The 57,671-nt window shown below is 61.9% G+C and carries 43 protein-coding genes and 3 pseudogenes; 19 read left to right on the top strand and 27 right to left on the bottom strand.

Features of this window, described 5'->3' with window-relative positions; all coding sequences use genetic code 11:
* Positions 1-73: 73 nt before the first annotated feature.
* The 5 genes from ACIP9X_RS19670 to ACIP9X_RS19650 all read right to left on the bottom strand — a co-directional run bounded on the left by ACIP9X_RS19670 (position 74) and on the right by ACIP9X_RS19650 (position 7,900).
* Positions 74-1,819: a glycoside hydrolase family 13 protein gene (locus ACIP9X_RS19670; protein ID WP_400481443.1), complete on the bottom strand. Its 1,746-nt coding sequence runs from the start codon at positions 1,817-1,819 to the stop codon at positions 74-76.
* A 56-nt stretch (positions 1,820-1,875) separates the two neighbouring features.
* Positions 1,876-3,882: a glycoside hydrolase family 13 protein gene (locus ACIP9X_RS19665; RefSeq protein WP_400481442.1), complete on the bottom strand. Its 2,007-nt coding sequence runs from the start codon at positions 3,880-3,882 to the stop codon at positions 1,876-1,878.
* Between the two features lie 98 nt (positions 3,883-3,980).
* Entirely contained in the window at positions 3,981-4,904 is a 924-nt protein-coding gene (locus tag ACIP9X_RS19660) for a sugar ABC transporter permease (protein WP_400481441.1), read from the bottom strand.
* Complete coding sequence (locus tag ACIP9X_RS19655; protein ID WP_400481440.1) at positions 4,901-6,508, bottom strand: ABC transporter permease subunit; 1,608 nt, start codon at positions 6,506-6,508, stop codon at positions 4,901-4,903. Before ACIP9X_RS19655 ends, ACIP9X_RS19660 begins: the two co-directional genes overlap by 4 nt.
* 93 nt (positions 6,509-6,601) lie before the next feature.
* Positions 6,602-7,900: an extracellular solute-binding protein gene (locus ACIP9X_RS19650; protein WP_400481439.1), complete on the bottom strand. Its 1,299-nt coding sequence runs from the start codon at positions 7,898-7,900 to the stop codon at positions 6,602-6,604.
* Between the two features lie 256 nt (positions 7,901-8,156).
* Between ACIP9X_RS19650 and ACIP9X_RS19645 the strand changes: the two genes are divergently transcribed.
* The 3 genes from ACIP9X_RS19645 (at position 8,157) to ACIP9X_RS19635 (ending at position 11,729) form a co-directional block, all read left to right on the top strand.
* Positions 8,157-10,025 carry a glycoside hydrolase family 13 protein gene (locus ACIP9X_RS19645; protein ID WP_400481438.1) on the top strand — a complete coding sequence of 623 codons (1,869 nt, stop codon included), beginning with the start codon at positions 8,157-8,159 and terminating at the stop codon, positions 10,023-10,025.
* Positions 10,026-10,292: 267 nt separating this feature from the next.
* Positions 10,293-11,345: a LacI family DNA-binding transcriptional regulator gene (locus ACIP9X_RS19640; RefSeq protein ID WP_400481437.1), complete on the top strand. Its 1,053-nt coding sequence runs from the start codon at positions 10,293-10,295 to the stop codon at positions 11,343-11,345.
* A gap of 144 nt (positions 11,346-11,489) precedes the next feature.
* A complete protein-coding gene (locus ACIP9X_RS19635) occupies positions 11,490-11,729 on the top strand; it encodes a hypothetical protein (protein ID WP_400481436.1) in 240 nt (79 codons plus the stop codon).
* On the opposite strand, the gene ACIP9X_RS19630 is transcribed toward ACIP9X_RS19635, so the two are convergent.
* Complete coding sequence (locus tag ACIP9X_RS19630; RefSeq protein ID WP_400481435.1) at positions 11,694-12,218, bottom strand: LGFP repeat-containing protein; 525 nt, start codon at positions 12,216-12,218, stop codon at positions 11,694-11,696. The genes ACIP9X_RS19635 and ACIP9X_RS19630 overlap by 36 nt on opposite strands.
* A 38-nt stretch (positions 12,219-12,256) precedes the next feature.
* Here ACIP9X_RS19630 and ACIP9X_RS19625 point away from each other — a divergent pair, with 38 nt between their 5' ends.
* Complete coding sequence (locus ACIP9X_RS19625) at positions 12,257-13,168, top strand: DMT family transporter (protein ID WP_400481434.1); 912 nt, start codon at positions 12,257-12,259, stop codon at positions 13,166-13,168.
* A gap of 200 nt (positions 13,169-13,368) precedes the next feature.
* On the opposite strand, the gene ACIP9X_RS19620 is transcribed toward ACIP9X_RS19625, so the two are convergent.
* The 3 genes from ACIP9X_RS19620 to ACIP9X_RS19610 form a co-directional block, all read right to left on the bottom strand.
* Positions 13,369-14,613 (bottom strand): ABC transporter permease, encoded by a 1,245-nt coding sequence (locus ACIP9X_RS19620; protein WP_400481433.1) that lies wholly within the window; start codon positions 14,611-14,613, stop codon positions 13,369-13,371.
* Between the two features lie 6 nt (positions 14,614-14,619).
* On the bottom strand, positions 14,620-15,555 hold the full coding sequence (locus tag ACIP9X_RS19615; RefSeq protein WP_400481432.1) for an ABC transporter ATP-binding protein: 936 nt from the start codon (positions 15,553-15,555) through the stop codon (positions 14,620-14,622).
* A gap of 223 nt (positions 15,556-15,778) precedes the next feature.
* Positions 15,779-16,288 (bottom strand): hypothetical protein, encoded by a 510-nt coding sequence (locus ACIP9X_RS19610; RefSeq protein WP_400481431.1) that lies wholly within the window; start codon positions 16,286-16,288, stop codon positions 15,779-15,781.
* A 461-nt stretch (positions 16,289-16,749) separates the two neighbouring features.
* On the opposite strand from ACIP9X_RS19610, the gene ACIP9X_RS19605 reads away from it, so the two are divergent.
* Positions 16,750-18,588, top strand: a complete 1,839-nt coding sequence (locus tag ACIP9X_RS19605; protein ID WP_400481430.1) for a sensor histidine kinase — start codon at positions 16,750-16,752, stop codon at positions 18,586-18,588.
* Positions 18,585-19,259, top strand: a complete 675-nt coding sequence (locus ACIP9X_RS19600) for a response regulator (RefSeq protein WP_400481429.1) — start codon at positions 18,585-18,587, stop codon at positions 19,257-19,259. Before ACIP9X_RS19605 ends, ACIP9X_RS19600 begins: the two co-directional genes overlap by 4 nt.
* Before the next feature lie 267 nt (positions 19,260-19,526).
* Here ACIP9X_RS19600 and ACIP9X_RS19595 read toward each other — a convergent pair whose 3' ends face one another.
* A complete protein-coding gene (locus tag ACIP9X_RS19595; RefSeq protein WP_400481428.1) occupies positions 19,527-20,249 on the bottom strand; it encodes a BTAD domain-containing putative transcriptional regulator in 723 nt (240 codons plus the stop codon).
* Between the two features lie 551 nt (positions 20,250-20,800).
* Here ACIP9X_RS19595 and ACIP9X_RS19590 point away from each other — a divergent pair.
* The gene (locus ACIP9X_RS19590; protein ID WP_400481427.1) at positions 20,801-21,049 is read left to right on the top strand and encodes a hypothetical protein; all 249 of its coding nucleotides are present in this window, start codon (positions 20,801-20,803) and stop codon (positions 21,047-21,049) included.
* A gap of 576 nt (positions 21,050-21,625) precedes the next feature.
* On the top strand, positions 21,626-23,236 hold the full coding sequence (locus ACIP9X_RS19585) for an esterase/lipase family protein (protein ID WP_400481426.1): 1,611 nt from the start codon (positions 21,626-21,628) through the stop codon (positions 23,234-23,236).
* A gap of 489 nt (positions 23,237-23,725) precedes the next feature.
* Here the strand turns inward: ACIP9X_RS19585 and ACIP9X_RS19580 are convergent, their stop codons facing one another.
* Together ACIP9X_RS19580 and ACIP9X_RS19575 are read right to left on the bottom strand one after the other, a co-directional pair.
* Complete coding sequence (locus ACIP9X_RS19580) at positions 23,726-24,259, bottom strand: hypothetical protein (RefSeq protein WP_400481425.1); 534 nt, start codon at positions 24,257-24,259, stop codon at positions 23,726-23,728.
* A 1,371-nt stretch (positions 24,260-25,630) separates the two neighbouring features.
* Positions 25,631-26,266 carry a polysaccharide deacetylase family protein gene (locus ACIP9X_RS19575; protein ID WP_400481424.1) on the bottom strand — a complete coding sequence of 212 codons (636 nt, stop codon included), beginning with the start codon at positions 26,264-26,266 and terminating at the stop codon, positions 25,631-25,633.
* A 714-nt stretch (positions 26,267-26,980) separates the two neighbouring features.
* On the opposite strand from ACIP9X_RS19575, the gene ACIP9X_RS19570 reads away from it, so the two are divergent.
* A complete protein-coding gene (locus ACIP9X_RS19570) occupies positions 26,981-27,229 on the top strand; it encodes a Wadjet anti-phage system protein JetD domain-containing protein (RefSeq protein ID WP_400481423.1) in 249 nt (82 codons plus the stop codon).
* Positions 27,230-27,653: 424 nt separating this feature from the next.
* Here ACIP9X_RS19570 and ACIP9X_RS19565 read toward each other — a convergent pair.
* From ACIP9X_RS19565 to ACIP9X_RS19555, 3 genes and pseudogenes are all read right to left on the bottom strand, one after another.
* Positions 27,654-28,903: pseudogene (locus ACIP9X_RS19565) on the bottom strand (IS256 family transposase).
* 504 nt (positions 28,904-29,407) lie between these two features.
* On the bottom strand, positions 29,408-30,295 hold the full coding sequence (locus tag ACIP9X_RS19560) for an NAD-dependent epimerase/dehydratase family protein (protein ID WP_400481422.1): 888 nt from the start codon (positions 30,293-30,295) through the stop codon (positions 29,408-29,410).
* 467 nt (positions 30,296-30,762) lie between these two features.
* Positions 30,763-31,668: a helix-turn-helix transcriptional regulator gene (locus ACIP9X_RS19555; protein ID WP_400481421.1), complete on the bottom strand. Its 906-nt coding sequence runs from the start codon at positions 31,666-31,668 to the stop codon at positions 30,763-30,765.
* Between the two features lie 677 nt (positions 31,669-32,345).
* On the opposite strand from ACIP9X_RS19555, the gene ACIP9X_RS19550 reads away from it, so the two are divergent.
* Together ACIP9X_RS19550 and ACIP9X_RS19545 are read left to right on the top strand one after the other, a co-directional pair.
* Positions 32,346-33,191, top strand: coding sequence for an aldo/keto reductase (locus ACIP9X_RS19550; RefSeq protein WP_400481420.1), 846 nt, complete (start codon positions 32,346-32,348; stop codon positions 33,189-33,191).
* A 306-nt stretch (positions 33,192-33,497) separates the two neighbouring features.
* Positions 33,498-33,773: a hypothetical protein gene (locus tag ACIP9X_RS19545; protein ID WP_400481419.1), complete on the top strand. Its 276-nt coding sequence runs from the start codon at positions 33,498-33,500 to the stop codon at positions 33,771-33,773.
* Between the two features lie 69 nt (positions 33,774-33,842).
* On the opposite strand, the gene ACIP9X_RS19540 is transcribed toward ACIP9X_RS19545, so the two are convergent.
* The gene (locus ACIP9X_RS19540) at positions 33,843-34,667 is read right to left on the bottom strand and encodes an alpha/beta fold hydrolase (protein WP_400481418.1); all 825 of its coding nucleotides are present in this window, start codon (positions 34,665-34,667) and stop codon (positions 33,843-33,845) included.
* Positions 34,668-35,442: 775 nt separating this feature from the next.
* Between ACIP9X_RS19540 and istA the strand changes: the two are divergent.
* Positions 35,443-36,962: pseudogene (gene istA, locus ACIP9X_RS19535) on the top strand (IS21 family transposase).
* Positions 36,959-37,744 carry an IS21-like element helper ATPase IstB gene (gene istB / locus ACIP9X_RS19530; RefSeq protein WP_400481417.1) on the top strand — a complete coding sequence of 262 codons (786 nt, stop codon included), beginning with the start codon at positions 36,959-36,961 and terminating at the stop codon, positions 37,742-37,744. Before istA ends, istB begins: the two are co-directional and overlap by 4 nt.
* A 1,217-nt stretch (positions 37,745-38,961) precedes the next feature.
* On the opposite strand, the gene ACIP9X_RS19525 is transcribed toward istB, so the two are convergent.
* The 3 genes from ACIP9X_RS19525 to ACIP9X_RS19515 all read right to left on the bottom strand — a co-directional run bounded on the left by ACIP9X_RS19525 (position 38,962) and on the right by ACIP9X_RS19515 (position 43,123).
* Positions 38,962-39,927 (bottom strand): sugar phosphate isomerase/epimerase family protein, encoded by a 966-nt coding sequence (locus tag ACIP9X_RS19525; protein WP_400481416.1) that lies wholly within the window; start codon positions 39,925-39,927, stop codon positions 38,962-38,964.
* A 479-nt stretch (positions 39,928-40,406) separates the two neighbouring features.
* The gene (locus ACIP9X_RS19520; protein ID WP_400481415.1) at positions 40,407-41,822 is read right to left on the bottom strand and encodes a ferredoxin reductase; all 1,416 of its coding nucleotides are present in this window, start codon (positions 41,820-41,822) and stop codon (positions 40,407-40,409) included.
* Positions 41,819-43,123, bottom strand: coding sequence for an SRPBCC family protein (locus ACIP9X_RS19515; RefSeq protein ID WP_400481414.1), 1,305 nt, complete (start codon positions 43,121-43,123; stop codon positions 41,819-41,821). Before ACIP9X_RS19515 ends, ACIP9X_RS19520 begins: the two co-directional genes overlap by 4 nt.
* A gap of 157 nt (positions 43,124-43,280) precedes the next feature.
* Between ACIP9X_RS19515 and ACIP9X_RS19510 the strand changes: the two genes are divergently transcribed.
* From ACIP9X_RS19510 to ACIP9X_RS19500, 3 genes are all read left to right on the top strand, one after another.
* Positions 43,281-44,213, top strand: a complete 933-nt coding sequence (locus ACIP9X_RS19510; protein WP_400481413.1) for a LysR family transcriptional regulator — start codon at positions 43,281-43,283, stop codon at positions 44,211-44,213.
* A gap of 891 nt (positions 44,214-45,104) precedes the next feature.
* Positions 45,105-45,740 (top strand): TetR/AcrR family transcriptional regulator, encoded by a 636-nt coding sequence (locus ACIP9X_RS19505; protein ID WP_400481412.1) that lies wholly within the window; start codon positions 45,105-45,107, stop codon positions 45,738-45,740.
* A 131-nt stretch (positions 45,741-45,871) separates the two neighbouring features.
* On the top strand, positions 45,872-47,080 hold the full coding sequence (locus ACIP9X_RS19500) for a fatty acid desaturase family protein (RefSeq protein WP_400481411.1): 1,209 nt from the start codon (positions 45,872-45,874) through the stop codon (positions 47,078-47,080).
* 627 nt (positions 47,081-47,707) lie between these two features.
* Here the strand turns inward: ACIP9X_RS19500 and ACIP9X_RS19495 are convergent.
* The 4 genes from ACIP9X_RS19495 to ACIP9X_RS19480 all read right to left on the bottom strand — a co-directional run bounded on the left by ACIP9X_RS19495 (position 47,708) and on the right by ACIP9X_RS19480 (position 50,786).
* On the bottom strand, positions 47,708-48,475 hold the full coding sequence (locus tag ACIP9X_RS19495; protein WP_400481410.1) for an SCO1664 family protein: 768 nt from the start codon (positions 48,473-48,475) through the stop codon (positions 47,708-47,710).
* A complete protein-coding gene (locus ACIP9X_RS19490) occupies positions 48,475-49,029 on the bottom strand; it encodes a DUF3090 domain-containing protein (RefSeq protein ID WP_400481409.1) in 555 nt (184 codons plus the stop codon). Before ACIP9X_RS19490 ends, ACIP9X_RS19495 begins: the two co-directional genes overlap by 1 nt.
* 24 nt (positions 49,030-49,053) lie before the next feature.
* The gene (locus ACIP9X_RS19485; protein WP_400481408.1) at positions 49,054-49,746 is read right to left on the bottom strand and encodes an MSMEG_4193 family putative phosphomutase; all 693 of its coding nucleotides are present in this window, start codon (positions 49,744-49,746) and stop codon (positions 49,054-49,056) included.
* Between the two features lie 227 nt (positions 49,747-49,973).
* The gene (locus ACIP9X_RS19480; protein WP_400481407.1) at positions 49,974-50,786 is read right to left on the bottom strand and encodes a hydrolase; all 813 of its coding nucleotides are present in this window, start codon (positions 50,784-50,786) and stop codon (positions 49,974-49,976) included.
* Positions 50,787-51,271: 485 nt separating this feature from the next.
* Here ACIP9X_RS19480 and ACIP9X_RS19475 point away from each other — a divergent pair, with 485 nt between their 5' ends.
* Positions 51,272-51,442, top strand: coding sequence for a hypothetical protein (locus ACIP9X_RS19475; protein ID WP_400481406.1), 171 nt, complete (start codon positions 51,272-51,274; stop codon positions 51,440-51,442).
* A gap of 63 nt (positions 51,443-51,505) precedes the next feature.
* Positions 51,506-51,847 carry a tyrosine-type recombinase/integrase gene (locus ACIP9X_RS19470; RefSeq protein ID WP_400481405.1) on the top strand — a complete coding sequence of 114 codons (342 nt, stop codon included), beginning with the start codon at positions 51,506-51,508 and terminating at the stop codon, positions 51,845-51,847.
* A 646-nt stretch (positions 51,848-52,493) separates the two neighbouring features.
* On the opposite strand, the gene ACIP9X_RS19465 is transcribed toward ACIP9X_RS19470, so the two are convergent.
* Positions 52,494-53,360 (bottom strand): DUF429 domain-containing protein, encoded by an 867-nt coding sequence (locus ACIP9X_RS19465; RefSeq protein WP_400481404.1) that lies wholly within the window; start codon positions 53,358-53,360, stop codon positions 52,494-52,496.
* A 250-nt stretch (positions 53,361-53,610) separates the two neighbouring features.
* Positions 53,611-53,765, bottom strand: a pseudogene (locus ACIP9X_RS19460) (IS1634 family transposase); the annotation flags it as partial.
* Positions 53,766-53,956: 191 nt separating this feature from the next.
* Between ACIP9X_RS19460 and ACIP9X_RS19455 the strand changes: the two are divergent.
* A complete protein-coding gene (locus tag ACIP9X_RS19455) occupies positions 53,957-54,781 on the top strand; it encodes an alpha/beta hydrolase (protein ID WP_400481403.1) in 825 nt (274 codons plus the stop codon).
* A gap of 523 nt (positions 54,782-55,304) precedes the next feature.
* On the opposite strand, the gene ACIP9X_RS19450 is transcribed toward ACIP9X_RS19455, so the two are convergent.
* Together ACIP9X_RS19450 and ACIP9X_RS19445 are read right to left on the bottom strand one after the other, a co-directional pair.
* A complete protein-coding gene (locus ACIP9X_RS19450; RefSeq protein WP_400481402.1) occupies positions 55,305-55,856 on the bottom strand; it encodes a hypothetical protein in 552 nt (183 codons plus the stop codon).
* A gap of 713 nt (positions 55,857-56,569) precedes the next feature.
* A complete protein-coding gene (locus ACIP9X_RS19445; protein WP_400481401.1) occupies positions 56,570-57,169 on the bottom strand; it encodes a helicase associated domain-containing protein in 600 nt (199 codons plus the stop codon).
* Between the last annotated feature and the right edge of the window lie 502 nt (positions 57,170-57,671).

The raw sequence follows: 57,671 nt of genomic DNA, 5'->3' as shown, positions 1-57,671 counted from the left end.
CGGGCGGTCGCCCTGACCCGCAAGACTGGCAGCAGCACCTGCAGATTCCGACCCGTATGGGCTGGTTTAGGGCTCAGCGCAGCCAGGCCGTGGTGTTCGCCGGCAACTTGCCTTCCTCGAGTATTGCGCTGCTGACCAAGACGGTGCCTGCCGGCAGATCAACGGCGGTGTCCCCGAAGTTGGTCACGGACTGCCAGCCGCCGGGTCGGCGGAAGTGCAGGATCTCCGGGTTGCCCGTCTCAACCCATTCGAGCTCTTCGTCGGCCTGGAGCTCTCGGCGCAGGCGAAGTGCGGTGCGGTAGAGCTCCAGGGTGGAGCCTTCGATCCCGTCCTGGGCCTCCACGGCGTACTTGCTGAACCAGTGCGGCTGGGGCAGGTGGGCTGGGCCGTCGCCGAATCCGAGGGAGGTGCCTTCAACACTCCAGGGCAGGGGCACGCGGCAGCCGTCGCGGCCGATCTCGACGCCCTTGTTGCGGAAGAAGGCGGGGTCCTGGCGCTCGAATTCACGGATTTCGGCGACTTCCTGGAGGCCGAGTTCTTCGCCCTGGTACAGGTAGGCAGAGCCGGGCAGGGCGAACATCAGCAGGGATGCGGCGCGGGCGCGGCGCAGGCCCAGCTCGACGTCCAGTTCCTCGGCTGGCCCGCCTGCCAGCAGCCAGGCTTTGCCGTCCTGGCCCTTGGGCTCGGTCGCCGTGACGTCCTGGGCGGCGTTGGTTCCCTGGGCTGCCGTGGCGTTGCCCTTGGGCAGTCCGTAGCGGGTGGCGTGGCGGACAACGTCGTGGTTGGAGAACACCCAGGTGGAGGATGCCCCCGTTTCTTTGGCCGCGAGGAGGTTATCCATGATGATCTTTTTGAACTTCGGGGCCTCAAAGTCGGCCTGCAGGAGGTCGAAGTTGAAGGCCTGGCCGAGGCCTTCCGGGCTGGCGTAGCGGGCGCGGCGCGTCTCGTGGACCCAGGCCTCTGCGACGGCGGTACGCGGCGGGTTGTACTCGTTGAAAAGCTTGCGCCATTCGGCGTAGACCTCGTGGACTTCGTCGCGGTCCCAGAACGGGTGTGACCCGTCAATGAACCCGTCTGCGCCGGCTTTGGCTTCCAGGTCCGCCTTCAACGGCAGCGGCTCGGAGAGGTCCTTTGCCATGCCGTGGGCGACGTCAATGCGGAAGCCGTCCACGCCGCGGTCGGACCAGAAACGCAGGGTCTTCAGGAAGTCCTGGCGGACCTCGGGGTTATCCCAGTTAAAGTCCGGCTGCTCCTTGGCAAAGATGTGCATGTACCACTGGCCGGGGGCGCCGTCCGGTTCGGTGATGCGTTCCCAGACCGGTCCACCGAACACTGAGTCCCAGTCTGAGGGCGGCAGCTCGCCGTTTTCGCCCTTGCCGTCACGGAAGATGTAGCGGTCGCGGGCTGCTGATCCCTTCGGGGAGGCGAGGGCTTCCCGGAACCATTCGTGCCGGTCTGAGGAGTGGTTTGGGACGATGTCGGCGATCAGCTTGATGCCCGCAGCGTGCAGGGCAGCCACCATCTCGTCGAAGTCCTCCAGGGTGCCCAATTTCGGGTCCACGTTGCGGTAGTCGTCCACGTCGTAGCCGCCGTCGGCGAGAGCCGACGGGTAGAACGGGCTCAGCCAGACGGCATCGATTCCGAGTGACTTCAGGTATGGGACCTTGGCGGTGATGCCTTTGATATCGCCGATGCCGTCGCCGTTGGAGTCGGAGAAACTGCGCGGGTAGATCTGGTAAACAGCTGCCTGACGCCACCAGTTCGGATCGGCCATGCGTTCGGATTCAGAGGAGTTTGCCATAGTGGCGGTCGTGGACAAGGGTGCTTCCTTCTTTTCTGTTGATCTGGGATTTTGCTGTTGGTGAGTTGGTGCGTTCAGTGATGCTGTGTTGTTTGCAGGCGAGGCGCCTGGTCCGTCCAAGGCAGGTCGCTGGTGGTGGCGTCGGTGGGGTCATCTTTCGGGGTGGCACTGGAAATGTGTGATCCGGTTTGGCCAGCAGGAACGTTGATCCCCGGGAGTCTCCAGAGCTGCAGTGATGGCCCGGAACCTGAGAAGGTGGTGGATCGCTGTGTGCTCCTTGCGGTAAGAGTGCCACAACCCCATAACGGGGATGATGTGGCATCCCCAGCACGGGGGTGGATGAGCGATGCAGGTAGTTCCACGGCTTCGAATGCAGCCCGGGATGCTGCTACCAGGACACAAACCTCGTTGTGCTCTCGCACGTAGATCAGCACGTCGTGGCCCGCGTACAGCCATCGCAGGCTTCCTTCGTGCAGTGCCGGTAGCTCCTGGCGTAGTCGGCTGAGCTCGCCGATGCCCGGGACCAGGTTCGCGCGTATCTTTTCGGGTTCCGCCAAGGGCATGGGTGTTCTGGCCTCTTCACCGTTGCTCCCTTCGAGGCCGAATTCGTCGCCGGCGAACAGCGTCGGGATTCCGGGCAGCGTGAAGATCATGGCCAGTCCCACCAGTTGGCCGCCCGGGATCATGACGGTGGCTGCCCGGGCAGTGTCATGGGAATTTAGGGCGTTCATGTTCTGCGTGCGGATGCGCCAGGGAAAGGCCGCGGCCAGGGCTTGGTGGGTCTGGACGAAGTGTTTCGCGCTGACGCGGTTGGGACCTGGAATGGGCGTCCCGAAGAAGTTGACCGGAGCTTCCTCTTTCGTCAGCCATTGCCAGAGTGGGCGGGTGAAGTTGGAGTACGTCATCGCCCCGTGCCAGGTTGTTCCGTCGAAATCGGCTGCTGCGTCATTTGTTGACTCTGCGAGCAGCAGTGAATCCGGCTTGATGGACTGCATGGTGTGCCGGATCATCGTGGCGATTTCGCGGTTCATGTCGTCGGTTCCGTGGCGGCCGGTCATGTTTGCCACATCAATGCGCCACCCATCCAGGTTGAACGGCGGGGCGAGCCATCGGCCTATGACCGACGATGTCCCGGTGATGAAGCGCCGGCGCAACTCGGGTGAGTTCCAGTTGAATTTCGGCAAGCTGGGCACACCGAACCACGTGGCGTATGTGGTGTGGTCTTCGTTGAAATAGTAGAAGCCGGCCTCTGGGGAGCGCGGATCCTCAAGCGCGGCTGTGAACCACTCGTGGGCGTCGCCTGAATGGTTTGCCGTGAGGTCGCCGATCACTCGTAGCCCGCGGTGGTGTGCGGCATCCACCAGACGGATGAGCGCCTCGTCTCCGCCCAGCAGGGGGTCCACTTTCGTGAAGGTCGTCGCGTCGTATCGGTGGTTGGACCGGGCGGGGAAAAAGGGAGTCAAGTAGAGCACTGTGGCTCCAAGGGCCTGAATATGGTCGAGATGCTCGGCGATGCCGTCGAGATCTCCACCGTAGAGCTGGCGCGGTGTGGCTTCTCCTGCAGGATGAACGGGTTCATCCCAGCCGCAGCGGACCGCCCACTCGGGCGTGGGCCGGGTGGCAGCGGCTGAGGAACGGGCAAAGCGGTCGGGGAAGACCTGGTAAATCACTGCGCGGTGAACCCAGTCCGGGGCCGGGGCATGGGCGATTAACCGGAAGTCCTGAAAATCGGGGGTCTCCCGGTCAAAGAGTCCCTCCGCGTTCAACCATTCCCACCCAGGCCGGCCCTGATGATTGGTTTCGATCAGGAAGCGGTACCGGAGCACAGGATTGACTGCGAGGACCACACATTCCCACCATTGCCAGGAGTGGTCGGACCCGGTCGGGCAGTCCGGACCATCGACCCGGTGGGCTTCGTCAAAGTGTGGTTCGCCGTCTCTGAGGGAACGAACGAAAACGCGGTCAACGCTGCCGTACGTGGCCGGGATTCGCATCCGGAGCCGTATCTGGCTGCCCACGGCCGGCGCTTGGTCAGAGACATACAGCGGCGAACCGTCATGGTGGGGGATATCGGTCTTCACCGGTTGATTCTCCATCTGCTCTGATCCGGTACAGGTACTTGCCGTTATCGATGTCCTGCCCCGGCAGGCCGGGTGTGGTTGTGCGCTTGCGCGGCTGCCTATCCCTTCACGGAGCCCTGAATCAGCCCGCTGGTGATGTACTTCTGGAGGAAAAGGAAGAGGGCCATTACCGGAAGAGCAGCCAAGACGGACCCTGCGGCGAAGACGCCCCAGTTTTCCGAGCGCTGTTGTGCGACATAGGAATACAGCCCGACGGCGAGAGTCTGCGAATCCGGATCCTGGAGTACGACGGAGGCGATGATGAAGTCGCTGCTGATGCCGATGAAGGACAGCAGTCCGACCACGGCCAGGATCGGGGTCACCAGGCGCAGGATGATGCCGAAGAAAATCTGGACGTGGCTGGCGCCATCGAGCCGTGCTGCCTCGTCAAGGGAGGTGGGCACGGTGTTGAAGAAGCCGTACATCAGGTAGGTGTTCACTCCCAGGGCACCGCCGAGGTAGACCATGATCAGTCCGAGCTGGCTTCCCAGCCCCAGCCACGGAACAACGTCCGAGATGCCGCTGAGCAGCAGGAAGATGGCGACGATGGCGAGCAGCTGGGGGAACAGCTGCAGCAGCATGAGGCTCAGCAGGCCGAATCGCCGGCCTTTGAAGCGCATGCGCGAGAACGCGTAGGCAGCGAGGGCCCCCAGCAGCACGCTGGCCAGGGACGTTACTGCGCCAATGAAGAGTGTGTTCAGAAACCATCGCCCGAAGGGACGCGCAGGGTCAGAGAAGAGCTGGGCGAAGTTCTCGAAGTCGATCTGGCCGAACAGCCTGTTGCTTCCGGCAAGGGTCCCGCTTGAGTCCAGGGCGGCCGAGAGCACATAGAGCAGGGGAAACAACGCGAAGATGATCGTGGCAATTCCCACGAGATGGCGCCAGCCCTTGTTTTTTGCCCACGATGCTCTGCCGCTGTCAGGGCCTCGGGCGGGCAAGGTTTTGCGGTGTGGAATGCTGCGCGTCGAGGTACTGACGGTCATGAGTTTACTTCTTCCAGAGACTTGGTCATTTTGAAGCTCCATGCGGAGATAACCGCCACGATGATGAAGATGAGAATGGCGAGGGCGCTGGCGAGGCCGTAATCCCGGCCGGCGCCGCCGCCGAAGGCGACTTTATAGACCATGGTGATCAGGATGTCTGTCGCGCCGATGTCCATCGTGGTTCCGGAGAACCGGGGGCCTCCGGATGTGAGCATGAAGATGACATTGAAGTTGTTGAAATTGAAGGCAAACGTCGAAATCAGCAGCGGAGCCACGGATACGAGCAGGAGCGGCAGCTTGATGGAGCGGAAAATCCGCCACGCGCTTGCGCCGTCCACGCGGGCTGCCTCATCCAGTTCTTCGGGCAGCGACTGCAGTGCCCCGGTGCAGACCAGGAACATGTAGGGGAAGCCGAGCCAGAGGTTCACCAGCAGGACGCTGAATTTTGCGAGCCATGGATCGGTGAGCCACGGGATTTGGGCGCCGCCGAAGAGCGTCTGGTTGATGAAGCCGAATTCCGGGTTCAGCAAGCCGGACCATACGAGCCCGGAGAGGAAGACCGGGAAGGCGTAGGGCAGAATAATCAGGATTCTGTAGATGCGTTTGCCCCGCAGGTCCTGGCGGTTGAACGTTATCGCGAGGAAGAGTCCCATCACGAAGGTTGTGGCGACAGAGGCCAGCGCGAAGGTGAGTGTCCAGGCCGCCACCTGCAGGAGGGGCCCGCGGAGGTTTTCATCGGTGAAGGCTTTGGTGAAGTTGGCGAAGCCGACATCGATCTTCCAGCCCGGATCCAGGGCGGTCCCGGTCTCGTCGACGAAGTTGCCTTGGCCCCCGTCACGATAGGTCTTTCCGGAAGTCGCATCGGTAAAAGTGTCAGCCGCCGGGTCGTAGGTCAGGGTCGGCTTATAGATGTAGGCGTTGCTTCCGTCGGCGGTGCGCAGCGATCCGTCGGCCGCGTCCTGGGAAAGGGGAACTTCAAGGGACGTGATCTTGTCCTGGTTGGCGATGATCTGGCGGAGGTTCAGCGTGCTGTAGCCATCCATGCCGGTTGCTTTGCCGGTACCGTCGCGCTGGACATCTTCTACTTTCTCGGCCGGCCGGTCAGGTCCCCCAAGCAGGGCCTGGCCATCGGGGTCTGTGAGAAGCAGGTAGAAGTTCTCGCCCTGGCCGAGCACGGAGACCCGGTAAGCAGGTGAGTCCGGAACCCTTTGCTGGGCCGAGCGTTGAATGGCACTGATTGCGTCTTCCTTGCTGCTGTTGTGCCCGTCGCCGTAGTTGGTGAAGGCAATGTAGCCCGTAAACGCAACAACGCAGATCTGGAAAATCGCGAGGAAGAAGACGCCCGGAGCAAGGTATTTGGCGGGAAGACCACCCTTGCGCAGGTAGATCCAGTTGATCAGGACCGTGACGAGGGCGGCGACAGCGAGCACGGTCCAGTTCTCACTCATGAAAAGAACGATCATCACGTACACCGCGAAGGCGTCGACCAGACCGAGCAGCACGATTTTGGCGAGGATGCCGCCCAGTGAATCCGGCCCGCGTCGGGGCTTCTTTGGATTGGTCGGTGACGTAGGTGGGGCTTGTGCGGTGTCGAGTGCAGTCATTAGGGATCTGGCTTTCAGCGATGGTAGGCAGATGTTAGCGGCGGGCCGGCCGGCCTGCTCACGCACAGGCCGGCCGGCAAAAGCGCGGGAGGCTTACTTTGCGATCTTCTTTTGGATGTTGTCGGCCATGGTCTTCCACGCAGCCTCCGGGTCGCCCTGTCCCTTGATCAGAGCCAGTTCCGTGCCGCCCCAGTCGGCCCAGACGGCGTCCATTTCAGGAAGTGCCGGCATGGGCACGCCGTTGGCGCCGATCTTGCCGAATGCTGCCACCACAGGGTCCGTTGCTGCTTTCTCAAAGGAAGCCTTCAACGCCGGTGGCCGGCCCCCGCTCGAGAAGAGGGCATCCTGCACACTTTCGGTGGTCAGGTAGTTCACGGCGAATTCCGTGGCCGCCAGGGAGTTCTGGCTCTTGGAGCTGATAAAGAACCCGTTGACACCGATGAAAGGCTGGGCAGGTTCTGATCCCGCGGTGGGAAGGGGATCGATAGCGACGTTGATGCCGGCCTTCTGGAAGTCAGGGACGTTCCACGGGCCGGTCAGCAGATACGGCGACTCGCCTTTCAGGAACTTTTCCTTGGCAATATCGGCTGTGATGTTCGAGTTGAGGATCTTTTCCCCGGTGTCTCCCCATGCCTTGAGCTTCTTGGCGAACTCGATGCCGCCGGCATTGGCGAGCGTCAGCTTGCTCGCGTCGTAGCCGCCGTCCTCGCCGGTGCCGAACACCGGGGCTCCGAACGAGGTCTGCAGCGGATACAGGTGGTAGGGGTCACCCTGCTTCGGATCAAGCCCGACCAGGAACGGGTACGAGGCCCTTCCCTCAGCGACGGCTTTCTTTCCGTTGGCTATCACCTCATCGAACGTTTCTGCAGGCTCACTGGCCAAGGCCGTGTTCCGGACAAGCCCGATGTTTTCAATGGCGAACGGAACGCCGTACACGGAGCCCTTGTAGGTCATTGCCTTCATGGCTGAATCCTCGAAGAGCTTCCCCTTGTCGCCCAGTTCAACCGGTGCGACGACGCCGTTCTGCACGAGCTGGCCGAGCCAGTCGTGGGCACCAACGATTAAGTCAGGGCCCCTGCCCGTGGGGACCTGGGTGATGAAGTCTTCGCGAACCGTATCCTTCCCGACAAGTTTCACTTCAATTCCGGTTTCCGCCTGGAATTTGGCAGCGACGTCCTTCAGCACCTTCACCCGGGCATTGTCGGCCCACAGGGTGATCGTGGAGGAGCCTCCCTCGGCCAGGTTCTTGCTCTCCTGGGCCGGAGCGGGTGCCGGAGTAGACGATGTGCCGCTGCTTCCGCAGCCGCTGAGGGCAAGAGCGCCGGCCGCACCGAGGGCGGCGATAGAAAAGAGGCGGCGGGTAGGGGCCGCGGCGATGGAAGTCACCTTCATTGGTGTACCTTTCTGGCACGTTTCTGAGGATTGCACCGCGACTCGAAGGGGGCGGTGTGTGGTCGAACCTCCAACCTCAGCCAGGCGAGAGCCCGAACCGGGGCGGACGTGAGAGGCATCACAACTGTAACCGCTTCCATTTTTCCTGTCCAGCCCCCAGTTGGTGATCTTGAAACCGCGGAGTACTAGGGGCTAATGAGCGTGGAAATTAAAGGAAGCGCTTACATTTTGGTCGAAAAGCCCTACAATCGAGACCATGTCTTCCTTCGATGCACCGCCCGTGCGGCAGGACCAGCCCCTGTGGAACGTGCCGCACCACGACGGCTCGGCCATGTATGTCTCCGACCTTTCGCCTGCCCTCGGGGACCAAGTCACCGTTTTCCTGCGCGTCCCGCGGGCAAGCGGAGTGACCCGGGCCCTGCTGCGTGTATGTGTGGACGGTGAGCAGGCGCTTCTGGAGACAACAACCGAGCGGGAAAATGAACACGAGTTCTGGCTGCGGGCGGACATTCCCGTTGAGAACCCTGTTGTGAACTATCGCTGGCTCCTTGACGGGATCCAGGACGGGTACCAGTGGCTCAATGGAACGGGTCTGCACACTCATGACGTGACCGACGCCTCGGACTTCCGGATCAGCACCCATCCCGCACCGCCGGCGTGGGCGGGCGACGCCGTGCTCTATCAGATTTTTCCTGACCGCTTCGCCAAGTCAGCTGACCGGCCCGCGCCGGAATGGGCTATTGCTGAGGACTGGGACAGCCCCGTCATAGGCAGGGGGCCGGAAACGCCGTACCAGTATTACGGCGGGGACCTCGACGGCATCATCGAGCACCTTGACCACATCCAGGCAACCGGCGCCAACACCATCTACCTCACGCCGATCTTTCCGGCCCGCTCCAATCACCGATACGACGCCTCAAGCTTCGACCACGTGGACCCCCTTCTTGGCGGAGACGCTGCCCTCAAACGCCTGTCCGAGGCCGTCCACGCCCGCGGCATGCACCTCCTCGGAGACCTCACCACCAACCATTGCGGAAACGTCCACGAATGGTTCAAGGCCGCGGTCCATGACCCGGGCAGCACCGAAGCAGGCTTCTTTCTCTTCAACCACCATCCGGACGATTACGTTTGCTGGTTCGGGCACCGGTCCTTGCCGAAGTTTGACCACAGCAACCCAGAGCTGCGGCAGCGCCTCTACGAAGGTGAACAGTCCGTTGTGGCCCGCTGGCTCGGACCGCACGGCTTCGACGGATGGCGTATCGACGTGGCCAACATGACCGGCCGGCTCGGCGCCACTGACCTGAACCACCAAGTGGCCACCACCTTGCGCAAGACGATGGCTGACGCCAGCCCTGACGCACTGCTGCTGGCCGAGCACAGCCACGACGCGTCCCACGACCTTGACGGGGACGGCTGGCACGGCGTGATGAACTACGCCGGCTTTACCCGCCCCGTCTGGCAATGGCTCAAGGGACCGGCGGAAGTCCCCTTTGAACCAGGGCCATTTACCGCCATTCCCAGACTTTCCGGGCACGACATTGTGGCTTCCATGCGGGAGTTTTCCGCAGCTGCGCCCTGGCGTGCCACATCACACGCCCTCACGCTCGTGGGGTCCCATGACACGATGCGGATCAGCACCATGCTGGGCGATCCGCGACTGGTTTCTGTTGCGCTGGGCTTGCTGGCCACCATGCCAGGCATCCCGATGCTCTGGGCCGGTGACGAGATTGGCCAGGAGGGCGTTAACGGGGAGGACGGCCGGCGGCCTTTTCCCTGGGCCGACCAGGGGGATTGGAACTCTGACCGCCTCGCTCTCGTCCAAGCCCTGTTTGAGACGCGGAAACAGCTCCCCGCCCTTCGCCAAGGTGGCCTGCGGTGGCTGTCTGTAGACGATGACGCCTTCACATTCCTGCGTGAAGCACCGGGGGAGAGTGTCCTGGTCCATGCGGCACGGGCCAACCACGCGCCGGTGAAGCTGCCCTCCGAAATCGTCGGCGCGCACCTCCGCGGGCTCGCAGGCACAACGGATGTCCACTTAGACGAGAACGGCCTCTTCACGTTGCCCGGTGATGGGCCAGCTTTCGCGATATGGCGTTGCGGGAGCATCAGCCCGGACGCCAAGTGACTACAGGAAGCGCTTTCAGTCGGCCAGCCGAGATCCGCGGTACTCTCGCAAGTTTCCTGCCTTCCCGGCAAATTCCCGACTGAAAGCGCTTTCAAAGGTGATCAAAGGATTCTACAATCGAGACCATGACCCCCGCCCCGCTCTCTCCGTGCAGGATCGAACCGATCTGAAACTGATGGCCGTTCACAAATCCCATGCCGATGATCAGCGATTCTCCTCAGAGTACAGCGCCAGCGGGTCCCCAACCCTGTTATCGGATGGATTTATATGGCTACGGCTGGGCTGACAACCGAAGGAACAAAGCCGGGCGCCCCCCGTCTAAAGGATGTGGCCGCGCTTGCCGGCGTCTCATCAGCAACTGTCTCGCGCGCCCTGAGCGGAAACGGGCTTGTATCCGCCCGGACCAGAACCAAGGTGCAGAAAGCTGCTGATGAGCTGGGTTTCGTCATGTCTTACCATGCCTCCAGCCTGGCTAGCGGGCGCAGCCGCAACATTGGTGTCGTGTTGCCCTTCGTCGGCCGATGGTACTTTTCCACTGTTCTGGAAGGCGCCGCAGCCGCACTCATGGAAGCTGGATACGACCTCACCCTTTATAACTTTGAGGGTGACCGCTACCGGGAAAGCATCCTGTCCAACTTTCTCCTCAGAAAAAGACTGGACGCAGTGCTCGCTGTGGCCCTGAACCTGGATGAGCAAGAAACCGAGCAGCTGCTCTCAACAGGCATCCCGGTTGTTGGAGTCGGGGGCCCGTTAGCAGGCGTAAGCACCATCAGTATTGACGAGTTCGACGCTGGCCGACGTGCCACCGAACACCTCATCGGCTTAGGACACCGCAAAGTCGCGCATGTCGGCGGCGAGAACGAACAGGACCGCTATTTCAGAACGTCGGGTGACCGGCGTGCGGGGTACCTGCACGCCATGAAAAGTGCTGACCTGCCTGTGAATCCGGCATGGCTTCTGACATCCGATTACTCCTTTAATGACGCCTACCAGCAGGCCAAAAACCTTCTCGCCGACCCCGTCAACAGGCCCACAGCAATTTTCAGTGCCTCCGACGAAATGGCTGCAGGAGTAATTCTCGCAGCCAGAGACCTAGGGCTCAGCGTCCCGGGCAATCTATCCGTGATCGGAATTGATGCCCATCCAATCGGCCAATCATTTGGCCTCACTACCTTGGACCAGCATGCCCACGACCAAGGCGTCCAAGCTGTGGAGAGCATCCTCGATCAGCTCGCCGGCACTTCTGCCGAACCCACCAATAACGTCCTTCCCACCAACTTTCTTGTCCGCTCCTCCACGGCGCCACCACCTGATCAGTAAGTCTGTCCGGTTCCCAGAACCCCAACGTTCCAACATCATGAGGTGGCAGACAGCTCATGGGCGGATTTCCGCCATGCCGGAAGTCAGACGCACCGCCGCCGCACAAGACCCGACGGCAACCCCTCTTACGACAAAGGACATCGAATGGAAAGCCACGAACTCGTCACGGACTTTCGCATCAGAGACAAGCAAACGCTCGACAAGCAACTCAATGCAGCGGTGGAAACGGCAATCGAAAGAGCCCTCCCGCAGCGGAAGGGTGTCCTCGTCACGCGACACGACGCGAGGCGCTTCACCGTCACCGTTACAACAGAAGTTCCCTTTGGACTCATCTACGAACACGACCACTCAGCACGACCCACTCGCAAAGCTGTCGCCATGTAAGAGGCGCAGCCCGTATGCCGATTCGTTCCACGTTGCCCGCATCCTACTGTTCGCGACCGGAAGGGCCGGCACCTCAGCTCTCTCTGTCTGTTCCGTCACCCGCTTCTCCGCGGTCCAGACAATGACACCCCCCTCGAAGTGCTGCTTGACTCCGCCGGAGAAAGTGATTTCGTCCGTGATCGGGTATCCAAGCTTGCCGTTCTGCGCGTCGGTCTTCAACCATGCTGCACGGATAGCGCCCTCGGAGACGAACGCACCGTTCGCCGGAGACCAGACGATGCTGCCCTTCTCAAAGGAGTGGGAAGCGCCGCCCTTTCCAAGCCACGCCGTTCTTGAAATCCTGAGCCAGTCCTCCCGGTGCGGGAACGGACTACCGCTCAGTGACCGGGTACCCCAGCTTGCCCTTGTCCTTGCCCTCGTGGATCCACACGGAGGCAATCGGGTGACACCTGTGCAGGGGCGATCGCGGGATGACTCGGTGCCCCGCACGCAGGCCAAAAGGCCCCCTGTTAGGTACTCTCGGAATCATGAGTGCGAATCAAGTGACACTCTCTCGACGGGTGCCGCGACTAGCTTTGGTAGCCTTCAGTGTCGCCGTCGTTCTGGGCGGGGCCAACTTCGTCGCGGTGCGTCTGAGCAACCAGGAGCTGGCCCCGTTCTGGGGCGCGGGCCTGCGTTTCGGTCTGGCAGCAATGCTGTTCGTTGTTATCGCGCTCGTTCTCCGTCTCCCTTGGCCGCGAGGCCCGCTCCTGGCGTTGACAGCCGTCTACGGCGCCCTCGCATTCGCCATTCCCTATGCGTTGATGTACTGGGCCCTGACGCAAGCTACTGCTGGAACGGCAACAGTGGTCATGGCGGGGGTACCCCTGGTGACGCTGCTCCTGGCTGTGATCCAGGGACTTGAGCGGTTCAGCATGAGAGCCGTGGCGGGGTCGGTCCTTGCCGTCGGCGGTGTCGCCTGGATGGTCCTTGGATCGCAGGGGATCGGCGCTCCGGTAGGGTCGGTGCTCGCGATGCTCGGTGCAACCCTGGTTATCGGCCAGAGCATCATCCTGGGCAAGCGCCTGTCTGCCAACCACCCAGCCATGACTAACGCTGTAGCCATGGCGTTCGCCGCACCACTGCTCATCGCGCTGTCAGCCGTGGCCGGCGAAGCATGGGTGCTGCCGGGCCAGCTTGACGTAGTGGTGGCGTTGGTCTATCTGGTGACGCTGGGATCGGTCGGCTTGTTTGTCCTTGTCCTGCTCGTGGTGCGTACCTGGACATCGTCGGCGAGTTCGTACATGTTTGTCCTTTTTCCGGTGGTCACCCTGGGGCTGGCGGCATGGCTCATAGACGAACCGGTGACCCTGCCTGCCGTCCTGGGTTCCATGCTGGTCATGGGCGGCGTCTGGTTCGGCGCCCTCTCGGGAACCAAGCCGGCGGCGACCAATAACTGATCTGTACCCGGGGTGGACCAGGCCAAGCATCGTGGACAAATCCCCGGAGCATACAAGGGATCAACTGCGTGACAGACGCCCAGAAAGACGGTTCTTTGTCCATGTTCCAGGCGACGACGGCGTCGGAGCCGATCAGGTCGCTGAGGCTGTGTGTGTAGAAGTTCTCGGTTCCCGGCCTGCGCGGTAGCGCCGGCTTCTGTCTATTTGGCAGAAGCGGTTGTGCCCTTTGCCGGCCAGCCGAGTGCCGCCCTGATGTTGACTCTGGAGGTGTAGGAGATGGAGCCATGCTGGAATAGCCTCACGGACAGACGGAACATGAAGGCCGCGCTTACGTAGAGGATCGCGATGACGATGGCGGCCTCGCCGGTGCTGAGGGACCCCAGGCCGTTGCGCAGCAAGGCAGTGACCGGAGCGGAGAACGGGAAGTAGGTGAAGATCTGCACCGCCATGTCCTGCGGGTCCGAAATGATCATCGATCCGGCGTACAAGGGCACGAAGACCAACACGATTATCACGCCCATCAGGTTTCCTGCCTCTTTGGCAGTGGGCATGACGACTCCGGCCGCGACGAGGGTGGTGGTGAACAGCGCGAAGCCGCCGATCAGGATGAGGAACCCTGTGATCATCGGGACCGGCTCAAAGATCAGGGCTGCGAAGTCGAAAGCAGGGATATTGATCTGCTCCCGGAAGAACAAGAACCCAACGATGATGGGGGAGGTGAAGATGCCCATTTGAAGGAGTCCGATTGCAAAGAGAGCAAGGACTTTGCCGCTGATCAGTGTGGCCGGCTTCAAGGTGGTCAGGATCATCTCGGTGACCCGGTTTTCCTTCTCTTCCAAGGCGGAGTTGAGCATCTGTCCGGCGAGCAGGAAGATCAGCATGTAAAAGATGATCAGGAACAGCAGGGGCGGGATTACAGCGTTGATTCCGCCGGACTCTACTGTCCCTCGGTAGGTCTTGACGTCGATTCTTGCTGCGTTGCCCGTCAGGGTGAGGAGCTCGTGGGAGCCGATCTTGGCGGTGGCTGCCTGGGAGAGCATTGCTTGGGCGGTGGCGGAGTACTTGTCGTTCTCGAAGATGCCCCGATCGGCGCCGTAAACGTTCACCGTTGAGTTGGCAGGGTCGGCGGGAAACTCGAAGAATGCGTCCAGGGCCCCGGACTGCACGGCCCGGATGCCGTCCTCCGGGGAGGACGCCTTGCTGGCTCCGAATGCTGCCGCCTGCCCGGCGGTGATGAGACCAGACTGATCGGTGTAGGCGATGGAGAAGCCTGCGCTTTGTTGCGTCTCCGATGCGGTGGCGGTCGTGGTGTTGCTGACACCCATCAGGCCAAGCACGAAGGCCATGATCAGGGGGACTGCCAGGGTACCGGCCCAGAACCATTTCTTGGTTACGATGCGTGTGAACTCGAAACCGGCCACTGCGCCAAGGTTGTGCCGTGCCATGTCCGGCTACACCTCCGCCATCGCGTAGTCGCGGCTGCTTGGCTTGTTCTGCGCGCCGTAGACGCGGATAAAGATGTCCTCCATGGAGACCTTGGTCGTAGTGAAGGAACGGACCGCGACGCCGCCGGAGATGAGTTCCTTCAGGATGTCGGCCTCGTCGCTGTCATCAGCGACGGACAGCTCGGAGTAGTTCGTCTCGCTGACTGTGACTGTGTAGCGCGGCGATTTCGGGATCGCACGAGCATGTTTGAGGCGGATGACACGGCCGCCGAACTGGTTCTGGACCTCGTCGACGGTGCCGTAGGCTTCCGCGGTTCCGTTGTTCAGCAGGATCACCCGATCACACAGGCGTTCGACGTCCTCCATCTGGTGGGTGACCATGACAACAGTCGCGCCGTTGGCTTTCTGCTCCGCGATGATGTCCATCAGCAGCTTTCGGTTAACCGGGTCAAAACCCTTGGTCGGCTCGTCCAGGATCAGCAGCTCGGGTTCGTTCATGATCGTGACACCGAGCTGGACCTTTTGCTGCTGCCCGCCGGAGAGCTTGTCCAGCTGCACTGTGGCCTTGTCGGCTAAAGCCACGCGCTCCAAATAGGTCAGTGACCAGCGCCTCGCGGTGTGGCGGCCCAGCCCTTTGAGCCTGCCGAAGTAGGTCATGACCTCGATGACGTTTTCCTTCTTGTACAGGCCGCGCTCCTCCGGCAGATAACCGAGCCGGCCGCTGTCCTCCGGCCTGAACGATTTCCCGTTGATGTGCAGGACACCGGCCGACGGCTCATAGATGCCCAGTAGGGCACGGATTGTGGTCGTCTTTCCCGATCCGTTGCTGCCCAGGAAACCGAAAGTCTCACCAGCTTGCACATCGAAGGACAAGTCGCGAATGATTGTGGTGCCTCCCAAAGCCATGCTGAAGCCGCTTACGTGAACCAGTGCCTCGCCCATGATCGTTCCTTTGTTTGTCGGATAATCTTTCGAAATCGAGAGTATTCCTGCGCCTTCCGGCACCGCTTCCGTGCCAGCACGTAACGAAGCATTTGTAGGTTGAGGTTGGAGAACGGTCTTGGTTAGGCCAAGATCCGCGCACCGTTCTGGGCGGCAATGGCGTCAACGCCGAGTGTGGCCGCCGGTATCGGCAGCCACACTCGGCATCTCTTTGTCTCCGCGATTACTTCAGCATCCACACGTCGGTCGTGTAGTCCTGTCGGCCATCCGCTGGGGTGAAGTCGGTGTGGACCCAGACGCGCAGGTAGGTTTTGCCGTGGTACTGGTAGGGCTTCACCCAGACGCTCTTGGTGGCCCAGCTGTAGTTGTAAGTGGCGCTCTCCCATCCGCCGTTCTCGGCGTAGGTGCGACGCGAACCCCAGTCGCAGTCGGTGGGGTGGCACTCTCCGAACACCCGAATTGTGCCCGCGGGATAGACGCAGTGGCCGCTGGTGTCGCACAGTGCTTGGTCTGCGCAGCCCCAGTCGAGCACTACTTTGGTGACTGAGTTGGTGTTTGGATCGATGTTCTTCCAGGTGCCGTTCGCCGGGCTGGAGCCGCTACACAGGGCGTGGGCAGGTGCCGCCGTCAGCGTGCTACCGATGAAAACGAAGGCGAAGGCAGCAAGCATCGTGGCGATCAGGACGGCGGTGGCGGACCGGCCCGTCTTTTGCCGGAAGGTGGTCATGAACATGGGGAGGTTCTCCTGGTGTGGTGTGTGTTTGTTGGCCGTTGGTGGGCGGTCCCGTGTTTTGGCGGACCGGATGCCTTCAATCGGCATTTCCATGGTCAGTGCGGGCGGGGGTTCGACGCTTCCGTGCCAGCACGGTTCTTGGTTCCACCACTGCTTTTCATGGCCGAGACGGCGTCGGGCACACGAAACACACGGATCGTGAGATGGCCCGCCTGCCCGTTCCAAAATTGCCGAACTGGAGCCGAACGCGTGGTGATCACGGGCGGAGACCGGACATACTTGGGCGGATCCACCGACGTTGCAACCTCGTGCAGCCAGGGCCTGGACCTGAAGAATTTCACTGGCTGGAATGACCGTAAACGCCAACGAGGGGGCTGGAGGGCGCATCGACCAAGGAGCCGTCCAGGTGGGACAATTGACTTCTTCGGCGGCGAACCCGGAAGTACAGACAGGGTATTTCAGTGAGTCCCAAGCAACTGATGTCAGTGGCAGCGGTGACTTTTGGCATCGTATTGCTCGTCTTAGTCTGCATCGATTGGTCTCCCATCGCCGTTCAAGATCCTGCACGAACCTTCGGCCTAAACGCCCAAGGCGTGCTTCGGTGGGGTGAGAATCCAAGCCGGCGGCCGTTTTCGGGTTTTGAACTTGCGTTGTTTTTGGCCGTGGGTCTTGCTTTCGTTGTGGCCGGTGTTACGGCGTGGGGAAGCCGGCCGACCCGGAGTCCCGGAGTGCTGTTGTGTGTAGCGGGTTGCTTGTGGCTCGCGTCAGGAATCCGGCGCTCCAGCGATCCGGTGGCCTTTACCCTGGGCGTCACGCTAACGCTGATGTATCAGCCTCCGCTGTTGCAGTTGGCGCTGAGCTTTCCCTCTGGCCATCTGCGCAGTCGCGCCGAGAAGTCTGGCGTAGCGTTCTTCTACGCTTCCTGGTTGTTGGCTCCCGTTGCTGGCTGGGCGTTCTTCGATCCGCGCCTTCATGTGAAGGAAGGGGAGTCCACCTCCCGTAACCTGCTGCTTCTCTGGGACAGTCCAGCGATCATGGACACTGTCGGGAACGGAATCCGAACCTTTCAGATCGCGGTGGGAGTCGCGATCGTAGCGGTCCTTATCGCCCGGTGGCGCTCCGGAACGAAGGCCTACCGGTCGGCTTTCCTGCCACTGTGGCTAGCGGTGATCGTTAAGACTGCGGCCACTGTGTGGGTGTCCCTTGCAGTGATCCAAGTGTCCGGGTCACTATCGTCAGAAGCGCTCCTGTGGCAGTATCCCGCGACCGCGGTGGTGCCTCTGGCCGTTCTGTTTGGTCTTTGGCGTTACCGGTTTGCTCGTGGCTCGTTGGGTGATCTCATGGTCGAGGTCGGCTCAGCCCCGGTGGGTGACAGGCTTATCGGCGCCCTCCGCCGTTCTGTCCATGACCCAACGCTCACATTGCTGCGGTGGGTCCCCGATCAGGAGTCTTTTGTTGACGAGAACGGAGTTCCCCAGTCGTTGCCAGATGCTTCCACTGGACGTGCCTCCATGGTCTTGGAGCGCCATGGCGTACCAGTAGGGGCTTTGATTTTCGACGAAGCGCTCCAGGACCAGCCGCAGTTGCTTGCAGCCGTACGCAGCGCAACCTCCCTGTCATTGGAAAATCAGCAGATGGAGCAACAGCTCCGGGACCAGCTCATTGAGGTCAGGAGGTCCAGAGAACGAATCGTCACGGCTGGAGACTCCCGCCGTCGTCAGCTTGAACGGGACCTTCACGATGGAGCCCAGCAACGCTTGGTTGCGGTGGCGATGGAGCTGGCCCGGGCCAACCGGGCGACGGATCTTCGGGAAGTACAAAACCTGGTCGGCCAGGCCAGCGCCGAGCTCTCGGGGGCACTCGACGAACTGCGCGAATTAGCCCGTGGCGTATACCCGCCCTCCCTGCGAGAGAAGGGGTTAGCTGGGTCCCTCACCGCACTGGCGGAACGATCATCAGTGCCCGTAGAGCTGGATCTCAAGACGCAAAATGCGCTTCCAGCGCACGTAGAGGTGGCCGCGTACTTCATTTGCGCAGAAGCTGTTACTAACGCTACGAAATACGCCGAGGCGGGCTCGATCCGCATTTGCATCAACGGGGACGACAGAGAAATGCGTATGGAGGTCGTGGATAACGGAATTGGCGGCGCCCGGCCGGGATCCGACGGCGGCCTGCTGGGGATTGCGGACCGGGCAGCGGCGCTCGGAGGCTCGTTGTCAATCGACAGTCCTGACGGCAAAGGGACGACGGTACGTGCCGTTCTTCCCTTTTCCGCGGACCCGGAAGGCGACCTGCCATGAGGCTACGGGTTGCCATCGCCGATGATTCGGCTTTACTGCGCCGTGGGCTCTCTGCCCTGCTGCAGTCGGAAGGACTGGAAGTGGTGGGCGAGGCCAGTGATGGCCCGGAGCTGCTGGACGTCATTGACCATCACGGGGCCGACGTCGCCGTCGTGGACATCCGGATGCCTCCCAGTTACACGATTGAGGGGATCCAGGCAGCAGAGACGTTAAGGAGCAGATACCCCGAGATAGGCGTTCTCCTGCTATCCCAGTACGTGGAAACGGAAAACGCGATGTCACTGTTGAAGAACGGAGCCAGAGGCCTGGGCTACTTGCTCAAGGAGCGTGTGTCCGACGTCGACGAGTTCATTGACGCCCTGCATCGCGTTTCCGCAGGTGGCACTGCCATCGATTCAGAGCTCGTGACACGTCTGGTTAGCCGTCCACACAAAGGTCACGATCGAGGTGATGACCTTACGAGCCGGGAGAAAAGCGTCCTTGAGCTCATGGCCGAAGGGCGAACCAACCAGGCTATAGGTAAGGCACTCTTTTTAGGGGAGCGCACCGTAGAAGCCCATATCAGAAGTATCTTCCTGAAGCTCGAGCTGAGGCCCGAGCCGGAGAACCACAGGAGAGTGCTGGCTGTCCTGACGTATCTTCGCGGGGTCGGACAGAACCGCGATTCCTAATCGGCCGAAGCCACGGCTTGCGGGCAGGAGGACGGCATGGTAATTCACATATCTCTTAGTTCATTCGACGCCGACGGACCGCCACCGCCCCCAGCTCACCTGCCGGCACACTCCTCACAGCCCGGCAGTCAGACGCAACCGGGAAGCCCGGCGTCAGAACCCCGTAACCCGCCTTCAACGGCCGACGGCGGCAGGAGTTCCAAAACTCCTCCCGCTAGAGTTCCGCTCGTGAAGGATATAGAACTTCGTTGCACATCGTCGCCGAGTTCACACCCGGATGCGAGCTGCGAGCTGCATCAGGTGGTCGGAGGGGCTTACGCCAAGCTCTACCTTCAATTTGCCTCTGAATCTTTCGAAGGCGTGTAGGGCTCCGGCACGGTTCCCCATTTTGAGTTCAGCATGCATGAGGAGGCCGACGCAGGCTTCATGGAGGGGCTCAAGGTCGAGAGCGCCCAAGGCAGCATCCGCAGCCTTTTCAGCCTCCCCTCGGTCGAGCCATCGTCGTACGTGCATGACCAACGCCCGCAACCGAAAGTTCCGCAGACGATTCTGCTCCAGAAGGACCCAGTCTTCGTACCACCCTGGGAGTAATTCCGCGTGCAGAAGGCGTGAGAAACACACATCCTCAGCCGCATTCGAATCTGTCTGTTCGCATTTCCTGACCTGGGCGAGGCACTGGTGGAGATCCACTTTGAGGCCGTCCGCTAAGGAGACTATTTGGCCGCTGTTGACCAACAAGCCAGGAAGCTCGCGCGATATCAGGTGCATACTGACCCGTAAGCTTTCCAAGGCTCGAGCGTCCGGGCTGTCTGGCCACAAGAGGCCACTAATATAGCGCCGGTTGCGCGGGCCATAGATTGCTAATGCACTGATTAATCGCTGCTGCCTCCAAGCCACATGGACCTCGCTTTGTCCGTGCAACAATTGCCAGCGTTCGAAAAGGTTCAGCTCAAAACGGACGTCGTTGTCCTGTACCATCACGATCCCCATGGCGTCTGCATACGACCATGAGACTCTTGAAAGGTTCGCTGCAGGGGCGCAAATCGGCGGCGGCCGATGTCGGCCGTCGCAGTTTATCGTTCGTCTGTGCTCGTCAGCGCTTACCCCAGCCTGCTGACGCCGCCACTTGCACCCTCTCCTTTCAGCTCAAGTTGTGCCAATTGATAAAGTAGCCCATCGGCTGGTCGAAGGAAACGGAAGCAGAGACAATTTCAAAACTTTAGATTAGGGACCCTGCGACTCAAATCTGTGGGCTATGGATCATGAAGGGTGAGCGGTTGCCCGAATCTTCGAGTTGATCCACGAGGGCTGCGCGTTTCTTGGTTTGCCGGCAGTAGCGTGTCCACAGCCGCCAGCATCGAACCCCCTGATTCAGGATTTTTCCGGTCCGTCATAGCATCTGGTGACAATGGTCGCCGGATTTCAATCCTGCGCATTTCTTGATGCGAGTCCGCTGGGAACTTGAGATTGGCGTGTCAGTATTTACTGAGAGCGTTCTATCCTAATTTCATGCTTTTCAGATAGAGTGCGCGACCACGAATGTGAGCGATCTTGAGAAGGGTGAGGGGCGTGCAGTGGCTTCTATGACAGCCAACCATGAGGGAAGCGAATGGAATGAGGCAGCTCTCGTCATCAATGTATGGTTCGAGGCTGAGCACCAGCAGCCGTTTCGGGCACGGCTCACCTCGACTTCCAACGGCACGTCAGAAGTAGTGACTAGATATGCCGCGAACAAAGATGCAGTCCTTTCCAGCGTTGAGGACTGGCTCCGTGGGTTGCCGAACAACTAGCCTCCTTCTAGGAACGCGGCTGATCAGACAAGTCCGTTTGGGTTCGAGGCTTCAACCAGGCCCTCGACGGAAACTGGACAGCCTCCGTCAGGCTGGTTGCTCGGAGGCATTCCGCTCATGGGTTTCACGGACAGCGCTGCCAGGCGTACTGTCAGCAGGGCTCCGTGGCGACAAAGGCCTCGTAAAGAGGGCACCGATGCGGCTCAGGTTGAAGTCGCAAGGGATTATGAGGTCCTGCTGACCCCCACCGAGTAGTACCGTCCCGCTGACACATTTCAAACGCAGTGTTTTTATGAGGCGTTCTCTCCGGGGAAGAGGTCGGGGCGGAGGACCGGACGGGACTGCGGCTTGAAGTCGCAGTCGGAGGGGCTGTCTCGGCGTTCACGGCTAACTCCTAACGAGCTGTTCCACCTCAACCCAGTAGAGCGCGCTGACATTACTGCCGCTGCCACAAGTTAGCCGGCGTCGAGGGCTAGAGCTGTAACGCCGCAGTAACGGCGTGGGTGATCAACTCTCCCCAGAGTTTTGCGCGCACGCTCCCCGGAAGTTGCACTTGTTTCTTAGGAGGGACCCGACATGGGACTCCCTGGTGACGACGGCCGTCTCCCCGTGATCTACGTCCGCGGCTTTGCCGGAACCGGCTCCGCAATCAACAACGTCGTGAACGATCCCTTCTACGGTTTTAGCCAGGGATCCGTTCATGTTCGTGCTGACAGCAACGGAAGGGCCAAGTTCCACCAATTTGAATCGCCACTGCTGCGGCTGGTAACCGACCACAAGTATGAGGTGCCGGTCCATGGAGACCAATGGGCTTTTCTTAACGGTGCGGACGCCAGGACGGTGAACCCGGCATCGGTATGGATCCACCGGTTTTATGATGATGCAGCGGATACGTTCGCCAAGCACCCGGAGAACTTTTCGTTCGAGGAAGCCGCCCGGGACCTGTTCGACCTGATCAAGCTGGTCTTGGAAAAGACAGGCGCGTCGAAGGTATTCCTGGTCGCCCACTCCATGGGAGGACTGATCTGCCGCGCACTCCTGCAGCGCGTCATCCCCGAGACTCTCGCCGGCGAAGACGGGCAAATCGATCCCGCCGCGGGGACGAAGTACGTGGCCAGAGTATTCACATATGCCACGCCCCACGGGGGCATCCGCTTCTCCGTTGGCTTCGGACTGCTCGAGCGGATTCGTGACGCCACAGGCTTCCAAGGCGCAGACATCTTCGGCCCCGACCGAATGTATGAGTACCTCACACCGCCAGCATTAAGGAAGGTGCGGACGCGTGACGCGTTTATGGGGACGGAAATGCCGGAGGACGGGTTCCCGGTGGATGAGTTTTTTTGCCTCGTCGGCTCTAACCCGGAAGACTACGACGTTGCATCAGGCCTCTCCTCCAAGGCTGTAGGTGCCCGCAGCGATGGCCTGGTTCAGATCGAGAATGCCGCCGTCCGTGGGGCGCCTCTGGCAGTAGTGCACCGCAGTCACAGCGGACGGTACGGCATCGTCAACTCTGAGGAGGGGTACCAGAACCTCCAGCGTTTCCTTTTCGGTGACCTCAAAATCGAGGTGGAACTCGTAGGTTTCACCGTAGGCAAGGCGGCTCCACCTGACGTCGAGTTCCAACTCGACGTCGGGCTGGCCATACGCGGACTACCCGTCCTGGTCCATGAACAAAGCGCAGCTCACTTTTGTCCCGTTCAGATCGAGCGCTGGAAAGAGGGGAACCCCATAGACTCGCCCGTCCCGCTGCTGACGACCTTCCTCTCCTCCAAGGCACCCCGACCGCGTGTCGCAGGCAGGGAAGTGCCCCGGCTGCGCCATGCGCTCAGGCTCCGACTGATGTCCATCAGGGAGAAGGACGGGCACTTTTTCTTCGACGACCATCTGGAACAGACTGAGGACTGGCAGGACACTCTCCTCGTCGACATCGAACCGCCCGCCGCAGGTCGGCCACTGCCAAGAGCTTGGGCCGCTTGGAACGGTGCCAACCCCCTCGCGCTAAGGGACTGGAACCCGCAGGACAAAGACCTACTCAAAGACATTGATAACACGCCCAAACGTTGGGCAGGGCGTATCGACGTTCCGGAAGTCGCCCAAGAACTGCTAGGTTCCAACGCGGGCATCCGCCTCACGGTGACCCCACGCGCGCTCACCCCGCCAATCCCAGGGCAGCGGGCCGAAGCGTGACCGACCGCGGCCCGGCCTTCAGGCGGGCGGCCAGCCCGGAGCGTGTGCGCGCTGCGTTTCCACTTCAGGTGCAGCAGCCCGTCCGAGCGAAGCCTTGCCTTCCGCCAATATCGTCAATACCGGCCATGCCTGACTCCCTTAACCACTGGAGCGCTCCCTCTGCTCAATCTGCGAGTAAGAAGCGCTTCCCGCAGTGACGGAGAGGAAGCTCCTCGGATACGCGCGGGTGTCGACGCAAGGCCAGGATAGCGTCCGCCCCACGAAGTGCGTGAAAGAGCTAACCAAGTAACGACGATCGCCGGAAGAGGAATTATAAAAACATGCAGCGGCATGAACAAGCCCCGCCGAGGTTGATGCTCGAGTGTCGGGCCGTTGTTCGTCGGCTTGCTCAACGCCGTCGTGGCCAGGCGGTCATTCGCGAGGCCCCGGACCACCACCGCTGAGACAGCCCCCAAGCGCCTGCCCTACTTACTGGCGGAATCTCCATCGTCAAATATTCACGATGTGGTCCCAGTCTGTTGACAGTCCGCCGCCGGTGGTGACGGTGGTGAAGTTCCCGTCGTCGCTGACGCGTCCGACGGCGACGGCCCCGGTCGAAGCATTGTAGAAGAACAAGTCGCGTCCGAGGGGTACGATGTGGTCCCAGTTTGTTGACAGTCCGCCGCCGGTGGTGACATTGGTGAAGTTCCCGTCGTCGCTGACGCGTCCGACGGCGACGGCCCCGGTGGAAGCATTGTAGAAGAACAAGTCGCGTCCGAGGGGTACGATGTGGTCCCAGTCCGTTGACAGTCCGCCGCCGGTGGTGACATTGGTGAAGTTCCCGTCGTCGCTGACGCGTCCGACGGCGACGGCCCCGGTCGAAGCATTGTAGAAGAACAAGTCGCGTCCGAGGGGTACGATGTGGTCCCAGTCCGTTGACAGTCCACCACCGGTGGTGACATTGGTGAAGTTCCCGTCGTTGCTGACGCGTCCGACGGCGACGGCCCCGGTCGAAGCATTATAGAAAAACAGGTCGCCTGACATGATGGACTACTTTCTGTGAGTTGCCTGGTACCAACCGGCGGTTCCCCGGGTGAACGACTGACGAAAGACGACTGACCGTTCGCCAGCCCCAGTGGCTGGAATCACCCTACGGTGCGGACGTTACCTGTCCGTTACTGTGGAAGGGAGCTGCCGAGTGAATTTCAGATCCCTGTTCCCGATGCGAGGAGCCCCGGGGATCCCGGAAGACACCCATCGCGCGCGGAACCGCGCAGGCGTAGGGGAAACCGACCTATTTCACCGAAGCCGCCGCATGACCTCTCATCGACGGTCTCGGAAAACGAGGCGGCAACAAAATAAGGCCAGCAGACAAAAACTCTGCAACGCAATCAGGACCAGGGTCGGTGGAATTCTGCGGCAAAGGCACCCGCTCCCGTCAGGCAGGCCGTCCAGCCGCTGCCCTTACTGGTGCCAGACCTGCAAGCCTGCCTCCTGGGACAGGTTCCAAGGTCGTTCAACCTTTCCATAGGCCTCGTGAGACAAAGTTGCCATACCCCCATGGGGCGCATCCAGAGAAAGGGGTGCGGGCCGGACCACCGGAGCCGGAGCGTTCCCCCCAATACGCTCGGGCTCCGGTGAGTCTTACCGTATGCCGCCTTTTTTGGAACTGGACGCCTAATCGAGGACCTATCGCAGCAGAGCCAGCCCAGTGTGTCTGTGCTGGCCGCTTGGCCGTTTAGGTGATACCAAGTGAACCTGTCAATCTGATCGGTGCCCGGCCGGGCGGTTCGAATGTTACCCATCCCACGGCTCGCCGGGCATAAGGTGCTGTCCTTGGCGCCTGCTCCATTGGTTTCGCAGATGGTCCCATTGGCACCTGGGTTGCTGACCACAGCACTTAGCATTGGTCGATGACATAATTCTCGGGTTCTTCAAAACGCACCCGGGGAGAAGGTGATCCCAGGCGCGGGATTCGGGCGGCCGGAGCCGAGCGAAGGACCTGCCGGTGTGGGCTGTCGCCGTAATCATGAGCGCTTTCGAGGGCTGTCATCATTGCGCGACATCAATGAACATTAGGAGGCCCATCCGGGGTATATCGGTGGCCACTGTGCGGTAGCGCTCGAATGATGGGTCACGCCTGGTTGGCGTTTTAATTTGTTCTTCGCCTGGAGGCGTGCGGTCAATCGTTGGACTAGAGCAACACCGTCGAGAGCAGCAATACATGGCGCCCGTTCCATCGACCCCTAAGTCGTGGCAGCTAGTAACCAAATCTGTGCTCCACCGAAGCCTGAATTGCCTGGGCGGAGCGCTCTGCCGAGTTCGGTGACATCCGATCGATAGGGGCCCATCCGGTGGTCCAGTAGTCCAGTGAACATTCGCCATATGCCGGTCAGGGCTCTGCTCTCATCCTACTCATTGCGGGGGAGCCTCGGAAAGCCGGACGAATGCGGTGCCCTGCTCTGCCATGCGGGGCAGGGCGGTGGCCAGGCCGGCCCCGGTACCGGATTCCGCCCTGTTGGCGTGGGCGATAACGATGCTGCCCGGACGCGCGTAAAGCAGCTCGCTGGCCACAGTAGCCGCCGGGTAGGTCGCCCCGCCGTCTGCGTTGACGGTGAAATTCACAGGCACGAGGCCAAGCGCCCGGCAGATCCCGGCGGCTACGTCATCGTAGTGCGCTGTTCCGGACCTGAAGAACCGCGGTACCCTGCCCGTGGCGGCCGCCAGCTCGGTCTGGGCGCCCATGATCTCGTCGTAGACGGTGCCGGCATCAGTGGTCCCGCCGATCCCGTAGGCGGACCGCCCGGTCACCGACAGCGGCAGGTGCGCGGTGCCGTGATTGGCGATCTCGAACAACGGATTAGCCGCCAGGTTCCGGGTCAAGGCCGGGTTTGAACGCACCCAGCGTGCATTCAGGAAAAAGGTCGCGGCCACCTCGTGGCGGACCAGCGCTGAGAGGACTGACCGGTCGAATCCGTCCCCGCCGGGGCCTCCGCAGCAATCAAAGGTCAAGGCGATCGCCGGGGTCCCGATGGGCAGACCGAGCGCCACGCCGGGTGGCTCCAAACCCCAGGAGACCGGTTTACGGCCGTCAAATAAGGAGACGATACCCGCCCTGTCCGGCCGGGATGCCGGCAGCGCGGATGTCTGTCGCTGCCGTGGCACTGGTGTGGGAGGAACGGCCGCGCGTTCCGGGGCGGGCCCGGGCGCCGGCCCTTCGCTGGTATTCGGCCGGGGCGGGGAGAAGGCACAACCGCTTAGTGTCACAGCCGCCCCCAACGCAAGAAACAAAGCCCTTCGCGGCAGGCTGGGCATCGGCAGATCACATCGGCAGATCACTCAGGGCAGCCAAAGTCACTCCATTCTCACGAAAGGCAGGCGCCGGCAAGGAACTGTCTGAAGCTTCCCGGCTCGTAGCGAAAGGCATGCCGCCGTGTGGGAAGATGCGCCGGTGCAAGCTTACCCGTCGCCGCGTTCGATGATGTTTCAGAGGCCGGGTCGCAGGCACTGCATGGATTGCACCTGTAAGCCCGGGCAAGGTCAACAGTTCAGCCGATAGGGTTTGCCTCTTGCGGCGGAGGCGTCTAAAATCTGTGCACACAGGGGCTTCCCGGTGCACGGCCTCCTGACTGGTGTCGGCCGGGCGCCGCCGTGAGCCTCGTTTCGACTCGGCCTTGACGGTACTGCCCTGCCCTGGCTCCTTGGTCGATGTCTCGGTCCCGGTGGAAGAGCTAGCCGCAATGGGCCTTTCGCCGCAAACAGTTATTGTATTTGAGATTCTCGAGTCAGTCGCAGCCATGCTTCCTATACCTGGAGCTGTGGTACACGGTTCGGGCAACGCCGTGGATAGGCTGGGCAAGACCCCGAGGCAGCGACGGCAGGGTTGTTTACTGGGGGGACCTTGATTCGCACGGCTTCGGAATCCTCAACCGCGTCCGGCAACTTGCGTCGACGATTCGACTGCGCCGACGGAGCTCTCGACACTGGCTGAGTTCAAGGATCTATGGTGAATGAACCCTTTCCCAAAGCCGGTTCCCCTTTGCCACCTTCTGCCCGCTGACGTCGCCGTCCTTGATGAGCTACGGATGCAGGGCAGCGTACGGCTTTAGCAGGAACGAATAAGTTGGGTCACGCCCTGCAGAAGTTGCTGAAGCCGCTCGTATCTAGGCTCCAGAACCAACTCAAGCACTGGAGGCAGACCCCCGCCCGGAGTTATGGGTTCCGCCTCGCTCCTTGGAAGCTTCGGCATCATTGGATCGTGAATCCCTGAGCAGGGGAACGAAGCAAATTTGCCGTTGCCGGCTCAGAGGGCGACTTATATGCACCCGATACAAAGCGGGATCGATGTTCGGACAAACGCGAGAACATAGAGCTGCCTCCCTTGTTTGGGCAGCGCGGGACTGTCCGATAAACGGTGTGTGGGGTCCGGCGGTTTTCATTAGTGAGTGGTTCTTTCGAACCGGCCGGCGAAGGTAATGGCGAACGCATTCAGCGCGGGCTTCCACCTCATTACCCAGCGTGCCCGACGGTCGCCGGTTGGATCAAGAGACCTAGTGACCAGATAGAGGCATTTCAGCGCAGCGGCCTCGTTTGGAAAGTGCCCGCGGGCCCTCACGGCCCGCCGGTAGCGGGCGTTGATTGACTCGATCGCGTTCGTCGTGCAGATCACCCGCCTGATCTCCACGTCGTATTCCAGGAACGGCACGAACTCCGCCCAGGAGGACTCCCAGAGCCGGATGATTGCCGGATATCGCTGGCCCCACTCGGCCGTGAACTCGGCGAACCGGTCCTTCGCCGCCTGCTCGGACGGGGCCGTGTAGACCGGCTTGAGCGCCTTGACGATGCCATCGCGGTGCTGGCGTCCGGCGTAGCGGAAGCTGTTGCGGATCAGGTGTACGATGCACTGCTGCACCACCGTTCGCTCCCACGTGGTGGTGATCGCCTCGGGCAGGCCCTTAAGCCCATCGCAGACGGCGATCAACACATCCTCCACGCCCCGGTTCTTCAGCTCGGAGAATACCTGCAGCCAGAACCGGGCACCCTCGCCACCGTCGCCGGCCCAGATCCCAGAATCTCCCGCTCCCCGTTCACGGTGACCCCCATGACGACGTAGAACGGGGTGTTGCGCACCTGCCCGTCACGGACCTTGACCACGACCGCGTCCACGAACAGCACCGGATAGACCGGATCCAAGGGTCGGGCCGACCATTCGGCCAGTTCCCCGGCGACTTTCTCCGTGATGCGGCTGATGGTGTCTTTGGAGACCTTGGCCCCGTAGACCTCCTCGAAGTGCGCGGCGATTTCCCCCGTGGTCAGCCCGCGGGCGGACAGCGAGAGCACGATCTGGTCGATCCTGTCCAGACGCCGTTTCCGCTTGGGCACGATCACCGGCTCGAACGAGCCGTCCCGGTCCCGGGGCACCTCAATCTCGACCGGGCCGATCTCGGTCAGCACGGTCTTCGGCCTGGTGCCGTTGCGCATGTTGGCTGCGATCGGCGTCTGGCCATGCTCGTGCCCGAGGTGCTCGGTCAGCTCCGCTTCCAGCGCGGTCTCCAGCACATTCCTCGTGAGCTGGTTCAGCAGCCCGCCCGGGCCCACCAGGCTCACGCCCTGCTCCTTCGCCTGCGCGAGCAACCGCTCCGCAAGCTCCTTCTGATCGATGATCTCTCCCGTCACAGGATCGATCATCACCCCTGACATCTCGGTCATGGACTCTGACACGGCCGTCTCCTTTCGGATCTGGCCGGACCCTCATACACCGTTCTTCTTACAGTCCCGGGGGCGGAGGTGTTCTCGCAGGCCAGGGATGGCCCAGTCGATCTTGCCGCGGCCGGCTGGTTCGATGAGGTTCGCTGCCAAGAGCCGTGCGTGGTAGTTGGCGACGAGGTTGGTTCTTGCTCCTATCCGTCGTCCTCTGTCTGCTGCAGTTGACTGTTGGTCGTCTTTTGCCATCGTGCGTAGGAAGTCCGCGTCCTTGGACGACGCGGCGGCGGGCGCTGCTCGATGACAGTTCGTACGTGACGGTGATGTGCTGCCTGGATGGCGAGCACGATCTCCTTATCGGTGAGGGTTCCGTTGTTTTTTCGGCTTCGCGCCATAGGGAAGGGGCAGAATCAAATAACTACAAGCCGGGCGAGACCCACCGTCAATCTGACGGACCCGCTCCTCCCGCTGCATCGGGCCCTGCTGCTTTCAGGCGTGGGGAAGGGCCTTGCCGTTGACGTCGAGGTAGTCGCGCCAAGACCGCTTCGGGGTCCATCTGAGCATGCGCTGGGCCTTGGCGCTGGAGATACCCGATGCATCGGGGCGTGCTGTGGGCCGCAGCTCGATTTTCTCGCCGTAGTAGGTGTTCAGGACTTCGCCGAAGTTCCGTCCACCGACGTTATCCGGGGCGGCGATGTAGAAAACCTCGTGTCCGGGTAGCTCAGACGCTGTTGCCAGCACAATTGCGTCAGCAAGGTCGTAGACGTCGATGTAGCTCCACAGGTTGGGGCTGAGGACGGAGGCATCGCGAACCTGGGGGCCGAGGTTTTGCTCGTAGTTGCCTTCATACTGAACCCAGCTTGGGCGCAGCGAGATGCAGCGGATGTCCGAGCGTCGGACTGCGGCGTCCATCAGTTGCTCGCCAAAGTGCTTTGAGAGCGCGTAGGGATCCTGGGGGCGGATGGGGTGTTCTTCGTCAACGGGAGCGTAGTCGGGCAGGAAGTCGCGTTCCGGGAAGAAGAAGCCGGGAACGGTCTCACTTGAGATGTTGACGAAACGCTTAACGCCAAACCTGATCGAGGCCTCAAGGATGTTGAATGTTGCCATGAGGTTTGTTTGGAACACGACCTGGGCGGGGTGCCCGGTGGGTTCCGGAATCGCGGCGGCATGCACAACAGCGTCTGCGCCCTGCACTACGGCGTATGCCTGGCCGGCATCTGTAAGGTCGGCCATTTGGTAGCTGGCCATTCCTTCTTCGCGACGCTCGAACCCGGGGCGGCTGAGATCCACTGCGAGAACATTGTGGCCTGCATCCAGAAGCGCCTGGGTCGCAGCTCGGCCCACTTTACCGCGGGCTCCGGTGATTACTATCTTCACGAATGTTGCTCCTTGTTCCTTGTGCGCGCGCCCAACCGACGCGCTGTTTGTTGTTGCCTGGTCAATCTCGTCTTCTGCCCCAAATGTTCAGAGCGCCTGCCCCGAAATTAAGTGCTGCGCTGAATGCTTGCTCGCAGTAGGCAGATGTCTAGGAGGATAAGCGCGTTCTGGATCAAGAGGACCTGGAACGTTCCACAGCCGTTACCAGGATCCCGCCACTACAAAAGTGACCTGTTCCACCGATGGTGGCTAACCCCAATGGCCAGGGTTGACTGTCCGGCGGATCCATGCCGCCGGTGGAGGGAAGCGCTGAGGGCAAGGGCCCGTCACCCAACTGGCCGCTAGTTCGGGCCCCGCAGCCCCTGCAGCGACCGCCTGCCAAGGAGGTGGGGCTTCCCGGCTATCAGGGGGAGTGAGCATCAGAATCGCGCTGGCGCTGGGTGCTGCCGATGGCAGGTGGTCCGAGGTCAGGTCGTATTAGCGGGGCCGGATGCGTTCCTGTTTTCCGGTGATCGCGAAGTTGCTATGACCGCGGCTTCTCCTGCGCCAAAGCTGCCGAGGAGAGTGAGTGAATCGGCAGATGTTGAACCTGGTTCCGCTGTGTACATGCGAAGCACCTGATCCGGATCATCAGGCAGTATGAGGTCTTCAGAATTCAGTTCCAGGTCTCCGACGACTGGATGGCGGAACCGGACACGTTCCGCGGACCCCCTAGCCACCCTGTGCCCGGCCCACCACTGGCGGAATTGCTCGCTGCGCACCGCGAGTTCGCCGACGAGCTGGTTGGCCTGGGCGTCGTTCGGATGCCGACCAATATCCATGCGCAGGGACCCAACGGCTTCCGATGCTACGGACGACCAGTCCCGGAAAAGCTCGCGTGCGAGCGGATCGAGGATGATCCACCGCGTCAGGTTCCTCTCCGCCGCCGGCATGGCAGGGAAGTCGGCAAGCAAGAGAAAGGCCAGGCGGTTACCGGCCAGCACATCACTGCGGCGGCCCAGTACCAAAGCAGGCACATTACCGACGGCGTCCAGGAGTTGGCGCAGCGCGGGCCGCACGCCCTGCACCGGAACCGGTGGACGCTGGGTGTTCGCACAGTTCTCCAGCAGGTCGAGCATGTGAGCCTGTTCGCCCGGGTCCAGGCGCAGGGCCCGGGCCACCGAATCCAGCACGGCGCGGGACGGGTGGATGTTGCGGCCTTGCTCCAGCCGCGTGTAGTAGTCGGTGCTGACGTCAGCGAGCCTTGCGATCTCCTCGCGCCGCAGACCGGGGACCCGGCGGCCAGCGGAACTCGAGGCGAGCCCTACGTTCTCCGGCGTCAGCCGGGACCTCATGGCCTTCAGGAATTTTCCAAACTCGGCGCTCTGACCCATGCGCTCCATTCTGCCGTGCCCGGCCCCTGGCTTTCTACCAGGAAAGGTAGGATTCCCAGTCCTAGGAATCGCAGGGAGAGGAAAATCTGCTGTTATCACGTCGTCACATGCGTAGGCTCATCTGCATACCGCACGACAAGCACTTCTGGCACCTGCCGGCCGCAGGCAGGCTCCAAGAAGACCAGCACAACCACGGCAGAACTTTTCGACTCAAGCTGGAAATCGCCCCCTTCAATTACCGGTGCTCAGGACGGGTGGGGCTGAGTGCTTACTGGTTGGAAGCACCTCGAATGAGGAGAAGATGATCGTGGATAATTCGCTAGTGATGGCCTTCACAGTCATCAATTTAATGAAGCACGACAACGCGGTGTATCCAGCGATACACCTTTTGCAGGGGCGCGCCGAACCCTTGTGCTACCGAGACGACGGGATCGTCTGCGGGGCTGGCTGGCGAGAATTTTACACCCCGCTGCGTGCGCCATTTAGCCGGCCCCGCCGATCGAAGCTGAGACCCGACCGTGATTGTCCCGCTTCCGTCGCTGGCGACCTCGGCTTTGAGCGACCGTTCCGCCGTTGAAACCTCTTTGGCTTAGCCGCTTAGCCACACGCAAGCCGCTCCATACCGAACTTTCCCTTCCAGCCTCCTAGACCAAACCAACCCAATGGAAGAAGTGATGATGTCCCAGACACAAGAAACCACTGTTCCCACTGTGACCCTCAACAATGGCATCCAGATCCCGCAACTCGGATTCGGCGTGTTCCAAGTCCCGCCGGAAGAAACCCAGCGCATTGTCGAGGATGCCCTGGAAGCGGGCTACCGCCACATAGACACGGCCGCCGCGTACCGGAACGAGGCCGGCGTCGGGGCCGCAATTGCCGCATCGGGGATCCCCCGGGACGAAATCTTTATCACCACCAAGCTGCGCAACGGCGAACAGGGCAACGCAAACGAGGCGTTCCATAACAGCCGCAAAGCCCTAAGGGTCGACTACGTGGACCTGTACCTGATCCACTGGCCGGTGCCGTCTCAAGGACTCTTCACCAAGGCATGGAAGGACATGGAAAGGCTCTACGCGAACAGCCAGATCCGGGCCATTGGCGTCTCCAACTTCCTGACGGACCACCTGGACACGCTCCTCGCGGCGTCGGAGGTTACCCCGGCCGTCAACCAGATCGAAATCCACCCCACATTCCAGCAGCAGGAACTCTCGGCGAAGGGCCGCTCCCTGGGCATCGCGGTGGAGGCGTACAGCCCCCTGGGCCAGGGCGCGGACCTCAGCGCAGCCACAGTGAAGTCATTGGCGGGTAGGTACGGGGCCAGCCCGGCCCAGATAGTGCTGGGCTGGCACCTCGCGCAAGGCACAATCGTCATTCCGAAATCGGCGGATTCCACCCGCATGCGGGAAAACCTAGGAGCCGTGAATCTCACGCTCACCCCGGATGAAGTGGCCGAAATAACGGCTCTGGAGTCAGGCGCCCGTGCCGGCGCGGATCCAGCCGTCGCCGCGTTCAGCCAACTGTAGCCAGTTGGCAACTAATCCGCAGCCGGCAAACAATACCGCCCCGCCTGCAACCGGCTCCACGGTGAAGCCCAGTTACCTTCGCGTAGCGGCTTGTAGCCTGATTCCGGGAGTGGACAGCGTAAAGCAGAAAGGCTGGTCTATAGTTCTGTAGCGGCCGAGAGTGAGTCTCCAAATCGCCTCGGTGCCATCTCACACTGGCACTGCACTGCCGTAGACGCACGACGGCACTGTCGCTGGCCCAGCAGGTGGCTATGTCATGTGCTTGATGTTTGTTTCCATCTAACAAGCCTCAGACCCCTGCCCCTTTTGGATGCTAACGGACAATCCTTTGAGATCACGCAGCATGCCATCCTCTCCAACAAGAAGCGCACACCGACCGTTGTTGAAGTCGTCCAGGAGCACATCGACCTGCTGATCCGCCCACCGAGCGGAACCACCAAGACGAACCAGACCTTGCTGGACCTGCATATTTCGGACCGTACAGGTCACCTACCAGTGGACAAGCTCGATTACCGTCTGGTGGCACACTGGGTGAAGTCGATAGGCAAGGCGCCGAAGACCTTCCACACGTTCATGGCCTAATATCGGCGGCCATGAACACAGCGGAGACACTCGGGTACATATCGCGGAACCCGTGCCGCGACATGCAGCTCACGAGCGGGTGTCGAGGTAGCGCAGAATCGCCTGGGCCGTTTCCTTCGGAGCGCTGATGTGGGGGCAGTGCCCGGTGGCCTGAAGCTGCACCAGGATACTGTGTTCCAGGGTCTTGTGCAGGTAGGCGCCCACTTCCGGCGGGGCAAGCCGATCGTCGGAACACTGCAGAATGAGGCAGCTGGTACGTAATTTTCTCAGTTCAGGGCGGGTGTCGGAGAAAAAAGTTACCCCGGCGAAGTGCCGCGCGATGGACGGATCGGTCCGGCAGAAGCTGACACGCAGGTCCTCCGCTAATTCCGGCTCCTGCGGGTTGCCCATAACCATGGGCGCCAAGGCCGCGGCCCACGCGAAATAGTTGCTGTCCAGAGATGCCAGCAGGCCCTCGATGTCTTCCCGCGAAAACCCGCCCACGTAGCCGTCGTACGGGTCATCCGTATGACGGGGTGAAGGAGCAAGCAGGACAAGGTGGGAGAAACGGTTCGGGTCCTGCACTGCGGCGATCACGGCGATCATCGTGCTGACACTGTGGCCCACCAGGATGACGTCCTCAAGTTCAAGGGCGGTGCAAATCTCCAGCAGGTCCGACGCGTACCCATCCAGGGACCCGTACTTCTCCCAATCATAGGCGCTGATGTCGGAGTGTCCTGCACCAACATGATCGAAAAGCACCAGCCGGTAATCATCAACAAAATAGGGCAGCAGCTTCCGCCACATAGCCTGATCGCAGCCAAAACCGTGGGCGAACATCATCACAGGCCCATCATTCCGGCCTGATACGGTGACGTTGTTCCGGCCGATTACCGCAGCAACTGCTTCGAGCACGTTCTCACTGACCCTCGCGTATGGTGGCGTCCTGTCCGAGACTATCCACGGGACATAGAGAATCCTAGGGATCCTCCCACTATGACCTCAGAGATGACATCGGTTTATCCCATCACATGTGATGCGGCTTACGCGACTCCTGTGACAGGGACCATGATCGCGACCAGAGCGGTGACGGGTCGTCTCTGGCGTCCCACTTTGAATAAGCTTTTGGAGAGTGCCTGTCTGTAATTAGCAACCCCGTGTAGACCGCCGATAACAGGCCTCAGCTGTGGCAGAGGACCCAGAGACTGCCCCCGGTTTTGTTGACTCCTTGACCTAGCGAGCTTGTGCTCGTGGAAGGATTTTGACCATGCCCGCCTTATGGGGCCGCCCTCCTGATGCTGTGGCTGGCCCGGTATCTCGATCCGGAAGTCTGTTTGCAGAATGCGGGCAGCAGCGTGCCCAGCTCGGTGGAGTGCGGCTGGAAGGCTCTGGAATGGCGAAAAGTGGGTGTGGACACTGTCCACACTTTGAGCTTCGGACTGTATCGTAATGGTGTGGAACTGGCTCGGATCCCCTGTTGGCGGCCATGAAAAACTGCCCGTAGATGGCCAGGGAATTGCCCGGTGATGGCCACCGGGACTGCCCACGTATGGCCATGAGTTCTGCCCAGTTGTGGCCGATTGGTTTGCCCGCATTGTTCGCTTATCCCGCCGTGTCGTAAGACGGCGGGGGCCTCTTCCCGTTTGGATTTCGGTGTCGAATCGAATCCGCTGACAGGAAGGGGCCCTGAATGAAGGATGCCCTAGAAACCGTGAAAATTCTTGCTGCCTATGATCTGACCAAGTCGCTGCGCGCTGCAGCGGAGCTGTCAGGTTGTTCCCACCACACCGTCGACCGGCTCGTGCAGGCCCGTGATGCCGGCCGTGCACCGGGGCCGTGTCCGACCGGCCCAGGGTCACCGATGCGTGGCTGCCGAAGATCGAGGAATGGGTCGAAAAGTCCAAGGGCCGGATCCGTGCCGATGTCGTCCATGCCAAGCTCGCCGCGATGGGCTACCAGGGTTCGGACCGCTCCACCCGCCGCGCCGTCTCCCAGGTCAAAGAGGCCTACCGGCGGGGAAACAAGCGGGTCCACCGTCCCTGGATCACTGAACCGGGCGCCTGGCTTCAGTACGATTTCGGTGACGGACCGGTCATCGATGGAGTCAAGACCGTGCTGTTCGTCGCGTGGCTGGCCTGGTCCAGGTTCCGCATCGTGATCCCGCTGCGGGACCGGACGGCACCGAGCGTTTTCACCGCTCTGGACCGGTCATTCCGGCTGCTCGGCGGCGCGCCGACCTATGTGCTGACCGATAACGAGAAGACCGTCACCACCATGCATGTTGCCGGCGTGCCGGTCAGGAACCAGCAGACGCTGGCGTTCGCCAAGCACTACTCCGTCGAAGTGCTGACCTGCCAGCCGGCGGACCCGGCCTCCAAAGGCGGCGTCGAATCATCCGTGAAGATCGCCAAGGCAGACCTGGTGCCCAAAGACACCAACCTGCGGAACACCTACGCCTCGTTCGCCGAACTCGAGGCGGCCTGCGCGGCGTTCATGGACCAGGTCAACGCGCGCGAGCACCGCATCACCCGCCGCCGCCCGGTCGACATGCTCGCCGAGGAGGCCGCGTCCCTGCACCGCGTTCCGGACACAGCCCATACTCTCGCCTATGGGGTCGGGCGCCGGGTGCCGGAAAACACGCCCATGGTCTCGTTCGAAAACGCCCAGTACTCCGTGCCTGCCCATCTGCTCGGGGCTGAGGTGTTCGCCCGGTTCCACGGGACCGGCCCGGACGCGCAGGTCGTGATCGTGCACGTCGGCACCGGCGGGCCGGTCGAGGTCGCCCGCCACGCACTCGCCCGGCCGGGTTCCCCGGCGATCCTGGACGAACACTTCCCGGACCACCAGGAAAAGGTGCCCGGCGACTACAAACCCGTGCCCCGGTCCAAGGCGGAGGCAGAGTTCCTGGGCATCGGCGCCGGCGCGCGGACCTGGCTGCTTGAAGCCGCCTCGGCCGGAGCGCAACGGATCAACGTGAAGATGGCCGAGGCCGTCGCGCTGGCCAAAATCACCGGGCCCGGCGAGGTCGACAAGGCCCTCGGCGTCGCCGCGATCCACCACCGCTTCGCGCACGGAGACCTCGCGTCCTTGCTGAACGCGGGCGGAAACCGCACCGGGCTGCGCACCGCCGCGGAGGATAAGTCCCTCACCCAGGGCACCGCCGGCTGGGCAGGCCTTGGCACCACCGGCGCCGGGGAGGGCACCCGATGAGCATCACGACCGCGAACACCACCGCACCGGCCCTGCCCGCCGACCTCGAGGCGCTCATGCGGCAACTGAAAATGCCCCACGCCCGCGCCATCGCCCCGGACGTCTTGGCCACTGCCCGTGCTCAGCGCTGGGAACCGGCCGAAGTCATCAAAGCCCTGCTCGCCGAAGAAACCAAGGGCCGGGCCAGGTCGATGCTCGCCACCCGCCGCAAGGCCGCAGGGTTCCCCACGGGCAAGACGTTCGCCCTCTGGGACGAAGCCGCCTCATCGATCCCGGCACCGACCCAGCAGGCCCTGCGCACCCTGGAATGGATCCACCGGAAAGAAAATCTCGTCGTCTGCGGGCCCTCCGGGACGGGGAAGACGTTCTTCCTCGAAGCCCTCGGCCAGCAGGCAGTGGAAGAAGGGATGCGCGTCGCCTGGTTCACCCTCGAGGACCTCGGCGCCCTCATCCGCTCGCACCGGGCCGACGACACCGTCACCCGGGCCGTGGCCAGGATCCTCCGCGCAGATTTGGTCGTCGTCGATGACATCGGGCTCCTCGCCGTGGCCACTGACGCCGCCGAAGGTCTCTACCGGGTCGTCGATGCAGCCTATGAAAAACGCGCCGTCGCGGTCTCCTCGAATCTCCACCCCGCCGGCTTCGACGAGCTCATGCCCAAGACCCTCGCCACCGCGACCGTCGACCGGCTCCTGCACCACGCCCACGTCTGCCAAACAACCGGCGACTCCATCCGTCTCACCCAGGCCCTGGCCGGAAAGGGCGTCATGCTACTGAACTAAACCTCAAACCGGTGGCCCGCACCCCCACCCCGAATGCGGGCAGACCAGCTGGCCACCGCTGGGCAGTTCTACTGGCCACCAGCGGGCAGAAATGCTGGCCGTCTATGGGCAATTCCTAGTGGCCGTTGACAACCCCTAAGTTTTCGGGACTTCCCAGTGTTTGCGAGGTCTGGAATTCAGTTCGAGTCCCACCTCGGGCACAACGTATTCCCTCGTAAGAGGCGATTTTGTTTTGACGTGTTGACAAAGCTTGCGGTCGCCTCTTCTAACGGGTTGGGTCGCGGGCTGTGGCCTGGCCGCCGCGGTGGCCTATTCGGGTGTGTGGGTAGCGGGTTCAAGTCCCTGGCTAATGGGTCCTCCGCCTAGTGGTGATGGTTTCTGTGGTACCTCGTTCTGGTTTGACCTGGTTGGTCAGGGTTGGCCAACACCTATTCATGGGCCGCGGGAACGGGAGCAACATGACCGTGGCGATGTCGTTGTAAAAAGTTCTGGGAAGCGGTCTGGAGCCCGCCCACGGGAGCCGTTTGCCGGTGTTTATCCTGTCAAAGAGGGTCTGGACAGTGTCCACACCTACGTCTGCTTTATCTATGGGTGGTAGGCCACGTCCAATGTCACGTTTGCTTCTATGTGCTCCTAACGATGGCGTCAGAAAAAGAAGAATCCAAACCCAGCCGGACACTATCTGAACCACGGTCTGACGTCAGATTTTGGTGTACTCCAGCGGTTTCGAACAACCGGTAATGCAAGTCCCTCCCTGGCAGGTTCTACTGCTGGCTGGCTTAGGACTCAGGGGCTTGTTCAAGAAGGCAGGTCTTGACGTGCCGTGGCCTTTTGTGGTGAAGCCACGCCCTGAGGTGCGATTATTTGCGAGGCCGCTCCGGGCGGAGTGCTGCGGCCAGAAGCTGTACGACGTGCAGACCGCAAGCCGGCAAGGTCTTTGATTTGGGAGCGGCAGGAAAATCCGTCTGCGAATATGGCTCGGTCGGGGGCGGCGTTGGCCTTCGCCAGGATCCCTTGACGGGCAATCGTCGCTGAAATCGCCTAGTGTCCTTTCTTCATGCGAAATTTTCCGGCCAGACCGCAACATCACGCTGCTTCTGATCGGAGCGAGTAATGATAAGTCCCATTTGGGGCCGAAAAGAGCTTGCGGTTCCTTGCTTACGGGGGAGCGGGAGACATCGTCGTCTGCTTGTGCTGTCCCTTTGGTGGTGGGGAGGTCAGATCCGTGCGGGGACCCAGTCCGGTGCATCGCGGAGCACCACGGAACGCAGGAGCTCAGCAGATTTGTGAACACCCTCGCCCGAGTTCACGATGACGTCCTCGTGCTCGATGTTGAGGGGGCCGGTGTAGCCGACGGACTGGAGCGTGTAGACGAAGTCTGCCCAGAAAGCAGCTCCGCCCGGGTGGCCGAGGCCGAGGGTGACGTAGTTCCATGAACGGTCCGCGGTGCGGGCCGGGGGGAGGGTGTCGAGGATGCCGTTGACTGCCGTGTTGGGTTTTTCGATTCGTGCGTCCTTGGCGTGCACATGGAAGATCGATGAGCCGAGCGCGCGGATGACCGCCAGGATATCTGCGCCCATCCACATAAGATGCGAAGGATCAAGGTTAGCCCCCACAACATCGTCGCCAACAATGCCTTGGAGCCGCTTCAAGGTGGCCACGTTGAAGACGAGCTGCCGCCCGTGCATTTCGACGGCAAGACGGACGTTGAGGCGACGTGCGAAGTCAGAGAGTTCCACCCAGTAGGGCGCTGCGACATCGGACCACTGGTATTCGAGGATTTCGAGAGTCTCCGGGGGCCACGAGGTGGTGATCCAGTTCGGTGATTGCTCGCCGCGGGCACCGGGGAGCCCGGACATCAGCACCACCGTAGGAACACCCATCTCCGAGGCCACCTTGATGGTGTCCCGCACAACGCCGTCATGGGCGCTTCCAGTGACCGGGTGGAGCTGGTTGCCATTTGCGTTCAGGGCGCTCAGGGTTAGGCCCCTCGAACTGATGGCTTCAGCGAGGGCATTGCGTGCGGTGGCGCTGAAGGCGAGCTCGTCGAGCTTTACATGAGGGGCTTCGGACCAGTTGCCCGTTGCGATCTCCACGGTGTCCAGGCCGAGTTCAGCGGCAGTGTCGAGCACTTGCTCCAGTGGGCGGGCACCGAGCGAGTCAGTGATCAAGCCGAGCTGCATGAACGGTCCTTTCGTGCGTCGTTAGGCTGGTATTAAAGGTTTAGACCCCCAAATGCACATGGATCATAGCTTTAGACACCTACTACCCTAGACTTAATGTCCTGACATAACAACAATCATTTCAGGCCTGTGGGACAAACGTTCCTTGACCTACCCGATGCAGGTCAAGGCACTTAAGGGTCGACGGCGTCAGGTTGGGGTGTGCTCTATCCAGACTTATCTTGATAACGCACTGGTGCGCGCAGTGGGCTTAACCCCCGTGTGATCCCACCGATACGCGGCGGCTTTCTCGGAGTGCTTTGCTGTCGCTTCTGGCCGGATCGGAAAACGGCCCGTCTGCTACCGCCACCGGGTTGCGTCGCGGGAGAGTCTGCGCCTCCATGGGGGCAAGCGAAACGCCACGCCGGGCATTCTCGCACTTGTATTCTTGCCGTGAAAACAATCCCTGATGCTGTCTGGGCTAGAGCAGCCGGAAGCGGTTAGGCGTCGATCACCAAATCGGTCCGCGCGGTGGAGCAGCAGGGCAGGAACTTTCCTGCATCGATTTCCCGTGCCCGGATCCCGCCTTGGTGGTTCATCTCGACCTCCCCGGAAAGCTTGACTACCTTGCAGGAGCCGCACATGCCTTCCTTGCAGTTCGCGCCGATCCTGACGCCCGCACGCTGGGCCGCCCCGAGGATGTGTTCGGCGGGGTCGACACGCACATTGATGCCGGTGCGCATGAAGGACATGGTAAGGCTTCCCGTTCCGACCGTGTCGAAGCTCGAGGCATCAGGGGACACGGCCTCCGGCCCCACGTTCGGACTGCCGCCGGAGGCTTCCGAATAGGACGCGTCCGAGTCGACGGTTTCCAGCGGCAGCCCCGTGGCCTTCAGGGTTCCCTCGGCGTCGTAACCGGGCTCGTAGAGCCCGAACGCGTTGGGCTGGCTTTCGTAGTAGTCCTCCGCAGAATCGGCGATTTCCTCGGCGATTTCCTCTGCGATGTCCGCTGCAAGCGCAACCTCTGCCTGGTATTCAAGGAGCGTCTGGCGGTCGCCCGAGAAGAATTCCATGTTGATGGAGGTGTCGTCGACGCCGACCTTCTTGAGGAGCTCGGTGGCGGTGTTCAGGTAACCCTCGGGGCCGCAGGCATAGACCTGGCGGCCGTTGGCATCCGGGGCAACCTCGTCGAGCATGGCCGCCGTCAGCCTTCCGCTGAGCCATTCCCACCCCTCGGGTTTGTTGCGGTCGCCCAGAGAGTAGAAGACCTTGACGCGGGAGTCCACGGAGGCAATGTAGGCCAGCTCCTGGTGGAAGGCATATCCTCCGGCCTCCGCTCCGTGGTACAGCACTACAACATCCGCCTGTCCTGGCAGGGAGTGGATGGTCCGCACCATGGACATGATGGGGGTGATGCCTGCGCCGGCGGCCAGCAGGAGGTACCGTGCCCGCCGGTCGGCATCGGGCAGGTGGAATGCCCCGACCGGTCCGAGCATCTCGAGCACGGTGCCGGGTTTGACGTTCTCGTGCACCCACGGTGAGACCAGTCCCGTGGGGTCCCGTTTGACTGTGATGTTGAAGGTCCACGGCTGGGTGGGCGAACTGGACAGCGAGTAGCTGCGGTCCACCGGATCCTGGTCCTCGCCGTTCATGGGAAAGGCGATGTTCACGTACTGGCCCGCACGGAACGCCAGGGGTGCACCGTCGCAGCGGCGGAACACGAAGGTCATCATGCCGCCCGCCTCGGGAACGGTCTCGACACATTCCGCCATGAACTCCTGCGGGTGCCAAGGACCCAGTGCGTGGGCGGCGCGGGCGGGTCCCTCGCTGCTGCCCATCACCCTGTTCCACGGCATCTCAAGACCGCGGATGCGCTGTGGTTCCTGGGTAGCCGCCTCCGTGCCGAGTTCAATCATGCCAAGTGCTCCTGCACACGCTGCACGTACCAGTTGATGAATGCCTCGACCTGGTATTCGCTCTTCATGTACGGGCCGGGCTCGTAGGCGGGGCTGCCAGCGCCCTTCTGGCACAGCTCCACGAACGCCTTGTCCTGCAGATTTGTCTGCTTCCAGGTGTAGGTGAGTTTCTCCAGATCGTAATCGACACCTTCCTCGGCGTCGTCAGCCACCAGCCAGGTGGTGCGTACCAGTGTCTGGTGTTCGTTGACGGGGAAGACGGCGAACGTGATGACGTGGTCCCCTTGGAAATGGAACCAGCTGTTGGGCTGCAGGTGCATAGAGCAGCGGCCAAGGCGGAAGTCCCGCAAGTCACCGAGCAGCTTCTTGGAGAGCCTGCGCCCATCGGGGGAAAACGATTCGCCTTCACCGTCCAGTGATTCCCGTGAGATGCGGATTCCCGCTACGCGCGTGTCAAGCTCCTCGACGACCTCGTAGGGAAGGCCATAGCGGCGGCAACGCTCCTCGAGCGAGGACTGCGCTTCCTTGTTGCGGTCCCACACCTCCTCGAGATGGGGCGGGATAACGCCCTCCGTCAGGCCCCAGGTGGGAAAGAGGGAACAGGCGAGTTCCGGGTGGCCGTCGCAGTGGTAGCACTCACGGTTGTTCTCCATGACGAGCTTCCAGTTGCCCTCTTCGATGATGTTCTGCTGGTAGGCGATTTTGGTCTTCGACAGGTCGTGGGGTGCGAGGTAAGGCTCGAAGATCTTAGAGGTTTCGTCGAAATCCGCCGGCGGTTCATCCGCAATGCAGACGAAGATGAGCCCGGCGACCACGCGGCTGTGGGCTCGCTTGAGGCCGAAGCAGCCCTTGTCGAACTTCGTTTCCCCGGGCGCCGAGGCATGGATCAGATTGCCGTCGGGCGAGTAGGTCCAAGAGTGGTAGCCGCAGACCAGGTTGCCTGTTGACCCCGAGGGTTCGGTCAGGACGCGGGCCCCTCGGTGGCGGCACACGTTGTGCAGGACGTTCACGCCGCCGTCGTCATTGCGCAGCACGATTAGGGAGTATGGCCCGTAGTCAACGGTGACGTAGTCGCCTGGCTCCGGAAGCTCAGCGATGCTGGCGGCAAAGATCCAGTGCTTGCCGAAAATGGCCTGCATGTCGATGTTGAAAATCGTGGGATCGGTGTAGAAGGGGGCATCGAGGGAATATCCCACGCGCCGGAGATCGAACAACTCGGTGATTTCTGCCAGCTGCTCGGCAGGCAATGACGAAGCTAGTTTTCCGCGTGAGTTGAGGGGCAAGTTCACTGGAACAGACATGTGTTTCCTCCGGGGCCTGGGTAGTGTGCGATTCGTGGGGCCCATACGTGGGTGGGTGCAGCTGGCGTTGTTGAAAGCGTTTGTACTCATGAGATTAGGCACGATCGACCTGCAAGAAAAGCGCAAGATTTAGGAGATAACGGTGCACAATGGGTGCATGATTGATCCACGGCTCATAACTCTTCGGGTGTTTGCCCGGTGCGGCACCGTTGGCGCAACCGCGGAGCTCACGGGTTATTCTCCCTCTGCCGTCTCCGCACAATTGCGGGAGCTCCAGCGTGTGCTTGGAATGCAGCTGCTGACGAAGGACGGCCGGGGTGTACGGCTGACCGCCACGGGCCGCTTTCTCGTGGAGGGTTCGGACACCCTCATTGCGGAATGGGAGAGCCTGCGCGCCGCGGCCATGGAGGCTGGCGACCAGGTCCAGTCCCGTTTTGGGCTCGGCGGGTTCTCCACGGCGGCCGCCCAGTTGCTCGCGCCGCTGGCCGCCACGCTGCGCTCGACACGTCCCCTACTGGAGGTGCAGGTACTCGAGGCCAACCCGGCCCGCTGCTTCGACTTGTTGGTTGCCGAGCGAATCGACCTCGCGGTCGTCGTCGCGATGCAGTCCGACGGTTATGTTGAGGACGATCCGCGCTTCGAGCAGACCGTTCTGCTCGACGATCCCTTGGACGTGATCATTCCCTCCAACCATCCGTTGGCATCGCGGGAAACGGTGACGCTCGAAGAGCTGGCGCCGGAACCCTGGATCACCGAGGCTACCGGTTCCACCTACCATGCCCTATTCACCGCGGCGTTCACGGCAGTCGGGGTGACACCGCGAATTGCCCATGAGGCCGTTGAATGGGAAACCCAGATCGCCTTCGTTGGTGCGGGGCTGGGCGTGGGCCTGCTGCCGCGACTGGCGCCCCTGCGTGGTGCTGAAAACGTGGTTCGACTGCGCATTACTGGCAAGGGGAAGCCCTCGCGCCGTATTGTCGCTGTGGTGCGCAGGGGCAGCATCGCATCGCCCCTGATCCAGGAGTCGCTCGGCATCCTGCAGGTCAGTGCTAACCGGATCCTGGCCGCCCGACCCGAAGACGATCTCTGAAATCGCATGGTCGCGATTCGGTTCTGGCAGTGTGCTCGGCTATCAAGCGTGCCAGGTCGCGGGAGACCTCAACCTTTGCGGCTGCGTTTGCGCGGGCTTGGGACTCTCTGGTGATCCTTTTTGAGTCAAATCGGCGAGGAGTCCTACGAGCCGTGCGCCCCCGATGGTGTTGCGGTTCTACGTCAGCCGTGCCGGCCAATGGATCATGGAAGATGACCTGCCCAGCACCGGGCGTGGTAGCGGGAAGTTTGGCATTCATCGACTCACCTTTCCCGACGATTGGACAAGAACGCACTACTTCTAGGCATCATGCAGGGAGTGCAGATCGTGCTTCTATGCCTCACGTCGTCTCCGAATGTTTTCAGGATTCAGCCCACTCAAGGCGGCAAGTTCGTAGTCGTTCAGGAGCCGGTTTCTGCGGGCGGCGGCCAGGAGCTTGAGCTGCTTTGCTTCCACGGCCGCCTTCGATCGCTCCAGAGCTGCCAGCTCTGTGCTGTGGGCGGAAAGGATCTCAAGGTGCTCCTGCCGGGACGACGCGGTTGGGGTGCAGATCCGGGAAGGAAGGAAAGCCCGATTCTGCGCACTTCGAAGCGCGATATTCGGGTTGCTTCTGCCACGACCTTGATGGTTAGACCGTCGATGAGCGACTGTGCGATCTGCTGGTTCAGGCGGGCGGAGGCGTCCCGGACACTGCTGGATTTAAAGCGGATGGACTGCCGGTAGTAGCTCAGCAGCTTTCGAACCCTCTCGGTCTGTTGAACAGGGGACCTGCGCTTTCGGGTACCACGGTACCGGTAACCGGCGGCGCCGCTACTTGGTCGTGCACTTGGCGTGGATCTCCTTACTGCCGGTAACTGCACACCTGTGCAATAAATTCCTTAGGATGGGTTCATGGCACAGTACGGACGCAGTCAGGCCCGCGTGGCGCGGAGAGGATCAACGGATCCTCGGGCGAAGGCGTCCCAACGCCTTCTGGTGGAGGCGCTAACGAAGGTAGTAAAGGCGGAAGGCTTCGGTGCCGCTTCCGTGACCCGCATCGCGCACGAAGCGGGGCTCAGCCGGAGCGGGTTCTATGAGCAGTTCGCCAGCGTCGAGGACCTCGCGTTGTTCATCCTCGATGACCTGGTCACCGAGATTGCTGCCCTCGACATTGTGGCCCGCACCGTGCACGGCGCCGACGGGCACGCCGTCTCGGAGTTCGCTCTCGAACTCATCCTCCAGACGGTCTTCGAGAACCGGGAGCTCTACGAGCACCTGCTGCTCTCCGAGCACGCAGGCGGCACCGTTGCGAGAGCCATCCAAGGGTTCGCCCGGGGCTGCCGCCCGATCATGGCGATCGCCAGGCCTCAATGGCCGGACGCGCGAATCGACCTCATGGCGAGCTCGTTCGCCGGGCTGATCGTGAGTGGAGTGATGCACGCCTTCAGCACGGGCGAGCCTCGTACCGCACACGACCTTGCACGTGAACTCATCAGCTTCATGCCGCCGTGGCTCTTCGTCCCGGACGGCAGCGGCCGCCCAGACTGAGCTGTCCCCGGGTTGAAACGATGCGACCCGAACCAGCTCGACCTCACAGCGGGCCGGGCAACTAACTATTCCATACGGGCCCCCGGCACGTGCCAGGCCCGTGAACCCCGACCCAAGAGGAGTACCACGGCATGACCACAGTTACCAACAAACCAGACATCTTGGGGGACGCTGCCGCGCAAGACGGTGTCCCCACAAGAAAGGGGTCGGGTGCGGTGAAAATCCGGCCCGGTGCTCTCGCCGAGGCCGGCGGCCCCACGCGCCGGCCCCCTTCCGCTGCGCACCTCTCGGACGAGCAGGTTGCCGAGCTGGGCCGCGAGCTGGACGCGATCCGGGATGACATCCTTGCCAAGCGCGGTGCCTCGGATGCCACGTACATTCGCCGCGTGATCACGATCCAGCGCGGCCTGGAGCTCTCCGGCCGAGCCGCGCTGTTGGTAAGCAAGAACAAGGCTGCCTGGGTCACTGGCGTCACCCTGCTGAGCCTGGCCAAGATCCTGGAAAACATGGAAATCGGGCACAACGTGCTGCACGGCCAGTGGGACTGGATGCGTGACCCGGATATCCACTCCACCACCTGGGAATGGGACTTCGTCACCCCCTCCCGCGCTTGGCAGCACACCCACAACGACTCCCATCACCGCTGGACGAACGTGGTGGGCAAGGACAACGACGTCGGATTCAATCTGCTGCGGATGGACCCTGGGCAGGAATGGACGCCGTTCAACCTGGGCAACCCGCTCTATAACGCGCTTTTGGCCCCGGTCTTCGAGTGGGGCATTGCCATCTACGATCTTGAGCTGACCGAATACAAAGAAGGTAAGAAGTCCAAGGAGGCCCTCGTCAAGGACCTCAAGGCCCTCGGGCGAAAGGCCCTCAAGCAGTTCACCAAGGATTACGCCGCCACTCCCGCCGTCGCCATCCTCACCGGCTCCGGCAAACAGGCGCTCTACGGCACCCTGACGGCGAACGCAGTCCGCAATCTTTGGGCCCACGCCGTCATCTTCTGCGGCCACTTCCCCGAAGGCACCGACACCTTCACCGAGGACATGGTGGAAGGCGAAACCCGCGGCGACTGGTACGTCCGCCAGATGATTGGCTCCGCCAACATCTCCGGATCCAAATTCATGCACCTGATGACCGGCAACCTCTCCCACCAGATCGAACACCACCTCTTCCCGGACCTGCCCTCCAACCGGTACGCAGAAATCGCTCCAAAGGTCCGCGAAATCTGCCAACGCTACGGGCTCATCTACACCACCGGCCCCATCTGGAAGCAAGTCGGCTCCACCTGGGCCAAGATCTGCAAGCTCGCACTACCGCCCAAAAAGAATAGGTAGTACAGACCGCTTAGCCTCCGATGCCGGTGTCAACCGCAAAGAAATCCACAAACTCGTAGCCGACAACACCGGCCGTGTACTCGACGGGCAGCCGAATCACTAAGTTGCAGGCGGCACGAACCATTACGGGCACGATGTCTCGGCCAACACTGAAGCGGAACCCCAGGGTGTCACCGCCTTGGACCCGAGCCTCGTTGCCGTGTGGGAGCCCGCTGCGCCTTTGCTGATGTGCGCCACAATGACACCTTCTGACCGTGCCTTGCTGACCATCCCGCCCCGAACCCTGCGCCGGCTGAGCAGTTCTGATGCGTACGGAGTCACGGGAGAAAACGTCACAAGTGAGGGCACGAACAGCGCCCTTTGCGGGCACTCCCCGGCTAATTTTGTTAGCCGGTAATGGACCTTCGGTCAACTTATGTTGATAAAAGGTTGGATATCGGCGTTTGGGCGGCGAAATCCCCGGTGACAGTTTGATGTCTCTCCCATCGCCGAAACCTTCGGAACAGAGGGTTGCCCACCAGGGCCTCGCTCCTTAAAGAATCGCCAGCCGAGCTCGCGCTTAGGAATGATGAGCTCCGTCACTACCCTATAATCCATGCCGTGCAGCCTGCGAAGCCCGTGATTCCCTCAGAACAGGGGCCAGGGCACGGCCGACATCTCACCGCTCGGAGTCGGAAACCGCCCTGCCAAGCGCAACCGGGCGCAGCGCGCGGCGAGCGAAGCGATTTCTTCGGCGCTGAGCAAGTCCGCTAGGTTTCGGCCCAGCTCACCGTGCAGTCCTTCGCTGACACGATCGATGCTGTCGCGTTCATCGGTGGTCAGAGCCTCTCCTAGCCACCCCCACAGCACCGTGCGCAGCTTGTGGCCAGGGTGAAAGGTGAGCCCATGGTCCACGCCGTACCGGTGTCCGTCCGGCATGGCGAGAATGTGGTCGCCTTTGCGGTCGGCGTTGTTGACTACCACGTCGAACACCGCCATGCGTCTGAGCGCTGGCGAGTCTTCGTGAACGAGGGCGACCGTCCGTCCGTTCTCATCTCGTCCCTCGAGAACGTGTTTCCAGCCCGTCTCCGGCACGTGGTCCGTCGCGACCAGGTTCACGGCGCTTTGTGCGGGGTCTTGCTCCTGCCAGAGCTGCACCATTCCTTCGCCCATCGGACCATCGCGCAGCCAGGTGTGCGGCACGACGTCCCAGCCGAAGACCTGCGAGACCAGGTAGGCGGCCACCTCCCGGTGAGCCAGGGTGCCATGGGGAAAATCCCACAGCGGAGTTTCGCCTGGTATCGGCTTATAGACGACGACCACGTCGCCGATGCTGCCCAGGAATGTAGCGTTTGAAGCCGTCGTGATGCGACCGGTGAGCGTCAGCTCGGCGGTCACTAGGTCCGGCGCTGGCATCAGACCTCGGGAAGCGTGCAGATGTGCCCGTCGGCGTCTATGGGGAAACCGCAGAGCGAGCACAGCGGACGCCCGGCTCCCACGACCTCACGGGTGTGCTTCGCGAATGCGCGGGCAGCGCCGACCGGCATTCGCACCAGTAGCATTTCGGGCTCCTTAGCGCCGTCCTCATCAAGGGATTCGTCGTTGTCATCAGCATCGACATCAATGATGGGGTAGGCCTCTATAACGACCTGCGCCGTCGTTGGGTCCCAACCTAAGCTCATGGCGCCGGTACGAAACTGCTCCTGAACGGCCTCGAGCTGGTCGTTGTCGACAAGTTCAATGGGAATACTCGTGGGAACGCTGAAGGGGTTGCCCTCGACGGTGACGAGCTGGTCGAGAATTTCGTCGATCTTCTCGGCGAGCAGGGCCGACTGCTGCTTCTCCAGGGCAATACTCACGATCTGCGTCCCTGCGCGCACCTGCAGGTAGAACGTGCGCGCCCCCGGACGGCCAATGGTGCCAACGACGACCCGATCAGGCCAGGCAAACTCGTGAACACGTGTAGGCATGTCAGTATTTTAGGCACATGAAAGTCATGGCGCCTTTTGCCCTGCACCGCCGCCCACCGGCGCATCGCCAGAGTGGATGCCGTTCGACAGCCACGACAGATCCCCCGCGTCGGTGTTGGTCGCGTAGACGCTCGGCCGACCAGCGCCGTAGCGCACGATCGATACGGAGGCGGGGCCCACGTTAATACGCTGGAACAGGTCAAGGTGCATGCCGAGCGCGTCGGCGAGGACTGACTTTATGATGTCACCGTGACTCACCGCCACCCACACGGCCCCTGGCCCGTACTCGGCTTCGAAGGCTGCATCGTGGCGTCGAATCGCTGCTACCGACCGAGCCTGCATCGCGGCCATGGATTCACCGCCGGGAAAGATGACGGCGGACGGTTGCGACTGCACAACCGACCACAAATCCTCGGTCGCGAGATCAGTGAGCGTGCGGCCCTGCCACTGGCCGTAATCGCACTCGGTGAGATCGAGATCGACCGGCGCATGCGGGGTGCCAGCCTGGCGATCGAGGATGAGCTGGGCGGTCTGCTGACAACGCTCAAGAGGGCTCGACACTACCCCGACTACGGGCACGGCTGCGAGCCGGTCTCCGGTCAGAGCCGCCTGGTCGCGCCCGATCTGGTCCAGGCTGACGCCGATGGCCCGACCGGCCAGCACTCCAGTGGCATTGGCTGAGGTGCGGCCGTGCCGCACGAGAATAACTGTCGCCATCCACCCAGCCTAACCACCGGCTCGACGGCGGTTTGAATCGCACCAGGTTTGATGCCGCGACATACGGACGGCGCCCAGTAGTACTTGGTTAGGTCCTTTGGTTAGGTCCTTTCATCCGGCGGGGATCCGTTAACTTCGCTGAATGCACCGAAGGCTTCCCCGATAATCCTTGATCCAGCATGAACCTCTACTCGATTCCAAACTGACGTTAAGGGAAAATGGGCGGTTCAGGTCAAATGGTGGTAATCTCCTTGCGCCCAGGCGGCGTGCCTTTGGGCAGAATCGTGCAAAATGGCCTTGGCTCCGGACTCGATTACATTGTTGAAGTTGCCGTAGATCCGGTCGAACTTGAGCTCTTCCAGTTGCGCTGCTATCCGCAGCGCCACCGCTCCGGATAGCGGTAAATGATTCGGGTAGCTGCGCATGAAGGAGATGGAGCGACGGTCTGGATTCGGGTACACGCTGTCACCGCTCAGCAGGACTCCTCTGCCGCCCGCTCCTGCAGCCCAGTGGACCACAGCGCTGCCCGGGAAGTGGCCCCCGGTCTGGTGTAGTGTCAACCCCTCGGCGATGCTCTGGCTGCCGGACCAGTATTCGATGATCGGATCGTTGCGCCCCAGCCATCGCCGGTCTGCATCGGCGACTAGTACGGGGACGCCACCGAGCCGATGCGACCATTCGACCTGCACACCAAACATGTGCGGATGGCTAGCGGCGATCGCCAGGACCGGGCCTCGCTCCAGCACTGCCTTCACAGCGGCGTCATCGACGTAGCCGACCGGATCCCACAGTAGCGAGCCACCGTGTGTCACCACAAGCTGAGCGGTCTGGCCGATCCCGACCTTTGGCTCCGTTTTGATCGCGATAAGTCCGGGCTCGTTCTCCTTCAACAATGACGGCTGGCCCTCCTGCGCTAGTCCGTCCAGTGTGAGCCACTTTTGCCCGTCCTCGGGCACATACTGCCGCTCATCGGTGCAGATCGGGCAGAGCTCCGGGGTGGGTTCGTCGCGTTCGACGGCGCAGGTTGCGCAGATCAGCATGGTTGGTCCCTTCTAAGCGTCACCTGTCATGCTTTCCCGTCTTCTTCACCTTCGGTGGCGGGATGGCGTGCCCAGACTATGAGACGCGAAGGTGTCCTAGGAAGAGAGATCTTTGCGGTATCAATTGAGTTCGCGTGCCGCCGTTCTCTTTTGGCTGGGCCGATAGACGTGGAGGCGGCGCTTTGGCCTACGACGTCTCGGTGAGGTTGGTCTTTGGGATTTTACGAAAGCCCGGGGCGGGCGCATTGCGGCATACGTGAGACAGACGGGTGGCCGGATTCCTGACTGTGCCCCAGCTTGGATGAGACAACGTGCGGTGCGTCCCGGTTCAGGGTATTTGAGGCTAGAGAGTCATCCTCTCGCGGGAGGCTTCTGCGCCTACAGCAGCCGGTTAATTCATGGAAGCGCGAACTTCAGTCGATGAAAGGGTCTGAAATGGCGGAGGACGAGGCCATGTTCCTCACCATGCCGAATACCGCCTGATCATGGAGGGTATGGGGGAGCGGTACAAAGCCTTCACCGATTTCCTGGTCATGACAGGTACCCGCTTCCGGGAAGCCACCGCATTGACTGTGGCAGACGTGGACCTGCTCTCCAGGCCTCCGACTGCCCGGATCAACAAGGCCTGGAAGCGGGATGGGCAGAACCAGTACTAGGTCGGTGCAACCAAGACAGGGGCTGGTAAGCGGACCATCGGCCTGAACCCGGTCCTGGCGGAGTTGCTGATTCCGTTGGTAGCCAGCCATCCCGGTAAGGTTCTTGTGTTTACGACGCGCAAGGGTGAGCGCATCATTCATAAGCTCTATTGGCACCATTACTGGGTTCCCGCAGTTCGCACGGCCCAAGCTCTTGGGTTGACGAAGAACCCGAGGATTCACGACCTTCGGCACACTCATGCGTCCTGGCTGATCCAGGACCGGGTGCCCCTGTTCACCATCTCACGTCGGTTGGGGCATGCCTCTACGAGGACAACGGAGCAGGTCTATGGCCACGTGATGCCGGAGGCGCTTCAGGCCGGCGCTGACGCTACGGAACGTTCGGTGACAGCATTCCAGCAGTGACGTGCTCCAGTCATGTCGGCGAGTCCTCATACTCGCATGAAAGTGGAAACCAACTCCTTCCCGATGGAGGTTCCCGTGGACATCGAATTCTTCGAGCCGGCCGAAGCTGCCGCTCTCATGCGCTGTAGGAGTCATGGCTGCGGGACGGGGCGACCAGCGTGCGCTTTCCCCATGCCTGCTGGGGAAAAGGAACGATCATCTTCACTTCCGAACACATCCTCGAAATTGCAAAGTTAAGCGAAATCCTTCCGGGCAGCTCAGGCGCCTCCCTGGCTGTGAGCCATCGACCGGTGGCCAAGGAAAGGCGGATCGGTACCCGCGCGAGGGTCAGGATTGCCGCAGCTAACTGAGGAAGGTTTACCGCACCATGGCTAGGCCCAGGCAGCAAGCAGTAGACCATGCGCTTGAGGACCGCCTGGACCCGAAGCGGACCAACCAAAGGAGCGACGCAGCAGCGGCGTTTGACAGGCGCCATGCACCCGCCTGCCCGTCTTGGCCGGTGCTAAAAGTTAGCGTGGGAGAGCCCACTTGAGATTGAAGGACCATGAAGACCCTCTGCTCTGCAGCCAAGTCCCTAACCGCTGTTGCTTCTCTTTTGCTGGCAGGCTCCCTCACGGTTGTGACGCTTCGGCAAACGTCCTTGACGTCATCGAGTCTGCATCAGGCACGCTGCTTTGCACAGGTTGTCCGGGGTTACGGCAATCCGTTCCATCTTCGGCCCGTCGCGGGGTTTTACCCGGTGATCATGGCCACGCATGAAGCGTGATTGCCGCCCTGCTGGCGTTCCGCCGCATCCGCAGAGACAAGGCGCACGCTTCTCGTCGGCTGGAAACGGCGGGCGCGCAGCACCGCCCACGCTCCGAGCGGCCGGGGCTGCAGGAGCGCGTAGGTACTGTGCACTCAGCTCCGGCACGGGAAGAAGCATCGCATCCGTCCCCTCGCCCACCCAGGAATGCCGCCCTACCAAGGCGATGAGTCCCGTAAGCGCTCCTAGCGCCGCGTCTACCTGGTCAGCGCCGGTCAGCGCCCGCTCATCGACTCCTTGCTCCGCTAACAGCTGCCGGCGGATCGGGCTCTTCTCGGCAAACTCCCCGATCCGTCCATTCAGCGCAACTACAGAGGCATGCGGGAAGTACTCGGCCGCTTTCCCGCGAACGTCGCCGCCGGTATATCGGGGGTACATGTGGGCGAGTGCTGCATAGACACTGAACCCGTCATGCATCCAGCGGTGGAATGGACGGGCGCGGTCTGCCGACGGAGTGGCGTAGAGGTTGATCCCTCGTCGGGCCAAGTCCAGCTCGGCGGGGCGACGGGTGCCCGGCTCCGCCCACTGTGACGGCGAATCGATACAGACGACTTCAGGCGCGAGCGTCTCCACGATCCGTATGAGTTCGTTGAGATCGCGAAGGTGCGGGACTGCGTGGCGGATCTGGCGGGAGCCGTCCAAGGCAACAAGGTCGAGCCCCTTGCCGTCAAGGAGCCCAACGTCGATGCCGACGGCCACCGTCATCATTCTCAGGATTCTTATCGCCGGCGACACCCAGGTCAAGGTCAACCAACCTGGAATTGGGTCGGGTTCTTTGTAAATGCATGTAGGGAAAGATCATCAACGGCACCACACAAAGATTCGACCCCGACATCAACGCAGAGCAGCAAGCCATCCTCAATGCGATCCACGGCCCCAAAATTCACGCACTAAGGAAATGAGCCAAGTCAGGTTAGCGGCAAGCTTTCCGCCGTCGCTTCTTTCCACCATTTTCCACCACGGCGATGGTTGCTGAGTGCAGGGGCCGGAGTTGTTGATGACGTTGGCGACCGCACGCCCGGTCTTGTTCTGGACGGTTCTGGAGACGGCAAGCGCGGTGAACACGATCGTCAGGTGTGCCTCGATCGTGTCGCGGGTGCGGTGGAACATAGGCCATCCGGGGTCGCTGGCGTCCTGGCAGAAATGCCGCGTGCGCACGACTGTCGAATTTCTTCTTCTCCATGTACGTGCTCGACGGCGTGCGTCAGCGGTCGGTGATCAGGTCGTGGGCCACGTGCCGTGTGCGGCGCGAACCGCTCTGCGATCATTGGACGGTGCCGAAAAAGTTGACGGTGCGAAGGATCATGCCGCTCGCGACGCTGTTCGTCGTCGTCGGGCTCCTTATTGGCGTGCCGTGGTTCTTCCAACGCTCGCTCATCTATTTTCCAGACCGCGGTCAGCCACGCCCGGCCGCGGAGCTGTTGCCCGGAGCCCGGGAAGTCACGCTCACGACGAGTGACGGACTCGAGCTCGGTGCCTGGTACTTGCCAGCCGCAGTCGGCTGCCGCGCGACCGTGCTCGTCGCACCGGGCAACGGCGGCAACCGGGCTTATCGGGCAGGGCTGGGACGAGCGATCAGTGAGCTCGGGTTGGGCGTGCTGCTCTTCGACTATCGCGGTTACGCGGCGAATCCCGGGTACCCGTCTGAGGATGGTCTCGCGCGCGATGTCCGCGCTGCTCGCGAGTTCCTGACAGGTGCGGCAGGAGTACCGGCGGGCTCACTCGTCTATTTCGGGGAGAGCATCGGCGCCGGGGTGGTCACGGAGCTCGCCACCGAGCACCCGCCAGCCGCGATGCTGCTTCGTTCACCTTTTACCTCGCTGGCCGACGTCGGCCGGGCAGCCTACGGCGTGCCCGTGGGCTGGATGCTTCGTGATCACTACCCGGTACGCGAGAACGTAGCGCGCGCCGACGTCCCAATCGCCGTGGTCTACGGGAGCGCGGACACCATCGTGCCGGCACAGCAGAGCCGGGACGTGGCTCAGGCGGCCCGGGAGTCCGGAAACTACGTCATCGAGGTGGAGGTAGCGGAGGCGAACCACAACGATGCAGCACTGGCGCTGGGTCCCGAACTCGTCGGTGCCCTCGTCGACGTGGCTGGCCGCGGCGGTGCGACCGGGTGCCCGTGACGGGTCAGGACGCCGAGTACACGCGCGTTTCGGCCTCACCCCCACGCCTCACGTCAATGGACAGGTGGAAGTCTGGGAGTCCGTGCAATGGGAAACGCACCACGTCTATGACGGAGACGGACTCACAGTGATCGGTCTGGACGAGACGCCGGACACGAATGGTGGATTCTTTGCTGGCTGGCTGCATCGCCAACTCCAGCGGCCGGTGGAACGCCTTGATTGGCTGCGCGATGAGCAGATCCGAGAATCAGCGAGGCGTCTCGTGCATTCAGGGAAAACAATTGCGAGGAATGGTTGGTCACTACGTCGTCCTGGCAAGCCACCTAGCCGGAACCAGAGAGTTCAGTGACTATGAGAGCGTGTCATCCGTGGGCTCTTGCCGGAACTGGGCGATGATCGTTTCGAGTCGTCACGTCGCCGCGGCGCCCAAGTCGGGTAAAACGTTGCATCCTTACGGTGCGGGCAAAACGGCGCCCCGTCTCACTCTGGGAGCGGGGCACCGCCTCTTATCTGGCCGTAGCTGTCACCATTGGTGGGCTACGTCGATCACGAGCCTGGATCCGTTGCCGGGACCGGCAAGGGTGAAGACCTTGAACGGCAGCCGTGCGCGGACACCGAGGCCTAGGGCGGTGCGGCCCTCGAAGCTGCCCGCCCACGCGACCTGCCGGAACGTCTGGTACTTCGAAACGTTGGTCACCTCGGAGCGGTTGGCCGGCACGAAGGTGGCCTTGCCCGTGGCGCTGTCATAGCTGGGCGAGTGGGCGGTGACCTGCAGGAATGCACCGCCCCTCAGCTTGATGGGAAGTCCGGAGCCGTCCTGTACAACCTTCGAGACGTAGCGGACGTTGTAGCCGGTTGGCTTCCCCTTGATGTCGATCACCAGGCGGTCGAAGCAGTAGTACTTACCCGTGCGGACATTGGTTACTGACGCCGCGCTCATGGCCTGGTTGGACTTGGCAAGTGAGCCCCAGGCCAGTCCGCAGTAGGAAGTGGTTGCGGAGGCGGACCCCGGAACCAGCAGGCCCAGCCCGAGAGCCACAATGATGGCTGTCAGCCAGGCGCCTACTTTTTTCATGTGAGTACCCCTTTCGGGTGTGAGTGATTGGACAGCTCCAGAGTAGGAGCGCCAAAAGCCCGAAACGAGGGATGTTTCCGGTTCTTCGTGCAACCGTTAAACCGCCGGGAAACCGATCACGGGAATGTAAAACCGCGGCGCATTTCCGGGCCGCCGAAAGGCGTTTGTGACCCTTTCTCCATTCGCCAGTTACCGCCGGTAACAGGCCAATAGGCGCCGGAAGGCAACGGTCAGGCCACTCCGGATTTTGCAGCGGCACTTGGGCACCGCATCCGCCTACCGGAGGTCCAGTCACAGGAGGCTCCCGTCTGAACGACACCTGAATAGTTGCAGGCTTAGCTCGAGCAGAACGGGCATCGGACTGTCAGCAATTCACATGCACGCGCCCAGTAGCCCAACTTTCTACGGGACCTGAGGAAAGAGCCAGACAAGGGCGCAGCTTCTGACAACCAGGAGGCTGCGCCCTTTCTTCATTCACCGGGCAGTATCACGCCGCCCAGTTGTGTGTCCGCCGGGTCCGGGGTGCTTCAGGGGGAATGCGTTCCCGGACCCGGCGTTCTGAAGCGGCGGGTTAGCGGCTACCTTCAGCTTCAGGGACACAAGAAGTTTCGGCTTCAGGCATTGGGAAACGCGTGGTCACCCGAGAGTCCGCGACCAATTTGACCCCTCGTTTGAGGGGGTGAGGGGTGCGGGAACAAGGTCCTTCCAAGGGATCAGCGAGATGAGAGGCCAGCGGCCCTGACGGTTTGGCCTCGCTGCCTGCCCTCCCGCCAGCCTGGCACGGCCTGATCCAACGCCTGCTCCTTGGCCGAATTCAGTGCGCCACGGTGCAGTTTGGACCGCTGGAGGTGCACCCAGACGCCCAGTTCCTTCTCCTGGCCAGCGATGGCAGCCTTGTGCCGCGGCCAGTCATTGCCAGCCTCCCGGTAGACGGCCAGTGCCTTGAGTCGCTCCTGCCACCGTGCCTCGTCAGTTTCTGCCCGCGGGGGAGTCTGCCAGCCCGGGAGCACCGCCAAGCCGTCGCGGTAAGCCGCGGCCAAGGTTCCCGCCCGCCCGCCCGTCTTCCCGACGCCGTTGCAGCCATGCGGCCAGGCTGCGCTCCGCGCTGCTTTCCGCGGTCCGGGACGGGTAGCGGCCCGTCTCCTGGACCATCGCCACGAGCTGCCGCATCCGCTCCAGGCCTGGGACGTCGCCGCACGTGCGGTCTTCTGCGCGGCGGCTGCCTCTTGCGCGGCCTGAAGGTCAGGATCAGCGCCGTGGTACATCATGACCCACTCCTGGTTCGGTGCCCGGTCCCTCTTCATTCTCCCCACGCACCCCATCCTGCCAGCCGCACCCCAAGTGCCCTAGGCTGGCGGGACCTCGGGCTGAGCAGCAAGAAGCAGCCCGGCGGCGCCATCACGACAAATGGGAGAAGCATGCCGCACATCAGCCCAGCTGACGTAAATCTAAAGATCGGCAACGACCAGGTGCCGGACCCTATGACCCAGATCATTGACGTACTTTGCGACTGGCCGCCAGCAAGGCAGAAGCTGAAGCGCGGGCCCTGTCCGAACATCAAGGATGGTTCGTTCAGGAATCCGACCGTGTTATCGCACCCCACTAACTGGGCAGGAAGCCCACTAACCTATTCGCCCATCTGACGCCCCGCAGTTTGGGCGGTACGCCAGGCGACGACGTCCTACTCGGAGTCTGTGAGGCGCCGGACGTTGTCCGTCCGCTAGGGCGTGTCTCCTAAATTCTCGGCTCGCTCTTCGGGATGCTTGAAGGGTGTCTCGTACTTCTGTTTTGACTGATGGGCAGTGGGCCCGCATT

It is taken from the genome of Arthrobacter sp. NPDC093125 (assembly GCF_044754225.1).
In the GTDB taxonomy this organism is placed as follows: domain Bacteria; phylum Actinomycetota; class Actinomycetes; order Actinomycetales; family Micrococcaceae; genus Arthrobacter.
This window is presented reverse-complemented; position numbering and strand designations above follow the sequence as displayed.

Excerpts from the sequence above, each read along its gene's own strand:
- ACIP9X_RS19650 (WP_400481439.1), bottom strand. The coding sequence starts at position 7,900 with ATGAAGGTGACTTCCATCGCCGCGGCCCCTACCCGCCGCCTCTTTTCT.
- ACIP9X_RS19620 (WP_400481433.1), bottom strand. The coding sequence starts at position 14,613 with ATGGCACGGCACAACCTTGGCGCAGTGGCCGGTTTCGAGTTCACACGC.
- ACIP9X_RS19505 (WP_400481412.1), top strand. The coding sequence starts at position 45,105 with ATGGCACAGTACGGACGCAGTCAGGCCCGCGTGGCGCGGAGAGGATCA.
- ACIP9X_RS19610 (WP_400481431.1), bottom strand. The coding sequence starts at position 16,288 with ATGTTCATGACCACCTTCCGGCAAAAGACGGGCCGGTCCGCCACCGCC.
- ACIP9X_RS19635 (WP_400481436.1), top strand. The coding sequence starts at position 11,490 with ATGGAAAGCCACGAACTCGTCACGGACTTTCGCATCAGAGACAAGCAA.
- ACIP9X_RS19660 (WP_400481441.1), bottom strand. The coding sequence starts at position 4,904 with ATGACCGTCAGTACCTCGACGCGCAGCATTCCACACCGCAAAACCTTG.
- ACIP9X_RS19645 (WP_400481438.1), top strand. The coding sequence starts at position 8,157 with ATGTCTTCCTTCGATGCACCGCCCGTGCGGCAGGACCAGCCCCTGTGG.
- ACIP9X_RS19600 (WP_400481429.1), top strand. The coding sequence starts at position 18,585 with ATGAGGCTACGGGTTGCCATCGCCGATGATTCGGCTTTACTGCGCCGT.
- ACIP9X_RS19465 (WP_400481404.1), bottom strand. The coding sequence starts at position 53,360 with ATGATGACGGTGGCCGTCGGCATCGACGTTGGGCTCCTTGACGGCAAG.
- ACIP9X_RS19510 (WP_400481413.1), top strand. The coding sequence starts at position 43,281 with ATGATTGATCCACGGCTCATAACTCTTCGGGTGTTTGCCCGGTGCGGC.
- ACIP9X_RS19580 (WP_400481425.1), bottom strand. The coding sequence starts at position 24,259 with ATGTCAGGCGACCTGTTTTTCTATAATGCTTCGACCGGGGCCGTCGCC.
- ACIP9X_RS19655 (WP_400481440.1), bottom strand. The coding sequence starts at position 6,508 with ATGACTGCACTCGACACCGCACAAGCCCCACCTACGTCACCGACCAAT.
- ACIP9X_RS19555 (WP_400481421.1), bottom strand. The coding sequence starts at position 31,668 with ATGGGTCAGAGCGCCGAGTTTGGAAAATTCCTGAAGGCCATGAGGTCC.
- ACIP9X_RS19525 (WP_400481416.1), bottom strand. The coding sequence starts at position 39,927 with ATGCAGCTCGGCTTGATCACTGACTCGCTCGGTGCCCGCCCACTGGAG.
- ACIP9X_RS19520 (WP_400481415.1), bottom strand. The coding sequence starts at position 41,822 with ATGATTGAACTCGGCACGGAGGCGGCTACCCAGGAACCACAGCGCATC.
- ACIP9X_RS19495 (WP_400481410.1), bottom strand. The coding sequence starts at position 48,475 with ATGCCAGCGCCGGACCTAGTGACCGCCGAGCTGACGCTCACCGGTCGC.
- ACIP9X_RS19500 (WP_400481411.1), top strand. The coding sequence starts at position 45,872 with ATGACCACAGTTACCAACAAACCAGACATCTTGGGGGACGCTGCCGCG.
- ACIP9X_RS19490 (WP_400481409.1), bottom strand. The coding sequence starts at position 49,029 with ATGCCTACACGTGTTCACGAGTTTGCCTGGCCTGATCGGGTCGTCGTT.
- ACIP9X_RS19585 (WP_400481426.1), top strand. The coding sequence starts at position 21,626 with ATGGGACTCCCTGGTGACGACGGCCGTCTCCCCGTGATCTACGTCCGC.
- ACIP9X_RS19515 (WP_400481414.1), bottom strand. The coding sequence starts at position 43,123 with ATGTCTGTTCCAGTGAACTTGCCCCTCAACTCACGCGGAAAACTAGCT.
- istB (WP_400481417.1), top strand. The coding sequence starts at position 36,959 with ATGAGCATCACGACCGCGAACACCACCGCACCGGCCCTGCCCGCCGAC.
- ACIP9X_RS19475 (WP_400481406.1), top strand. The coding sequence starts at position 51,272 with ATGGAGGGTATGGGGGAGCGGTACAAAGCCTTCACCGATTTCCTGGTC.
- ACIP9X_RS19485 (WP_400481408.1), bottom strand. The coding sequence starts at position 49,746 with ATGGCGACAGTTATTCTCGTGCGGCACGGCCGCACCTCAGCCAATGCC.
- ACIP9X_RS19450 (WP_400481402.1), bottom strand. The coding sequence starts at position 55,856 with ATGAAAAAAGTAGGCGCCTGGCTGACAGCCATCATTGTGGCTCTCGGG.
- ACIP9X_RS19480 (WP_400481407.1), bottom strand. The coding sequence starts at position 50,786 with ATGCTGATCTGCGCAACCTGCGCCGTCGAACGCGACGAACCCACCCCG.
- ACIP9X_RS19640 (WP_400481437.1), top strand. The coding sequence starts at position 10,293 with ATGGCTACGGCTGGGCTGACAACCGAAGGAACAAAGCCGGGCGCCCCC.
- ACIP9X_RS19550 (WP_400481420.1), top strand. The coding sequence starts at position 32,346 with ATGTCCCAGACACAAGAAACCACTGTTCCCACTGTGACCCTCAACAAT.
- ACIP9X_RS19615 (WP_400481432.1), bottom strand. The coding sequence starts at position 15,555 with ATGGGCGAGGCACTGGTTCACGTAAGCGGCTTCAGCATGGCTTTGGGA.
- ACIP9X_RS19455 (WP_400481403.1), top strand. The coding sequence starts at position 53,957 with ATGCCGCTCGCGACGCTGTTCGTCGTCGTCGGGCTCCTTATTGGCGTG.
- ACIP9X_RS19625 (WP_400481434.1), top strand. The coding sequence starts at position 12,257 with ATGAGTGCGAATCAAGTGACACTCTCTCGACGGGTGCCGCGACTAGCT.
- ACIP9X_RS19595 (WP_400481428.1), bottom strand. The coding sequence starts at position 20,249 with ATGGGGATCGTGATGGTACAGGACAACGACGTCCGTTTTGAGCTGAAC.